This window comes from Tepidibacter sp. (assembly GCF_025210165.1).
GTDB lineage: Bacteria > Bacillota > Clostridia > Peptostreptococcales > Peptostreptococcaceae > Tepidibacter_A.
In genome coordinates, this window is record NZ_JAOASI010000042.1 from 1 (window position 1) to 57671 (window position 57671).

Annotated in this window: 55 protein-coding genes and 1 other annotated feature (1 of these 56 running past the window's edge); of the genes, 11 read left to right on the forward strand and 44 right to left on the reverse strand. The window is 29.1% G+C overall.

Translation table 11 applies throughout. The features are described 5' to 3' along the window. Positions 1–128, forward strand: a 128-nt coding sequence (locus tag N4A48_RS07375; protein ID WP_293665285.1) for an IS3 family transposase, incomplete at its 5' end; no start/stop codon positions are given. A gap of 90 nt (positions 129–218) precedes the next feature. On the opposite strand, the gene N4A48_RS07380 is transcribed toward N4A48_RS07375, so the two are convergent. The 5 genes from N4A48_RS07380 to purR all read right to left on the reverse strand — a co-directional run bounded on the left by N4A48_RS07380 (position 219) and on the right by purR (position 6357). Then, positions 219–2204, reverse strand: coding sequence for a methyl-accepting chemotaxis protein (locus N4A48_RS07380; protein WP_293665227.1), 1986 nt, complete (start codon positions 2202–2204; stop codon positions 219–221). Between the two features lie 153 nt (positions 2205–2357). Further along, positions 2358–3305 carry a ribose-phosphate diphosphokinase gene (locus N4A48_RS07385; protein ID WP_293665228.1) on the reverse strand — a complete coding sequence of 316 codons (948 nt, stop codon included), beginning with the start codon at positions 3303–3305 and terminating at the stop codon, positions 2358–2360. A gap of 35 nt (positions 3306–3340) precedes the next feature. Next, positions 3341–4711, reverse strand: coding sequence for a bifunctional UDP-N-acetylglucosamine diphosphorylase/glucosamine-1-phosphate N-acetyltransferase GlmU (gene glmU, locus N4A48_RS07390; RefSeq protein ID WP_293665229.1), 1371 nt, complete (start codon positions 4709–4711; stop codon positions 3341–3343). A gap of 238 nt (positions 4712–4949) precedes the next feature. Continuing rightward, on the reverse strand, positions 4950–5228 hold the full coding sequence (gene spoVG / locus N4A48_RS07395; RefSeq protein ID WP_248481034.1) for a septation regulator SpoVG: 279 nt from the start codon (positions 5226–5228) through the stop codon (positions 4950–4952). A 307-nt stretch (positions 5229–5535) separates the two neighbouring features. Further along, positions 5536–6357 carry a pur operon repressor gene (gene purR / locus N4A48_RS07400; protein ID WP_293665230.1) on the reverse strand — a complete coding sequence of 274 codons (822 nt, stop codon included), beginning with the start codon at positions 6355–6357 and terminating at the stop codon, positions 5536–5538. A 272-nt stretch (positions 6358–6629) separates the two neighbouring features. On the opposite strand from purR, the gene murC reads away from it, so the two are divergent. Next, positions 6630–7976: a UDP-N-acetylmuramate--L-alanine ligase gene (gene murC, locus N4A48_RS07405; RefSeq protein WP_293665232.1), complete on the forward strand. Its 1347-nt coding sequence runs from the start codon at positions 6630–6632 to the stop codon at positions 7974–7976. A 154-nt stretch (positions 7977–8130) separates the two neighbouring features. Here the strand turns inward: murC and N4A48_RS07410 are convergent, their stop codons facing one another. From N4A48_RS07410 to N4A48_RS07505, 20 genes are all read right to left on the reverse strand, one after another. Continuing rightward, on the reverse strand, positions 8131–8691 hold the full coding sequence (locus tag N4A48_RS07410; RefSeq protein WP_293665233.1) for a hypothetical protein: 561 nt from the start codon (positions 8689–8691) through the stop codon (positions 8131–8133). A 557-nt stretch (positions 8692–9248) separates the two neighbouring features. Continuing rightward, complete coding sequence (locus N4A48_RS07415) at positions 9249–10301, reverse strand: hypothetical protein (RefSeq protein ID WP_293665234.1); 1053 nt, start codon at positions 10299–10301, stop codon at positions 9249–9251. A 12-nt stretch (positions 10302–10313) separates the two neighbouring features. Beyond that, positions 10314–11219 (reverse strand): cation diffusion facilitator family transporter, encoded by a 906-nt coding sequence (locus N4A48_RS07420; RefSeq protein WP_293665235.1) that lies wholly within the window; start codon positions 11217–11219, stop codon positions 10314–10316. Between the two features lie 172 nt (positions 11220–11391). Beyond that, complete coding sequence (locus tag N4A48_RS07425; RefSeq protein ID WP_293665236.1) at positions 11392–12468, reverse strand: hypothetical protein; 1077 nt, start codon at positions 12466–12468, stop codon at positions 11392–11394. A gap of 487 nt (positions 12469–12955) precedes the next feature. Next, positions 12956–13828 (reverse strand): 16S rRNA (adenine(1518)-N(6)/adenine(1519)-N(6))-dimethyltransferase RsmA, encoded by an 873-nt coding sequence (rsmA, locus tag N4A48_RS07430; RefSeq protein ID WP_293665237.1) that lies wholly within the window; start codon positions 13826–13828, stop codon positions 12956–12958. Between the two features lie 10 nt (positions 13829–13838). Continuing rightward, positions 13839–14375, reverse strand: a complete 537-nt coding sequence (gene rnmV / locus N4A48_RS07435; protein WP_293665286.1) for a ribonuclease M5 — start codon at positions 14373–14375, stop codon at positions 13839–13841. 158 nt (positions 14376–14533) lie between these two features. Continuing rightward, the gene (locus N4A48_RS07440; RefSeq protein ID WP_293665238.1) at positions 14534–15589 is read right to left on the reverse strand and encodes a 3D domain-containing protein; all 1056 of its coding nucleotides are present in this window, start codon (positions 15587–15589) and stop codon (positions 14534–14536) included. Between the two features lie 249 nt (positions 15590–15838). After that, entirely contained in the window at positions 15839–16195 is a 357-nt protein-coding gene (locus N4A48_RS07445) for a hydrogenase maturation nickel metallochaperone HypA/HybF (protein ID WP_293665239.1), read from the reverse strand. A gap of 30 nt (positions 16196–16225) precedes the next feature. After that, complete coding sequence (locus tag N4A48_RS07450) at positions 16226–18895, reverse strand: FAD-dependent oxidoreductase (protein ID WP_293665240.1); 2670 nt, start codon at positions 18893–18895, stop codon at positions 16226–16228. 30 nt (positions 18896–18925) lie between these two features. Then, positions 18926–19594 carry a hydrogenase nickel incorporation protein HypB gene (gene hypB, locus N4A48_RS07455; RefSeq protein ID WP_293665242.1) on the reverse strand — a complete coding sequence of 223 codons (669 nt, stop codon included), beginning with the start codon at positions 19592–19594 and terminating at the stop codon, positions 18926–18928. A gap of 293 nt (positions 19595–19887) precedes the next feature. Beyond that, positions 19888–20655 (reverse strand): TatD family hydrolase, encoded by a 768-nt coding sequence (locus N4A48_RS07460; RefSeq protein ID WP_293665243.1) that lies wholly within the window; start codon positions 20653–20655, stop codon positions 19888–19890. 9 nt (positions 20656–20664) lie between these two features. After that, a complete protein-coding gene (metG, locus tag N4A48_RS07465) occupies positions 20665–22608 on the reverse strand; it encodes a methionine--tRNA ligase (RefSeq protein WP_293665244.1) in 1944 nt (647 codons plus the stop codon). 38 nt (positions 22609–22646) lie between these two features. Continuing rightward, positions 22647–22874, reverse strand: a binding site (T-box leader). Positions 22875–22933: 59 nt separating this feature from the next. Continuing rightward, positions 22934–24154 (reverse strand): HD-GYP domain-containing protein, encoded by a 1221-nt coding sequence (locus N4A48_RS07470; protein ID WP_293665245.1) that lies wholly within the window; start codon positions 24152–24154, stop codon positions 22934–22936. Between the two features lie 459 nt (positions 24155–24613). Continuing rightward, positions 24614–24802, reverse strand: coding sequence for a hypothetical protein (locus N4A48_RS07475; protein WP_293665246.1), 189 nt, complete (start codon positions 24800–24802; stop codon positions 24614–24616). Positions 24803–24922: 120 nt separating this feature from the next. Then, entirely contained in the window at positions 24923–25129 is a 207-nt protein-coding gene (locus N4A48_RS07480; protein ID WP_293665247.1) for a hypothetical protein, read from the reverse strand. A gap of 30 nt (positions 25130–25159) precedes the next feature. Further along, entirely contained in the window at positions 25160–25339 is a 180-nt protein-coding gene (locus N4A48_RS07485) for a hypothetical protein (protein ID WP_293665248.1), read from the reverse strand. A gap of 150 nt (positions 25340–25489) precedes the next feature. Continuing rightward, positions 25490–26014 carry a spore maturation protein gene (locus tag N4A48_RS07490; RefSeq protein ID WP_293665249.1) on the reverse strand — a complete coding sequence of 175 codons (525 nt, stop codon included), beginning with the start codon at positions 26012–26014 and terminating at the stop codon, positions 25490–25492. Between the two features lies 1 nt (position 26015). Beyond that, positions 26016–26588, reverse strand: coding sequence for a nucleoside recognition domain-containing protein (locus N4A48_RS07495; RefSeq protein WP_293665250.1), 573 nt, complete (start codon positions 26586–26588; stop codon positions 26016–26018). Positions 26589–26694: 106 nt separating this feature from the next. Further along, positions 26695–28164: a tetratricopeptide repeat protein gene (locus tag N4A48_RS07500; protein ID WP_293665251.1), complete on the reverse strand. Its 1470-nt coding sequence runs from the start codon at positions 28162–28164 to the stop codon at positions 26695–26697. 499 nt (positions 28165–28663) lie between these two features. Further along, entirely contained in the window at positions 28664–29302 is a 639-nt protein-coding gene (locus tag N4A48_RS07505) for an MtnX-like HAD-IB family phosphatase (RefSeq protein WP_293665252.1), read from the reverse strand. Positions 29303–29538: 236 nt separating this feature from the next. Between N4A48_RS07505 and N4A48_RS07510 the strand changes: the two genes are divergently transcribed. Then, positions 29539–30252, forward strand: a complete 714-nt coding sequence (locus tag N4A48_RS07510; protein WP_293665253.1) for a zinc dependent phospholipase C family protein — start codon at positions 29539–29541, stop codon at positions 30250–30252. Between the two features lie 22 nt (positions 30253–30274). On the opposite strand, the gene N4A48_RS07515 is transcribed toward N4A48_RS07510, so the two are convergent. Beyond that, entirely contained in the window at positions 30275–30445 is a 171-nt protein-coding gene (locus N4A48_RS07515) for a hypothetical protein (RefSeq protein WP_293665254.1), read from the reverse strand. A 124-nt stretch (positions 30446–30569) separates the two neighbouring features. Here N4A48_RS07515 and N4A48_RS07520 point away from each other — a divergent pair, with 124 nt between their 5' ends. Beyond that, positions 30570–32006 (forward strand): nicotinate phosphoribosyltransferase, encoded by a 1437-nt coding sequence (locus N4A48_RS07520; protein ID WP_293665255.1) that lies wholly within the window; start codon positions 30570–30572, stop codon positions 32004–32006. A 23-nt stretch (positions 32007–32029) separates the two neighbouring features. Here the strand turns inward: N4A48_RS07520 and trxB are convergent, their stop codons facing one another. The 8 genes from trxB to N4A48_RS07560 form a co-directional block, all read right to left on the reverse strand. After that, positions 32030–32974, reverse strand: coding sequence for a thioredoxin-disulfide reductase (gene trxB, locus N4A48_RS07525; RefSeq protein WP_293665256.1), 945 nt, complete (start codon positions 32972–32974; stop codon positions 32030–32032). A 38-nt stretch (positions 32975–33012) separates the two neighbouring features. After that, entirely contained in the window at positions 33013–34542 is a 1530-nt protein-coding gene (locus tag N4A48_RS07530; RefSeq protein ID WP_293665257.1) for a glycine betaine uptake BCCT transporter, read from the reverse strand. 70 nt (positions 34543–34612) lie between these two features. Next, on the reverse strand, positions 34613–35776 hold the full coding sequence (gene grdD, locus N4A48_RS07535; RefSeq protein ID WP_293665258.1) for a glycine/sarcosine/betaine reductase complex component C subunit alpha: 1164 nt from the start codon (positions 35774–35776) through the stop codon (positions 34613–34615). A gap of 11 nt (positions 35777–35787) precedes the next feature. Further along, positions 35788–37326, reverse strand: coding sequence for a glycine/sarcosine/betaine reductase complex component C subunit beta (grdC, locus tag N4A48_RS07540; protein WP_293665259.1), 1539 nt, complete (start codon positions 37324–37326; stop codon positions 35788–35790). A 306-nt stretch (positions 37327–37632) separates the two neighbouring features. Beyond that, entirely contained in the window at positions 37633–38109 is a 477-nt protein-coding gene (gene grdA / locus N4A48_RS07545) for a glycine/sarcosine/betaine reductase complex selenoprotein A (RefSeq protein WP_293665260.1), read from the reverse strand. Positions 38110–38187: 78 nt separating this feature from the next. Further along, positions 38188–38505 carry a thioredoxin TrxA gene (gene trxA, locus N4A48_RS07550; protein ID WP_293665261.1) on the reverse strand — a complete coding sequence of 106 codons (318 nt, stop codon included), beginning with the start codon at positions 38503–38505 and terminating at the stop codon, positions 38188–38190. 85 nt (positions 38506–38590) lie between these two features. Next, positions 38591–39901, reverse strand: a complete 1311-nt coding sequence (grdH, locus tag N4A48_RS07555) for a betaine reductase selenoprotein B (RefSeq protein ID WP_293665262.1) — start codon at positions 39899–39901, stop codon at positions 38591–38593. 14 nt (positions 39902–39915) lie between these two features. Next, positions 39916–41241, reverse strand: a complete 1326-nt coding sequence (locus N4A48_RS07560; protein WP_293665263.1) for a glycine/sarcosine/betaine reductase component B subunit — start codon at positions 41239–41241, stop codon at positions 39916–39918. A gap of 395 nt (positions 41242–41636) precedes the next feature. Here N4A48_RS07560 and N4A48_RS07565 point away from each other — a divergent pair, with 395 nt between their 5' ends. The 5 genes from N4A48_RS07565 to N4A48_RS07585 all read left to right on the forward strand — a co-directional run bounded on the left by N4A48_RS07565 (position 41637) and on the right by N4A48_RS07585 (position 46133). Further along, positions 41637–42311, forward strand: a complete 675-nt coding sequence (locus N4A48_RS07565) for a TetR/AcrR family transcriptional regulator (protein ID WP_293665264.1) — start codon at positions 41637–41639, stop codon at positions 42309–42311. 419 nt (positions 42312–42730) lie between these two features. Next, positions 42731–44185 (forward strand): putative glycoside hydrolase, encoded by a 1455-nt coding sequence (locus N4A48_RS07570; protein ID WP_293665265.1) that lies wholly within the window; start codon positions 42731–42733, stop codon positions 44183–44185. 10 nt (positions 44186–44195) lie between these two features. Next, on the forward strand, positions 44196–45242 hold the full coding sequence (locus N4A48_RS07575) for a polysaccharide deacetylase family protein (RefSeq protein ID WP_293665266.1): 1047 nt from the start codon (positions 44196–44198) through the stop codon (positions 45240–45242). A 145-nt stretch (positions 45243–45387) separates the two neighbouring features. Further along, complete coding sequence (locus tag N4A48_RS07580; RefSeq protein ID WP_293665268.1) at positions 45388–45816, forward strand: Lrp/AsnC family transcriptional regulator; 429 nt, start codon at positions 45388–45390, stop codon at positions 45814–45816. 122 nt (positions 45817–45938) lie between these two features. Beyond that, a complete protein-coding gene (locus tag N4A48_RS07585) occupies positions 45939–46133 on the forward strand; it encodes an H-type small acid-soluble spore protein (RefSeq protein WP_293665269.1) in 195 nt (64 codons plus the stop codon). A gap of 429 nt (positions 46134–46562) precedes the next feature. On the opposite strand, the gene N4A48_RS07590 is transcribed toward N4A48_RS07585, so the two are convergent. Continuing rightward, positions 46563–47882, reverse strand: coding sequence for a hypothetical protein (locus N4A48_RS07590; protein WP_293665270.1), 1320 nt, complete (start codon positions 47880–47882; stop codon positions 46563–46565). Between the two features lie 760 nt (positions 47883–48642). On the opposite strand from N4A48_RS07590, the gene N4A48_RS07595 reads away from it, so the two are divergent. Further along, positions 48643–49182, forward strand: a complete 540-nt coding sequence (locus N4A48_RS07595) for a type III toxin-antitoxin system ToxN/AbiQ family toxin (RefSeq protein ID WP_293665271.1) — start codon at positions 48643–48645, stop codon at positions 49180–49182. Positions 49183–49231: 49 nt separating this feature from the next. Here N4A48_RS07595 and N4A48_RS07600 read toward each other — a convergent pair whose 3' ends face one another. The 3 genes from N4A48_RS07600 to N4A48_RS07610 form a co-directional block, all read right to left on the reverse strand. After that, a complete protein-coding gene (locus N4A48_RS07600; RefSeq protein ID WP_293665272.1) occupies positions 49232–49717 on the reverse strand; it encodes a hypothetical protein in 486 nt (161 codons plus the stop codon). A 593-nt stretch (positions 49718–50310) separates the two neighbouring features. Then, complete coding sequence (locus N4A48_RS07605) at positions 50311–52158, reverse strand: ATP-binding protein (protein ID WP_293665273.1); 1848 nt, start codon at positions 52156–52158, stop codon at positions 50311–50313. A gap of 12 nt (positions 52159–52170) precedes the next feature. Next, positions 52171–53121 (reverse strand): DNA double-strand break repair nuclease NurA, encoded by a 951-nt coding sequence (locus N4A48_RS07610; RefSeq protein ID WP_293665274.1) that lies wholly within the window; start codon positions 53119–53121, stop codon positions 52171–52173. Positions 53122–53266: 145 nt separating this feature from the next. Here N4A48_RS07610 and N4A48_RS07615 point away from each other — a divergent pair, with 145 nt between their 5' ends. Next, positions 53267–53512 carry an AbrB/MazE/SpoVT family DNA-binding domain-containing protein gene (locus tag N4A48_RS07615; protein WP_443081748.1) on the forward strand — a complete coding sequence of 82 codons (246 nt, stop codon included), beginning with the start codon at positions 53267–53269 and terminating at the stop codon, positions 53510–53512. A 60-nt stretch (positions 53513–53572) separates the two neighbouring features. Here the strand turns inward: N4A48_RS07615 and rsmI are convergent, their stop codons facing one another. The 6 genes in view from rsmI to N4A48_RS07645 are tightly spaced (at most 41 nt apart) and all read right to left on the reverse strand, a layout consistent with a single transcriptional unit that may run on beyond the window. Beyond that, on the reverse strand, positions 53573–54406 hold the full coding sequence (gene rsmI, locus N4A48_RS07620; RefSeq protein ID WP_293665275.1) for a 16S rRNA (cytidine(1402)-2'-O)-methyltransferase: 834 nt from the start codon (positions 54404–54406) through the stop codon (positions 53573–53575). After that, on the reverse strand, positions 54407–55159 hold the full coding sequence (locus N4A48_RS07625; RefSeq protein WP_293665276.1) for a tRNA1(Val) (adenine(37)-N6)-methyltransferase: 753 nt from the start codon (positions 55157–55159) through the stop codon (positions 54407–54409). Between the two features lie 41 nt (positions 55160–55200). Then, on the reverse strand, positions 55201–56094 hold the full coding sequence (locus N4A48_RS07630) for a PSP1 domain-containing protein (protein ID WP_293665277.1): 894 nt from the start codon (positions 56092–56094) through the stop codon (positions 55201–55203). Further along, a complete protein-coding gene (locus N4A48_RS07635) occupies positions 56091–57029 on the reverse strand; it encodes a DNA polymerase III subunit (RefSeq protein WP_293665278.1) in 939 nt (312 codons plus the stop codon). The genes N4A48_RS07630 and N4A48_RS07635 overlap by 4 nt, the downstream gene beginning before the upstream one ends. A gap of 1 nt (position 57030) precedes the next feature. Then, on the reverse strand, positions 57031–57654 hold the full coding sequence (gene tmk, locus N4A48_RS07640) for a dTMP kinase (RefSeq protein ID WP_330665071.1): 624 nt from the start codon (positions 57652–57654) through the stop codon (positions 57031–57033). 10 nt (positions 57655–57664) lie between these two features. After that, a protein-coding gene (locus N4A48_RS07645) for an aminotransferase class I/II-fold pyridoxal phosphate-dependent enzyme (protein WP_293665280.1) crosses the window boundary here: on the reverse strand, positions 57665–57671 show its final stretch. It continues 1406 nt past the right edge of the window; only the last 7 of its 1413 coding nucleotides appear in the window; its start codon lies off the right edge, out of view; it ends in the stop codon at positions 57665–57667.

Consider the following 57671-nt stretch of genomic DNA (forward strand, 5'->3'; position numbering starts at 1 on the left):
AAACTTTACAACAGCTTAAATGTGAAATTAAACAATACATGACTTATTATAATAACTATAGATATCAGTGGGGATTAAAGAAGATGACTCCTGTCCAATACAGAAATCATCTTCTTAATGTAGCATAGTCTTTTTTAAATTCTCCTTTACAAAGGGTACAGATTAATATTTTAATAACCTTCATTTTTCAATCAAAAGCTAAATTTTAAGTTTTGAAATTATATTTTAAACACCTTTATCTCATCTGTAAGCTTCATAGCAAGTCCATTAAGATCATCTGCAAGCTTTGCTACTTCTTCAACCGCTACTGATTGCTGCTGCATAGAAGCACTTACATTTTGAGATGATGATGCGCTTTCTTCTGATACTGCTGCTATATTTTGTATTGACTCTACTATATTATTTTTATCGTCATTCATATTATTTATAAAATCACTCATCGAGGATATCTTATAAGTTATATCTCCAACAGATTTTGATATTACATCAAATGAATTATTAACTCTGTTAACTGATTCAACTTGTTCTTTTGATACTTCTTTTACTTCATTCATTATAGTTACAGCATTATCGCTATCTTTTCTTATATTATCTATTATCTCCTTTATGTTGTTTGTTGCAACTCTTGATCCCTCTGCAAGCTTTCTTATCTCATCTGCTACAACTGCAAACCCTTTTCCATGTTCTCCTGCACGTGCTGCCTCTATAGATGCATTAAGTGCTAATAAATTAGTCTGATCTGCTATAGTTGTTATGGTATTTAATATGTTCTGTATATCCTCAGATTTTTTATTAAATTCTATTATAGCTTCTTCTACTTTAAGTGTAGCCTTTGAATTTTTTTTAGTCTTTTGAATTAATTCTTCAACTGCTTCAAATCCAGATACATTTGAATTAGCTACATTTTCAGCTGATTCAAACATGTCATTAGTATTTTTGTTTAGTTCATCAAATTTATTTGCAAGATTTTCAACTAGCTCATATCCTCTTTCAGCCTCTTTTGCTTGAGATATAGAACCACTGGCTATTTCTTGAACTATAGATCCAACTTGTTCTGATGTTGCACTAGTTTCTTCTGCTATTGCAGCTAAGTTCTCTGATGAATTTCTTACATTAATAGTTACATCGGTTATATTAGTTATCAATCCCCTTAATGTATCTACGGTATTGTTAAATCCATGTGCAAGGTCTTCAAATTCATCTCCAGTCTTAATGCTAGATTGTACCGTTAAATCACCAGATTTTATACTTTCAGTATATTCTATTATGCTTCTTATTTGTTTAGTTATATTATTAGAGAATATATAAGCTATAAATATAGCTCCTAATAACGATAACCCTAGTATTATTAATGATTTCTTTAATATATCATTTGCCCTACTATATATTTCCTCAGTATAAATACTTCCTATTACTATCCATCCTGTCGATTCCATAGTCTTGAATTGTGCATACTTTGAATTCAATTTTCCATCTTGTTCATATTCGTATTCTACACTCGTTTTATTCTCATCAAGTGCCTTAACTATATCTTGAGAATCTATTTTTCTACCTATTTTCTCAGGATTTTGGTGACTCATAATTAGCTTATCAGATGATATAAGTATAGGGTATCCATTATTTCCTATAGTCATTTTATTTATATTTTTTGATAATGTATCAAGAGATATATCTATACCTATAACCCCTATAAACTGATTATTATTATATACAGGTGCTGATGCCGTTACTACTAATTTATTACTATGTACATCTATATATGGCTGTGTCCATGATATAGCATTTCTTTCAACTGCATTTTTATACCATATCCTCTCTTTTGGATTAAATCCATCTTCATATTGAGCCTCAGGATACGTATACATACTCTTGTCCTCAAGACCTAAGTATATAGATACAGAGTCTTTATGAGAATTTATAAAATCTTTAAATATATGCATCATAAATTCTTCATATTCAGGATGTTCCACTATTGATTTTACATCTACATTATTTGATATCATATTTAAATTTTCATTATATCCATTTAAATAGTTGTGTATAGATATCTCTATCCCATCAATAGTGCTAGATGCCAGTTCTTTTAAATCTTCATCTATTATACCTATACCTCTCTTATAAGCACCCATTTCAAAAACTATTAGAGGAATACTTATCAGAACTATAAACATTATTATAAGCTTATTTTTTATTCCTAATTTCATATCTTCATTCTCCTCCTTTATTGTTTTATCTACAATATATATATTAACATATATTACTTATTTTTCTATACTTTTTTACTTTTTATTCGAAGGCTAAAAGTTCTGAATCTTTGCTCTTTTAAAACAAAAAAAAATGGCTAAATAGCCATTTTTTTAGTCAAATAAACAACTTACAGATTCATTTGAAAATATCTTGTTTATAGCACTTGCAAATATAGGTGCAATAGATTGTACCTTTATTTTATCTATCATTTTATCTTCTGCCAAGTGTATTGTATCAAGAACTATAAGCTCTTTTATAACTGAGTTTTGTATTCTCTCAAGTGCAGGTCCTGATAAAACAGGGTGTGTACAACAAGCATATACTTCTTTTGCTCCAAACTCTTTTAATGCATTAGCTCCATTTGTTATTGTACCTGCAGTGTCTATCATATCATCTACTAATATAACATTCTTATCTTTTATATCTCCGATTATATTCATAACCTCAGATACATTTGCCTTTGGTCTTCTCTTGTCTATTATAGCTATTGGTGCATTTAATTGATTAGCAAAGTTTCTAGCTCTTGTAACGCTTCCAAGGTCTGGTGATACAATTACTAAATCTTCTATTTGTTTTTCTTTGAAATATTTGGCAAGTATTGGTACTCCAAGTAAATGATCTACTGGTATATCAAAATATCCTTGTATTTGAGCAGCATGTAAGTCCATAGTAAGAACTCTATCAGCTCCCGCAGCTGTTATTAAGTTTGCAACTAATTTTGCTGTGATTGGATCTCTAGCCTTTGCTTTTCTATCTTGTCTAGCATATCCATAATACGGTATTACAGCTGTAATTCTACCTGCTGATGCTCTTTTTAGTCCATCAATAGTAATTAATAGTTCCATTAAGTTATTGTTTACTGGACTATTAGTTGATTGAATAACGAATACATCTGTTCCTCTTACTGTTTCCTGAATATTTACAGATATTTCTCCATCACTAAATGTTGATACATCAGTTTTTGCTAAATCTACATTTAAATGCTCAGCTATTTTTTTTGCAAGTTCAGGGTTAGAGTTTCCTGTAATAATTTTAATTTCACTACCACTAGTATTCATATATGAATAACCTCCCAGAAGAATTTTGTATGTAATTATTTTTTTAATATACCTTTTTTATCTACCCAACCTTCTTTGTTCACTTGTTTTGCTCTTGCTATTGATAAATTTCCACTTGGAACATCATCTGTTATAGTAGATCCTGTAGCTATATATCCTTTTTCTTTAACTGTAACAGGTGCTATCAAATTACAGTTTGATCCTATGAATGCATTATCTTCAACTATAGCTTTAAATTTATTCTTTCCATCATAGTTTACAAAAACTACTCCACATCCTATATTGACATTCTTCCCAATACTAGCATCTCCTATATAAGCTAAGTGAGATGCTTTTGAGTTATCTCCTATTGTAGAATTTTTAACTTCTACAAAGTCTCCTATTTTTACATTCTCACCTATTAAGCTATTAGGTCTTAAATATGCATACGGTCCAACTGTTGTATTGTTTCCAACAGTACTGTCAATTATAGTAGATGATTGGATTTCTATGTTGTCGTTTATTAAGGAATTCTCAATTCTACAATTAGCTCCTATTGTACAATCTTCTCCAATTTTTGTAGTTCCTTTTATTATAGTTCCAGGATATATTATAGTATCCATACCTATTTCAACATCGCATTCTATGTATGTATTGTTAGTATCTATTATAGTAACTCCATTTTCCATATGATATTGATTAATTCTATTCTTCAGTATGTTCTCTGCTCTTTGAAGGTCTACTCTTGAGTTAACACCCATTAATTCTTCTATAGTTGATCCTTCATATGCTCCTACTTTATAGCCTTCATTCTTTAAGATTTCTATTACATCTGTAAGATAGTATTCACCTTGATTGTTATTATTAGATATCTTAGATAAGCTCATTTTAAGTTCTTTTCCATTAAAGCAGTATATACTAGAATTTATTTCATTAACCTTTGCTTCTTCTTCAGTTGCATCTTTTTGCTCAACTATTTTTAATACATCTTTATTAGTATCTCTTATTAGTCTCCCATATCCTGTAGGGTTATCTACTTTTGTAGTTAAAACTGTTGCAACACATCTATTTTCTTTATGGTAATCAAATAGTCTTTGTAGAGTAGTCTCTTTTATAAGAGGTGTATCTCCACATAAAACTACTATTTTATCGTCTTCTTTTATGTAATCTTTAGCCATAATAACAGCATGTCCTGTTCCTAGCTGCTGCTTTTGTATAGCAGTTTTGACATTGTTTTTTAAATTATCTTTAACCATTTCAGCTTCATGTCCAAGAATTACTATATTTTCACAACATCCAGCCTTCATAGCTATGTTTATAACATGATTTACCATTTCAGTTCCACATACTTTATGCAATACTTTAGGAAGCTTAGATTTCATTCTAGTTCCCTTACCAGCAGCAAGTATTATAGATTTTAAATTCATAATTTCACCTCATGTGTATATTAATATATCACTTTCACTTAAATACTATAGCATTTTTTGTTCAAAAAGTACATAATAATGCGATATAAAATAATGGATATTATATATTTTGTTCGATTTTTAAATTTTAAAAAACTTCAAAAAATTCAAAACCATATAATTTCTATATATCAAAAAAAATACTTATATTGTTAAGATTCGTACTCTTAACAATATAAGTATTTTTATAAGTTTAATATTATTCCATTGCAACTTCCATTTTAGCTAAAGCTTCTTCATAAGCATTTAATATATTATCTTGAAGTACTTGTCTCATATGAGAGTTGATTGGATGAGCTATATCTCTAAATTCGCCTTCTGTTATCTTTCTACTTGGCATAGCTATAAAAAGACCATTTTGACCTTCTATAATTTTTATATCGTGTACAACGAATAAATTATTAAAAGTTACAGATACAATCCCCTTCATCTTTCCATCGTCTGTTATCTTTCTTACCCTAACGTCTGTTATTTCCAAAATACCCACTCCCCTTTATAAAAATAAAGATTTTTAATGTAGACTTTCTTAAGATTCGTAATATATATTATGCTTATCCTACAATTTAAATAGTAGTATAACTCCTTACTCCTTATAAAAAGCTACATTAATTGTTAATATATTTCATGGTAATATATTCTATGGTAATATATTCTACAAACTTTTTCAATTCCCTTTTAATTTTTTTACAATTTTTATGTAACCTTCATTGATTTTCATACATTATTCTATTGTTTTTTTTCTAATCAAAAAAGTGCAATTCTTAATAAGAATTGCACTCATATAACTAGTCTATTATAAAGTTTTTATTCGGTTCAACCTTTATAATTCCATTTAATTCATCTATTTCATTCAGATCTATCAAAGATACATAATCTTTTACAAGTTTTTCATTAGGTGCAGTTGTAGATATTAAAACCCCTTTTCCTATAACTTGAGCATTAAATTCATTCATAAGGTCTTGCATACCTTTTAATGTTCCTCCACCTCTCATAAAGTCGTCTATTAATATTACCTTAGACCCTTCTTTTAATGCCTTTCTAGGAAGTGTCATAGTTTGTACTATATTCTTACTTCCAGATACATACGTTATGTTAAGAGATGAACCTTCTGATGCTTTTGTATCCTTTCTTATTATAAGAAGAGGTAGATTCATAGCTTTTGCTGTCATAAGTGCCATAGGTATACCTTTTGTTTCTATTGTAACTACATAATCAGCTTCACTATAGTCTATGTATGATGCAAATATCTTTCCTATTTTAGATGATATTTCAGGACTGTATATAAGATCTATTAAATATAAAAAACCTCCTGATAATATTCTTGATTGATCATCTATTTGTTCACATAGTTTATTTAAGAATACTTCATTATCCTTTGCTGATATCTTTGGAATATATTTAACTCCACCTGCAGCTCCTGCTATTGTTATAACTTTACCTAAGTCTAATTTTTCAAATACATTTTTCACGACCAATATATCTTCACTTACAGTAGATTTTGCTGCATTAAACTTTTCAGTAAAATAGCTTAGTGTAAATACTTTGTTTGGATTGTCTGAAAGTATTTTTACTATAGCTCCAATTCTTTCAGTTCTTTTAAATTTCATAGACTCCCTCCTTTTAGATTATTTTGGTATGGTATATTTATACACAATTCAAAAATTTTATAATTTCCTTAGAGATAAAATATATTATTATGTTATAATAGAATTTACGTTTTATACATATTAATAGTAATAGATATAATTTATTATTTGTATTTTATTTTAATAAATGTAAATTGTATGTTTTTTATATTAAAAAGTCTATTTCTAAAATTTTTAGATAAAGACTTCTATATTATAACACAATATTAGTTATTAAGGAGAGTTGATTTTATATGCATATACACTTTATAGGAATTGGCGGAATAAGCATGAGTGCACTTGCTAAGATATGCTTACATAAAGGATATGTTGTTTCTGGTTCTGATTTTAAAGATTCAGATACTGTTGACATGTTAAGAAATCAAGGTATAAGTGTATTCATTGGTCATAAGAAACAAAATATAACTGATGATATAAATTTAGTGGTTTACACTGCTGCTATAAGCGATGATAATGAAGAGCTTAATCAAGCACGCTTAAGAAATATAAGAACTTTATCTAGAGCTGAGTTTTTAGGTGAAATAATGAAGGAGTACAAAAATCCTATAGCCATTTCGGGAACTCATGGAAAAACTAGTACTACTTCTATGCTATCTGTAATTTTTCAGTATTCAAATCTTGATCCTACTATACTTGTAGGTGGTAATTTAAAGGATATAGGTGGTAATGTAAAAATAGGTAATTCAGAAAACTTCATTACCGAAGCTTGTGAGTATGTTGATAGCTTCTTGAATTTTAACCCTAAGGTTTCTATTGTTCTAAATATAGAAGCAGATCATTTGGATTATTTTGACGGACTTGATGATGTTAAAGATTCTTTTAATAAATTTGGAAAGATTCTTCCTAATGATGGATATTTCATAATAAATGGTGATGATGTTAACTGTGTTGATGTTTTAGATGGTGTCGATTCTAACATTATAAAATATGGAAAGTCAAGTAATAATAATATGATTATTGATAATGTTTCATTTGATAAGTTAGGTCATGGTTCATTCTCTCTTTCATTTGATAATAAAGACCTTGGAAAATTCAAACTTTGTGTTCCAGGACTTCATAATATATACAACGGAGCAGCTGCTATATGTGCATCTTTAGTTTCTGGTATTGATGTAGATACTATAAGAGATAATATATCCAAGTATAAAGGTGTTGGTAGAAGATTTGAGTACAAAGGGATTTATAATAAGGCTACTATAATAGATGATTACGCTCATCATCCAACAGAAGTTAAGGCTACCCTAGAAGCCGCTAAGAATATGTGCAAGGGGAATCTTTGGTGTGTATTTCAACCACATACTTATACTAGAACTTCTTCTCTTTTAGATGAGTTCGCAGCTTCTTTTAATGATGCATCTTTCGTTGTAATAACTGATATATATGCAGCAAGAGAAAAAAACGATGGGTCTATTCATTCTAAGGATTTGGTTGAAAAGATTAAGAAATATAATGAGAATGTTATTTATATAAAAGAGTTTGATGATATTGTTAATTATTTAGAATATAATGTTAAAGCTGGAGATGTAGTTATAACTACTGGGGCTGGAAATATATATGAGGTTGCAGATAAGCTTATATAATCTGTAGTAAGTAAAAAAGATGGTTATTAAAATACCGCTAGTGTATTAAATATTTTAATAACCATCTTTTTTTTGATTTAGCTATTGGTATCCCAAATTAAGTACACTAAATGTTTTTTAGCCCGAACTGTACTTTGCTTTTAAATTTTAAAATTTATTTCAGATATTTTTTTATAGAACTTGTTTTAAATTTCTTATACATTGAATCTTTATTTCCAAAATTTTTTTCTTCTGAATCTGTATCATCCAAGTTAAATTTACTAAATTCGTCAGCAGTTATCCAATATCCATCAGTACCTTTATGTTTTCTTAAAAATAGTAGATATTTCGAATTAGGTTTTAATGCTGTATAATCATCAAAGGTAAATATAATTTTGCCTGGTTGAACTCCTTTTATTGGAGCTGTGTAGATTGCTTCGTGAACTTTTAGAATCTCTTTTTTATCCCAATTTCCTTTATACACTTTTTGTATTTCAACTGGTGTTTCTGTATATCCACTTTCAGTTGGTAGCCCTTCATTCACTAAAATATTTGTGGATTTTCCTGTTTTTTTCACCTCAACTATATACTCCGAACGTTCTATCAATTGTTCAAAAGTTTGAGGGAATGATCTAATTCCATGCACTTTTGCTTCCTTAACAATAATATTATCAAGTATAATATAGCTTATAATTGCTAAAAAACCTACAAGTATAAAAAATATATTTTTTTTCATTTATTAATCACCTCTAGTATTAAGATATTTCGAAATATTTTATTATAAAACTTCAGCTCTAAAATCATATAAATTCTTTTATGAAAGTATTAAATTTTTTTTAAATTTATTATATACTTAATTACCCCATTTGCTTATAATGTGTTGTGCATCATAATATGATGGATATGGAGTGCTAGTTTCTATCTAGAGTCTCCTTTTTTATATTTAGTATATATTCAAATTTTGTATATAATTTATTATGTGTAGTTAGATATTAAATCTTGCATAAATAAGATTTTATATGGAAAAATTTGGTTATAGTTTAAAAAATCAAACAAAAAAATGACGCTCATTTAAATGTTAGCTACTTTTGATTAATGTTTTTCCATAAAACTTAGATTGTGCTGTTAAAATATCCGTTAAGAAACTTCTTTGTCTGACCTTAGGGAGTTTAAGAAGTTTTAGGATATTTTATAAAGCACAATCTTTAGTTTTATTAAAACATTAATTAAGTAGCGGTATTTAAATGAGCGTCATTTTTCGCTTAACCACTAATATATTTATTAATACACCATCTATATATTATTAATCACAGAATCTACAATCAAATCTGCCCCTTTTATCTTATAATACTTATCCTTTATCTTTATATGATTCTCATATATTATCATCTCCTGCTCTTTTGACTCACCCTTAAGCTTAAGATGATATCTTTCAAATTCATAATCTTTAAATTCAACTGGTTCTTTAATTTCTCTAAATAAATATCTTACTAGCTCGTCCTTCAATTCTCCTTCTAGTTCTTCTTCTATTTCATTTATTTTATCTTGTATTTTTATTGTTTGAACCCATTCATACCCTATTTCATCTGATTCATTATTACTCTTTGATACAAATAATACATCACAAAGATAATTATATAATGAATCGTCTATTTCATAGTATGCTGTATAATCTTTATAGTATATTCCCAGACCTGTTTTCCCTAATGTTTTTGCATATATTTCATAGTTATCTAGTTTTATATTTATATCAAAATTATCTTTTACTTCATCTATAAGCTTTGATGCATTATACTGACTTATATTTGCTTTTTTATGTATTTTATCATTGAATTCTTTTATATTTACAATTTGTTTTTGTTTGTTTTTATAAGATATTTGGACTTCCTTTATATCATTAATTTTTTTTATAGTATCAAATGATGTATTTGTAGCTTTATCTATAAGGCTTTCTAATTCTTTAGTTTGTTCATCTTCTATATCAAAGTATTGAGTTTCTTTACCTTTTACTATTTTTATATAGTTACAGTCTGTACTAAACTTTATATCATCTGAATATCCAGTTAGTATTTCTTTAAATTCAACTTTTTCTATTTTCTTGCTTTTTTCGATATAGTATTTAAAATCTTTAAAATAGTCTTGTTCTATTGTTATATCTTTTATGTTTTCGTCTGATAATTTTATGCTTTGTTCTTTTAACAGATATTTCATAAGATTTACTTCTTGATTTATTGCTTGAGTTGCTTGTTCTTCTTTCTCTTTAGTTCTTAGGATAGTTATCAAAAAACTTATTAAAAATACTATTCCTGCAAATATTAGCATTGATTTTATAACTTTTTTATTCACTATATCACCTCATTAAATTTTAGTCTTATGATTGCATTTTTTACATAAATTCTTCTTTGGCTCAACGTGGACTATAACAGCTTTTATATTATCTGAACTTTTTATTATATTTTCTTCTACATTGTGTGCTATTTCATGGCCATCAAATACTGTGATTTTTCCATCTACGCATATTGTTAAATCTATATATGCCATAGCGCCATGACGTCTACTTTTAAAGCTTTTTACATTAAAAACGCCTTTAGTATTCATAGCTATAGTGTTAAGCTTATCTTTTTCTTCCTTTTCTATAGAGTAATCCATAAGTTCATTAGATGATGAGATTAATATTTCTATACCAACCTTTATTACAAATAATGATACTACTACTCCTGCAAGTGGATCTAATACCTTAAATCCAATCATAGATCCTATTATTCCTATTAAAGCTCCAATCGTAGATAAAGAGTCTGATCTATGGTGCCAAGCATCTGCCTTAAGAGATGGTGAGTTAATCTTATTTGCTACCTTTATTGTTATATGATATTGGTACTCTTTAAATAATATAGATATAACACCAACAATTAGCGGAAGCATGGTAGGTACTTTGACCTTATCTAAGTTGAATAAAAGCTTAAAAGAATTAAATCCTATCTCAGCTCCAACAAATAATAGAATTAATGATAGTATAAATGCAACTAAGGTCTCTGCTTTTTCATGACCGTAATTATGCTCACTATCTTGTGGTTTTTTTGATATATAGTTTCCAATTAAAACCCCTACAGATGTGACTATATCAGAAGCAGAATGCATACCATCTGCAAGCATTGCATTAGAACTGCCAAAAAAACCTGCTAATAACTTTATAACTGTTAATATAATATTTATTATTATAGATTTTATAGTAACGCTTGTTGATTCTTCATATCTGGTTCCCATAATACCCTCCTGATTTGATAATGGGTAATCAACTTTATTAAAAGCTAAACACCCATATACTATATAACTTGTCTATATTATACTCTATCTCAACATTCTTTAAAAGAGTAACTGACTATATAAAAATACGGCAATAAATTTTCAATAAAAATTCATTGCCGCATTTTAAAATTTATTTATCAGCTACTGCTATTAATCTACTCTTACAATCTATACAACATATCCAATATCCATATGTTTTATTTTTCTCATCACATGGCATAAATTTGCAAAAACCAGTTTCACCTTCATCTGGTTGCTCATTACGTCTTCCAGGTATTCCATATACATAATACTTTCGATTTCCATCACAACTATATTTTATTCCAAATATATAGTGTCTATACTTATACGATAAAGATGTTACATCTGAATATATAGTATAATTTATATAATTTATATATCCAAGATATGGCATTGTATAACTGCACATAGACATAGGATTTATATCAATTTTCCACCATCTAGTATTATCTATATCTTTTATGAACGGTTTTATTTCTTTATGTTTTTTTAATAGTTTTTTTAATTTTCTAGGTATAAGGTGTATGGTATCTTGATTATATTCTATTTTTTCTTCTATCTTTTCTTCTTGCGAATAAAGAGATTTTTCTTTGTCTTTTTTTTTTTTCGTTCTAGGTTCTTCTTCTAATTCCTCTTCTAACTCTTCTTGTATTTCTTCTTGTTCAATATCTGTATCTTCTTCATTTTTTTCTTCTTCTTCTTCAATTTCTAAAGATTCTTCTCTTTGGAATTCTTCTTTTTTTGGCTCAATAACTATCTCTATTTCATCTTTTTTATCTAAAACTTCACCTGTATACTCTTCTCTTTTCATATCTTGATTTATAAGTTCTTCATAATTATCTATCATCTTACCCTTAAAACCTATCAGAGGTATATTATTTTCATGCTTTAGGGCTATACTTTTCACATCTAAGTCATAACCATCAAAATTCATTTTAAATTCGCCCTTACCATTTTCATTTACTAAAACTCTTCCTATATCCTTTGTAGTCAGATCATCTTGTATTAAAATTATTCTATACCCTGATTTAACATATTTCACATTCTCAACGTAAATCATTATATTTACTTTTTCTTCTCTTGTCTCAATTTTTGCAAATGCCTTAGGTGATACTTTCTCTTTTAATCTAAATGATGGGTCCTTTGATTCTAATATCATATAATCTCTTTTATATCTTCTTCTCAATACTATCCCCCCATTAAAATAAATCTATATTACTACTTATATGTTTTTTAGGGGCATACTATGCTTACTTTTTTTATTGAAATATAGTTCTTTTTTCTTAGGTTCTGGAGTTATCAAAAACTATATATAAAAATACCGCAAGTGCAACGATATTTTGAATACAACTAAGATTTTTATATATAGTTTTAATAGCAAGTGTTCTTTATAAAGTGAAACTTAATTCAGATGGAGTTTAAGAATTACATTTAAAAAATGAAGCTAATTGAAATGTTAGCTACTTTTAGTTAATGTTTTTTTATAAAACTTAGATTGTGACGTTTAAATATCTGTTAAGAAACTTCGTTGTTTGACCGTAAGGGAGTTTACGAAGTTTTAAGATATTTAATAAGGAACAATCTATTAGTTTTATAAAAACATTGACCAAGTAGCGGTATTTCAATTAGCTTCATTTTTAGCTTAAACATATAACTGTATCTATATAACTTACTTATTTATTTTCTAATTTATCATATACCTTATTAGCTAGATTAGCAAACTCATCTATCGATAAAGTTTCCCCTCTTCTTTTAGCATCTATTGATGCTTCTTCTAAAACTTGCTTTACTTCTTCTTTAGAAAGATCTATATCATATGAGCTTATTGCATTTAATATAGTTTTTCTTCTCTTTGAAAAAGCTGCCTTTACCACTTTAAAGAATAAATCTTTATCCTTTAAATCCTGCTTTATTTCTTCATGAGACCTTAAAGCTATTACTGTAGAGTCTACATTAGGTTGAGGTATAAACATACTTCTTGGAACTTTTGCAACTATATGAGGTTCACAATAGTATTGTACTGCCACTGATAATGATCCATAATCTTTAGTAGATGGAACGGCACTCATTCTATCAGCTACTTCCTTTTGAACCATAACCACTATATCACTTACTTTTATATCTTCTTCTAAAAACTTCATTACTATAGGCGTTGTTATATAATAAGGAAGGTTAGCTACAAGCTTTATAGGTTTTGAATCAAGCTTTTCATCTACAAGTTCCTTTATATCAACCTTTAATACATCTTCGTTTACAACCTCTACATTATCGCATTCAGATAATGTATCCTTAAGTATAGGTATAAGTTTTTTATCTATCTCTACTGCTACTACTTTTTTAGCAATCTTTGATATTTCTCTAGTCAATGTACCTATACCAGGTCCTATTTCAACTACATAATCGTCTTTGGTTATTCTTGCTCCGTTTATTATTTTATCTATTATATTTGAATCTATTAAAAAGTTTTGTCCAAGGGACTTTGAAAACTTAAATCCATATTTTTCTACTACATCTTTAGTATTTCTGTATGTTGAAAGTTTTTCCATGTAATCGCTCCTATTTATCTATATTTTTAAGTGATTCTTCAAATTCTTCTCTTGTTACTCCATAGTTGTTAAGTCTACTTAAAAACTGCTTTGCATTTCCATATCCTATTCCTAAAATTTTTCCAATCTCATCTCTTTTTTTAGATGCATCATCAAATCCTACAAGTCCATTTCTAACCAAATCTTTTTTAGTAAATTCTTCTCTTTTTTGTACGTTCTCTGTTCTAACTTTATTTAAAGCAGCTATTATACTCTCTCTTGATGCATTCTCAATTCCTATATCTCCATCCTTTATAGCTTCTTCTCTTGGCAAGAATGCATGCTTACATCCAGGTATTTGAGCTGCTATTTTCTTTCTTATTTTTTCTCCTGCAAAATCAGGATCTGTAAATATTATAACCCCTCTTCTTTTTTGTGCTTCTTTAATTCTTTTCATAACGCCTTTTGGGAATCCAAATCCACCTGTTGTTATAAGTTCAGCATCTACTGCCTTTTTAACAGCTGTTACATCATCTCTTCCTTCGACTACTATTATTTCTTTTACCAGCTTAATCACCTCTAAAATCTATATTTAAATTCGCTTATGCTAATACATAGTTCATATTACTATGTTAATTATATACGAAATTTAACTTTATGTATAATTAAAATTCCCAATATTATTTTTAACAAAAATAATATTGGGAATACATATTCTTTATTAGATTATTTTAAAACATATACTTTTAAATTTTTTCTTCCAAATTTATTCGCTTTTGGTAAGCTAGCCATGTATATATCTATCTTATTTCCTTTTATAGCTCCACCTGTATCTTCTGCTACACATGTCATTCCTAAATGAGGTATGTAAACTTTACTTCCTAAAGGTATAACTTTAGGGTCTACAGCTATAACTCCTGGTCTTACTGTTGTTCCCATATAAGTTTTTCCATATCCCTTATCTCCTGGTCTTTTGCCTGTACTTTCAAATCCAGCAGTATAAGCACTAGCATTTACAATTATTGATTTTTTAAAGCTCTTTGTTTGACCCCTTGATGTAACTATAAAATCTTTAGTTCCTTTTTTTATTATCTTATTAATCGGGTCTTGTATAGTATTCTCAGAAACTAACATTCTACTTTCTTCTTTTCCATCACTGTACCTTACCTTGTAAGTAGATTCTTTTTTACCATAAATTCCATCTTGTACCTTTTCAACTCTTCCTATTTCAAGCTTATTATCATATAAAGTTTCAACGTCATATCCAACATCTTCTGTTTGTGTAACTAGTTTTTCTTCAACCCTTACTATTTTAATTTCATCATTTTTACTTAATTCATGCTTTAATGATGGAATTACCTTGTCAAGTTCTGATACAGTTACCTTATTTTCTTTTAACATACCCTCTACAGTATCTTCTGTAGTTATTATTTTTTGTACTTCTCCATTTAAAACTAAATTTACTTCAAATGCTCTCTTAACTGTTATCTTCATGTTGTCTTTTAATTTTGAATTTAAATCGGGGAGGACTTTATCATTTTTACCTAATTCAATATTTTGCTCTTTTAGCAGTTCTTGAACCGTATTTGAAAAAGTATGTATTTCTTGATTTTTATTATTTACTATTACTGTAACGTCATTTTCTAGTGCGTAATATATTGAAGTGCATGTAATAACTAATAATATAGCTATTACTGTAGTGTATACTTTTTTAATCTTTAGAACTTCTTTGATCTTTGTTATTTTCTCATTTTCTAACATTTTCATAAGTTTAAGTCTCATATAGATCCCTCCTTTTTTAGTTGGAAAAGACCCTCCCGTAAAGACTTGATAAATTATATTCGATTTTTGAAGTATTGTCAAATTTTTTTCTGAAATTTCCGTCTTTTTCTAGTATTTGCTATAATTTGTATTTATATACATGATATCTTTTAAAAATTTTTAATAGGGGGTTGTATTTTTTCCTCAGTTTCTATGATATGTTTTTATTATGTGTATTATTACTTATTTGTGCAAAATAACCCTCAAAATCTACTCAAGATTTTGAGAGTTAACAATAATTTCTTTCAAAATAAACTCCATTCCACTTAACATTTCCCAATCGTCTGCCTTACACAAAGGACATTTCCCCTTATTTTTTACAATTTTAAAAACCTTATTACAATGATGACACAAACCGTTGGCTGGAATTTCTTCAATTTTTAATTTTGAATTTTCTAAAAGAGTATCTTCTGCTGCATTAGGGAAATACTTTACCATATATTTGGGTACGATTGATGACATTTCACCTATTTGTATAACAACAGTATCTATTTCTTCAATGTTGTTCTGAATGGCAGCCTTTTCGACCATTTTTATTAGTCCTACTAATATAGTTATCTCATGCATAATATTTCCTATCTTTCTTAATTTATATAATTATTTGTCCATGCAATCTCTATTTGGATTTAAAGCTCTTTTAATTTTGATACTAATTGCTCTCATAGCTGCATGTGGTTTAATATTTTCATAACCAAAACTATGAGCATCAAATTCACGATGTATTGTGATTGCATTAAATTTACATCTTGTTGTACATTCTCCACATCCAATACATTTATTTTGATCAACATGAGCAACGCCACATTCTAAGCAGCGACTGGTTTCAGATTTTAATTGTTCTTGGGTAAATGTAATTCGTGGATCTTTAAAAGTGTTATTCTTAGTTAAGTCATGACGAATTTTTTCACGTTTAGCTCTATCATAACCACCTAGATTTAGATTATCTTTATCTAGTGATTTAAAAATTCTTCTATTTCTTCCTAATGTTAATGTTTGACCAGGATGAACAGATCGATGTAATGAATCAGCACCCTCTTTACCAGCAGCAATAGCATCAATTGCATATTTTGGTCCAGTAAAAACATCTCCTCCAACAAATATGTCTGGTTCTCCTGTTTGATATGTTAATGAATCAGCTTTAGCAGTCATATTAGGATTTAACTCTACTTTGCTATCTTTTAGCATATCTTTCCATACAATGGATTGACCGATTGATAATAATACTTTATCGGCTTTAACAGTTTTAATATTACTTTCATCATATTTCGGACTGAATTTTCCCTCTTCATTAAAGGCACTTAAACAACGTTCAAATTCAACTCCTTTTACTTTACCATCTTCAATAATGATTTTCTTTGGACCCCAACCGTTATTTATAATAACACCTTCTTCTTTAGCTTCAAAAACTTCTTCACCTTGGGCAGGCATTTCATTTTCAGATTCTAAGCAGAACATATTTACAGTTTTTGCTTTTGTTCTAAGTGAAGTTCTTGCAACGTCAATTGCAACATTACCTCCTCCAATTACCACAATATTACCTTCCGTATTAATATTTTTTTCTAGGTTAACATCTTTTAAATAAGTAACACCAGATATTACATCTTCATGCTCTTCACCTTCAATATTAAGTTTTCTACTACCTTGGGCACCAATAGCAATATAAAATCCTTTATATCCCTGATCACGTAACTGATCTAATGTAACATCTGTTCCTACTTCAACACCACATCTAATTTCAACACCTAATTGACGAATAACATCAATCTCAGCTTCAACAACATCTTTTTCAAGTCTATATGAAGGAATACCTAAAGTTAACATTCCTCCAGGTTTTTCCTCTTTTTCAAAGATTGTTATTGTATAGCCTTTTTGTGCTAAATAATATGCACAAGAAAGTCCAGCTGGTCCTGAACCAATTATGGCAATTTTAATATGACTATAATCAAATAATTTTTCTGGAACAAATCTTGTTTCTTTATTTAACTCTATATCAGCAATGAATTTTTTTATCTCATCAATTGCAACTGGTTCATCAATATCTCCTCTGGTACACTCACTCTCACAATTATGTGGACAGATACGACCACACACTGCTGGTAATGGATTTTCTTTTTTTATTAATTCTAAAGCATCAAGATATTTTCCTTGGGCTGCTAATTTAATATATGCTTGAACACCTATATTAGCAGGACATGTTGTCTTACATGGTGCTGTACCGCAATGATAAACATTTTCATAATTTTCTCTATAATTTGGATTATAACGTTCTGGTCCCCAGTTATGATCATCAGGAAGTGGAGTAACTGGGTACTTAATTGGTTCTTTAGTACATAAATTTTGTCCTAACTTAACAGCATTGGAAGGACATGTTTTTACACATTCTCCACAAGCAGCACATTTTTTAGAATCAACCTCTGCGATATAATTAGAACGCGACATATTAGGCGTATTAAAGTATTGTGAGGTACGTAGAGCTAAACAAACATCTCGTTCACAATTACAAATTGCCCAAATTTTATTAGTTCCGTCCATGTTTGTAACTTGATGCATATAACCTCTTTTCTCAGCTTTTAGAATAACTTCTTCTGCTTCTTCTTTTGTGATACGTCTTCCTTTTCCCGTTCTAATACAGGATTCAGCAGTAGCCCCTAGTATAATACATAGTTCTTCTGGTAGATTACCAGTACCTTCACCCATTTGAGTGCGAACCAGACGACATTCACATGGTGAAAGACATATATGGTTTTGATATTTAGTTAACCAATACGATATTTCTTCATATGGTGCTCTTCTGGTTTCAGCTTGAATTGCTGATTCAACTGGAATAACACGCATTGCGCCATTTCCCATTGGCATATACTCAGTAACAGGCTCAACAGTATCTATTGTATATTGTTCAAAGGCTCTAGCTATCTCAGGGTGAGCTTGAGCCTGTTCCCTATTAAGCACCATTAGTTCATAGATTCCTGGAACATAAATTGGAAGTTCAAATCTATCTGTTCCATCTCCTTGTGTTTTAATTTCAAGAACTCCCATGTCTGCAAGTTGCATACAAATTTCAAAAGTTTCAGCATAGCTTTTATTTACTCTTTTAGCTATATCTTCTACTGCTTCTTCTTTTCTTCTTTTCATATTAAGTACAACGTCAGCTTGTTCATCAGTTACTAAGTCAGCAAATATATAATATTCGGGATCATTTTCAGTATAAGCTTTTTCTCTGCCACTTATATGTTGTGCCATCTTAACAATTTTTTCTCTTATTTTCATGATTTTCCCCCTTTTGGTTTAATTATAGTATTACTTTTTTGCTTTTAGGACCTGATCTCTCAACCAATCAGTCCAAGCTTTAATACCTTCTCCTGTACGAGCTGAAATTAAAAATATATTAATATCTGGATTAAGCTTTCTAGCTCTTTTACAAACAGCCTCCGTATCAAAATCAAAAACTTCTAAGGTATCAATTTTATTAATCAATAATACATCAACAACCGTAAACATTAATGGATACTTAAGTGGCTTATCATCACCTTCAGGAACTGATAGAATCATGGCACTTTTAGTTGCACCCGTATCAAATTCAGCTGGACACACTAAATTACCTATATTTTCCAAAACAACAAAATCCAAATCATCAGCATTTAAATTATCAAGTCCTTCACTGGTCATCTTCGCATCTAAATGACACATACCCCCTGTATGTAATTGGATCGTTTTTACTCCTGTATTATTAATTATTCTCGCATCTACATCTGAATCTATATCAGCTTCCATAACTCCTATTCCCATTTCGTCCTTTAATTGTTCAATGGTTCTTAAAAGAGTGGTTGTTTTCCCAGAGCCTGGTGAACTCATTAAATTCAATAAAAATGTATTATTCATTCTTAATTTTTCTCTGAGTTTTTCTGCTTCAATATCATTATTTTCATAAATACTTTGTTTTATTTCAATAACTTTAAAATTATCCATCTACTTCTCCTTTCATATTTTTTATATGCTATATTAAGATAGTTATATTAAAATCTCAATAATCCTCCTAAAATTTTACATCAAATTCCACCCAAAATATCCATGAATTATCCACAAACAACAATGTTATATAAATCCTACTAAGTAAATTATAGTTTATCCGAAAGCTAAGAGTTCTAAGACTCCATCCTCTTCAGGTTGGAGATGAGAACTCTACAGCTTCTGAATAAGTTTTACTTGATATTTTGGGGAAAAGAAAAAAGATGGTTATTAAAAAATAACCATCTTTTTTCTTACTTTATATTAAAAAATCTCTTCCCGTTTTCTTTTGTTACTTCACATACTTTTTCGTATGATATCCCCTTTTCTATTGCTATTGTTTCAGCTATATATCTTACATATGATGAGTCGTTTCTCTTTCCTCTGTGAGGATGGGGTGTAAGATATGGAGAGTCTGTTTCTATTAGTAGATTCTCTAGAGGGATTTCTTTTATTACTTCTTTTGTTTTTTTGTTGTTTTTAAATGTTGCAGGACCTGCTATTGATATCATACATCCCATTTTAATGTACTCTTTTGCAAGTTCTACATTTCCTGAATAGCAATGAAGTACACATCCTATTTCTTCATTCTTTGTTCTTTTTATTATATCTAATGTGTCTTGGTGTGCATCTCTATCATGAATTATTATAGGAAGCTTTAGTTGGTTTGCTAGTTTAATTTGCTCCTCAAACCATTTCTTTTGAAGATCTCTTGGAGAATTATCATAATAGTAATCAAGTCCAATCTCACCTATTGCTACTACTTTTTTATTCTTTGCCAATTCTCTTAAAACTTCTATGCTTCCTTTATCCATGTCTTCAACATCATGCGGATGGACTCCAACTGATGCATATATGAAATCGTGTTTTTTAGATAATTCTACTGCTTTTAAAGAAGATGGAATATCAGCCCCAGGGTTTAAAAGAAGTTCTACTCCTGATTCCTTTATTTTATTTATTACTTCTTCTCTATCTTCATTAAATCTATTATCAGTTATATGTGAGTGTGTATCAAATAACATATTCCACCTCTATCTTACTTCACAACCAGAGTCTATTCCCTCTATAGTTGGAAGTACTAGTAATGAATCATCATCTGTTGCTGCTGATAGTATCATTCCTTGTGATTCAACTCCTCTTAATTTAACAGGTTTTAAGTTGCATACTACTATAACTTGCTTTCCTACTAAATCCTTAGGGTCAAAATGCATTGCTATTCCAGATACTATTTGTCTTTGCTCATTTGCAAGTTGAACTTTAAATACTAAAAGTTTATCAGCTTTTGGATGCTTTGATGCTTCTATTATTTTAGCTACTCTAAGCTCTAATTTATCAAATTCATCTATTGTTACTTCTTCTTTATGCTTTAATTTAACTTCTTCTACTTTTGGTTTATCCGAAAACATTTCTTCAAGCTCCTCTATATCTTTTTCTATATCTATTCTTGGGAATAAAACTTCTCCTTTTGAAACTTTTGTTCCTTCTTTTATTTTTCCAAATTCATGAGTACTCTCCCAAGTAAGTATATCAGCTTGATTATTTATTCCAAGCTGTTTGTATATCTTATTAGCTGTTTCATTCATAAATGGACTTATTAAAACAGATACTATTCTTATAGCTTCTGTAAGATTGTATAAAACAGTGTCTAATTCATCTTGTTTTTCTTCATCTTTAGCAAGAGCCCAAGGCATAGTCTCATCTATATACTTATTACTTCTTCTTACAACTTTGAATATTGCTTCTAAGGCCTCACTAAATTGAAGTCTATTCATAGCATCTTCTACCTTTTTAAAGGCAGAACCAGACATATCTATTAGTTGCTCATGGTAATCTCCTAGTGTCTTAGGGCTTGGAAGTAATCCTTCTCTATATTTTATAACCATTGCAACAGTTCTACTTACTAAGTTACCTATGTCATTTGCAAGGTCTGAATTTATTCTTGTTAAAAAGTTTTTGTTAGTATAGCTTCCATCTTGACCCAATGTAAATTCTTTAAGTAAGAAGTATTTAAGAGCATCTATACCGTATTTTTCTATTAAAGGTTCTGGATATACTATATTTCCTTTTGACTTTGACATTTTATCGTCTGCAAATAAAATCCAGCCATGACCGTATACCTTCTTAGGAAGAGGTAAATCTAATGCCATAAGTATTGCAGGCCATATTATAGTATGGAATCTAACAATTTCTTTTCCTACTATATGAACATCTGATGGCCAATATTTATTGTACTCAGTTTCATCTTCACTTAAGTATCCTAGGGCAGTTATATAGTTACAAAGAGCGTCAAGCCATACATAAACTACATGCTTATCATCAAGAGGTACCTTAATTCCCCAGTCAAAAGTTGTACGTGAAACGCATAAATCTTCAAGTCCAGCTTTTAAGAAGTTATTCAACATCTCATTCTTTCTAGACTCTGGGAAGCAGAAATCTGGATTTTCTTCAAAGTACTTTATAAGTCTATCTTGGTATTTAGATAATTTAAAGAAATAAGCCTCTTCTTTTGCTACATAAACTTCTCTATTACAATCTGGGCATTTATTTCCTTCAAGAAGTTGGGTTTGAGTCCAAAAACTCTCACAAGGTGTACAGTACCATCCTTCATAAGCACCCTTGTATATATCTCCCTTATCATGTAATTTAGTGAATATTTTTTGAACTATATCTTTGTGTCTATCTTCAGTAGTTCTTATAAAATCATCATAAGATATATCCATAGTCTTCCAAAGGTCTTTTATCTCTCCTACTATGTTATCTAAGTACTCTATCTCACTTAATCCTTTAGCCTTAGCTGTTTTTTGTATTTTTTCTCCATGCTCATCTGTTCCAGTTAAAAACTTTACATCGTAGCCACAAAAACGCTTGAATCTAGCTATAGCATCTGCTGCTACTGTTGTATAAGTGTGTCCAATATGAAGTCTTCCACTTGGATAATATATTGGAGTTGTAACATAAAAAGTTTTCTTTGACATTGTATTTCCTCCTTTTTATAAAAAATCGCCCCTACAATAGTAGGGGCGAGTATATTCTCACGGTACCACCCTAATTTACTCAAAATAATTATTTGAGTATCTTAGCAGACTTTTAACGGGTCTAATCGTTTTAATCTTAAAAGCTTATGCTATCTCGAATAAAAAGCTCCAGAGCCATATTCAATAAAGATCTCAATGCTAACTTTCACCTTGCATAGCTCTCTTTAGAAGATTTCTTTATCTACTCTTTCCTTCATAGCTTATATAAATATTTATTTCATTTTAACCAAAATTTTATATAATTATACTCATAATGTCAAGTAAATTATACATTATTAAATCTAAAAACTTCATCTATATCATTTGTAATGTCATTATCTATTTCATTATTTAAAACCATATTCTTTAATATACTTACAGCTTCTTCATGAGAAAATTGTCTTTTGTATGGTCTCTCTTCTGTAAGAGCTTGATATATATCAAGACATGCTACAAGCCTTGAATTAAAATCTAATTCATCTGCTTTAAGCCCTTTAGGGTAACCAGTTCCATTTAATTTTTCATGATGGTTTGATGCCCATCTTGCTATATCCTCAAATCCATCTATATTAGAAAGACACTGATTAGTATAGTATGAATGCTTTTTCATTATTAATATTTCTTCATCATCTAATTTTTTTGGCTTATCTAATATTTCTATAGGTATTGCAAGTTTTCCTATATCATGTAATTTCCCAGCTATAACTAGCTTTATTTTTTCTTCGTGCTTATAATTATAATTATCACACATCTTATGTATTTTATTAGCTAATCCATCACTGTGCTTTTCTGTAAACTGAGATTTGCTATCTATTATTTTTGAAAATACATTCATTATCTTCAAAATTTCCTCTATATCTATTTCTTGTTCATATACAGGAACTTCTTCTTTTAAAACTTTTTTTATATTATTATCATTTAATGATTCCCAAAAATTATCTTTACTCGATATTTCTAAAAATGCATCTACTATTTTAGGATTAAACATTTTGTTTTTTTGTGATTTTATGTATTTTATCATTCTTTCTTTTTTTTCATCATCTACTTTTTTATATTTAAATGCAAAATCTATATAATCTGCAAAAGCTATAAATTGAGCTATTAAAGGAATATCCTCGCCTTTTACTTTAAAAAAACCTTTACCATCATATCTTTCATGATGATATTTTATTATATTTTTATGATTAGTTAAAAAAGGGAATTTTCTAGCATTATTTTCTCCAGCAATACAATGCTCCTTAAATGATTCCATAAAATAGAATTCTTTTAAATCACTATTTCTTACTTTATTCTCTAATATAGTTTGAGTAAGACCATTATCGTGAAGTATGCTAAATGATACTGTGTCTATCTGCTCTTGTATATTTAAATTAAAATATTGTGCTAACTTTAGTGCTACATACGCTACTCTTTTTGAATGATTAATTTCTATTGAGAATACATCCATTTCTATAAAATCCAAAGCAGTAGATATACTCATCAAAAAATCATTAAACTTAAATTCCATATTTCTTAAAATCCCTCCTATCTAGACTTTTATCCGAAAGCTAAGAGTTCTAAGACTCCATCCTCTTCAGGTTGCAGATGAGAACTCTACAGCTTCTGCATAAGTTCAACTAACCTTCAGATGGAGTTACAAACTCCACCTGAAGATAAGTTTCACTTGATTCTCACTAATATATAATACCACCTAGCTATTACTCTATGCAAAGAGGTTTTTGTATCATTCCTATTAGCATATTTAAACTTTTCCTTAATATCTTCTTTTTCTATATGAAAATATCCTTTTTCTTTTTACAAAATTTTCTATATATTTAGTGTTCATACATTTATCCGAAAGCTAAGAGTTCTAAGACTCCATCTGAAGATAAGTTTCACTTGATTTACAATTTAAAATTGTAGTAATTTGAGCGATGTTATTCATGGAAAAAAATAATACCCACATAAAAATGTGAGTATTATTTTCCTATTTATTGTTTTTTCTATTTCTTTTTTGATTAGCATTAGGTGATTTATTTGATCTAGACCCTTGTGAAAAATTAGCACCCATCTCTTCTAATCCTAACTCTGCTCCCTGTTCTAATCCCATTCTTTTTGAAGCCTCTCTTGCATTCATTTCAGGATTTTTGTTTGCTTTATTTCTTTTCTTAGCCATTATAGTTACCTCCCTTTACAATCCAATAATTTTGTTTTTTATGTCATTTAAGTTTAACTTAAATTGTCCTAATTATTTTATGGATTATATAGTTTTTAATTCTAGTGAATAATTGGAATTTTATTTAGTATTTTGTTTTAGTGTTTGTTTTACTATTTTTTTACTTATTTTTTCGCTAGCATTAGGTCCTTCTACAAATTCTGTTCCTACTGCTTCTGTTAAAAGCTCACTCGAGTATTCTAATCCCATTCTCTTTGTAGCTTCTCTTGCATTAATTTCTGCACTCTTCTCTATACCAGTTTTGTTATACTTTTTCTTCCTAGGCATACTAATCACTCCTCTATAATCTATATTTTATTATTTATTTTTCTTTTTAGATTTAGATGATTTACTAGGTGTTGCTGCAAATTTTGAACTTATATTTTCTGCTACAAATTCATTTGCATATTCAAGTCCCATGCTCTTTGCAGTCTCTCCTTTAGTAATTTCTACACTTTTAGTAGTACCCATTTTTTTTGTCTTATTTCTTTTACTCACAATAGTATCCTCCTTTTGAATACAACAGCTTATTTTCTTCAAAAGCTTAGATAACTTTACCTAAGTTTCTTTATTTATTTTATGAGTTATATAGTTTTTAATTCAAGTAAATAAATGGACATATATAGTGAGTTAAGTTTCACTTGATAGCTAAAGATTAAAAAGAATATTACATATAAAAACAGATGCTAAAACACCTGCCATATGGCTTATAAGAGCACATACTAATGTATGTCTTATATTCTTTATTTTTAAATTTCCATAGTATATAGCCATTGTATAAAATATTGTTTCAGAAGAGCCTACTATTGTAGCACCCATTTTTTCTTTTAATGTATCAATTCCAACCCTTGGTATCATATCTTTGTATATAGCAAGTGTTCCACTTCCGGATAAAGGTTTTATTATTATTAATGATAATAATTCTTTAGGTATAGAAAATATCTTGAGTACAGGTTCAAATATCATCTCAAGTATTTGTATCCCATATCCAACTTTAAATATTCCTATAGCCAAAAATATTCCTAATATGTACGGTGCTATTTTATATGTAGTTTTAATTCCATCAAATGCCCCTCTTATAAAACTATCGTATATGTCTATACCCTTATATTTCCCATATCCTATTATTATAAGTATTATAAGAGGTATTAATATATTAGAAAAAAAATCCATTTTAATACCTCCTTTGAAGCATTTTACAGGATATAATACCTACTATTGTAGATACAGCAGTCGCTATTAAAGTTGTAATTATTATTTCATTTGGATTAGATGCCCCCTCATCCATTCTTATTTTAAGAACTGTAAATGGAACTAACTGAACTGATGACATATTAATAACTAAAAACATTATCATATCGTTTGTCGCCGTATTTTTCTTAGGATTTATCTCTTGAAGTTCCTCCATTGCCTTTAACCCAAATGCAGTAGCTCCATTAGAAGCTCCCAGTATATTAAGAGACATATTCATTATCATATAAGAAAGTGCTTTACTCTTTTTAGGAACAGATGGAAATAATTTGTTCATAACGCAATATAAGGACTTTCCTATTCTATCTACAAGACCAGATTCTTTAGCTATATTCATAATTCCCATCCAAAGAGCCATTATACTTATAAGACTTATAACAAATTCTATCCCCCTTGAAGCTTCACTCATTATTACCATATTAAGCTCAGGAAGCTTTCCCATAAATATGCTATTTATTATTCCAATAGAAATCATATAAAACCAAATTTTGTTCATTAAAAAACCCCCTCAGTAATTTTATGAAGGGGGTTGCTTTAGTTATTCTTAAAATTTGTACATAAATATACTTTCTTATAACATAACTAATCTATAAAATTTATAGTTATTTAGAAAGTATTGATGGCGTAAGTTTTACTCTATATTTATCTATAAGTTCCTTAAATTTATCCTCATACATATATTTTCTATAGAGTTCATATTCTTCTTCCTCAATTTTATCAGTTTTAAATCCGTACTCAAGAGCTTTTTCAAAATTCTCATAAAACCCTTCAGGATCATCTTTTGCAGCACATATTTCAGCAAGAGATGAATATGGATAACAATCTATGGGATTTAATTCTATTGCTTTGTTAGTATCTTTAAATGCTAGATCATAGTCTTTCAACCTTCTATATAAAACTCCTCTACCATTATATATGTCAGAATCATTCGAATCTATTTCTATTGCTTTATTATAATCTGCTAAAGCTTTATCATATTTTTTTAATTTAAAATATACCATACCACGGTTAGCATATCCTCGAGCATAGGTTGGATATAACTTTAAAGATTTATCGTAATCTTCTAAAGCTTTATCATACTCCTTTAATGCTTTATATACATTTCCTCGGTTATTATATAAGGCTGAATTATTCGAATCTAATTCTATTGCTTTATTATAATTAGCTAAAGCTTTTTCATATTCTTTTAACCATTGATACGAATTTCCTAAGAGACCATATGCTTGAGCATAATTGGAGTTTAATTCTATTACTTCATTAAGTTTATCAATGGCTCCCATATAGTTTTTGTCATTATATAATTTATATGCTTCATTTATATACGAAGATATATTTGTATTTTTTTGGGATTCTTTTGCTGATTCTTTTGCTGAATCAGCGAACTCTTCTGTTCGTTTTGCTATTGCATCAACCTGTTTTACAACTTCATCTACTCTATTATTTATTTTATTATTTATTTTATTACTTTCTAATTTAAAGTTTTGCATTTCACTATCTATTTGTTTTATAGATTCATCAACTTTAACTTTTATTCTACTATCTATTTCTTTCAATGATTTTTCAACTTTAGTGTCTGTCTTATCGTCTATTTGTTTTAAAGCACTTTCAATTTTAGCATCTAGCTTATTAACTTTTATATTTATTTCATTTTTAAGTTCATTTTGCGTATTTTCTATTTTTTCAAATCTTTCTTTTTCTCTTTTATAGCTTAAATAAGGCCATACAGCACCCAAAACAGTTATTGCAATAGTAACAACATAAATCATATTAGTTACATTCTTAATTGCATTATCAGTAGTACTTAATATATGATCATTCTGATCTCTATAGAATTCTACCATTTTACTTTTACTTAACTTATCAATTTCATTTTTTAAATTAGAGTTTTCTTTTTGTAATTCTTCTATCTGCTGTTTCATGCTATTTAATTCTTCAACAGATTCCAATTCCTCTATCTGCTTTTTCATATTATTAAATTCTTCAACAGAAATACTTTTCCCTTCAGCTAAAACAACTATTGGACTACTTAAAAGTATACATAATATGATTAAACTTAAAATTCTTTTTATCATCTTCTAACTCCTCTCTCATTTTGTCTGTAGTTTGTATTTATAATAATTATAGTTGAATTCAAACTAGAAATATTTTACCACATATTAAATGGAAATAAAAACTATTTACGTTTAATTAATGAAAGAAGTATTTTATACCACTTTAAATCTAATCCCTTAGTATACATCAAAATACCCAATAGAATAGACTTTTTAATTATCTACTCTAAAGGGTACAATTTTATACTCATATACTTTTTTTAATTTTTCTTCAACGGGTATAAGAGCTACAGAACCACATTAAAAATAACGCATATTTAAATATTAGCTATTTTTGGTTAACGTTTTGCCATATAACTTAGATTTTGGCGTTTAAATATCCGTTAAGAAACTTCATTGTCTGACCAAAGGGAGTTGATGAAGTTTTAGGATATTTAATAAGACAAAATCTATAGTTATATCAAAACGTTGCCTAAATAGCGGTATTTCAATATGCGTTATTTTTTGCTTAAGCACTCTATCAAATTATACTCTTAACGCCTCTTAATACATCACCAAAATCTCTGAATTCAGTAAATTCAACCCCATTTTCCCTCAAATAATCAGCAAGCCCCTTTTTAGCAAATATATAATCTGAATTCTTAGATGCACACTTATCAGAATTTCCATCACCTATATATATCACCTTTTTATTATCAAGATTTATTTCACTAATCAAGTTAGTCTTACAATTTCCACACTTTTTACAATTTTCATTAGTATTAGGATATACCCCTAGAAGCTTTGATCCTTCAAATTGTAATACATTAGAGAAACTCATAAGCCCTTCTATATTATTATTTTCTAGTATATTTTCTATATTAAAATCAAATCCATCACTTAATATATAAAATTCTATACACTCTTTTCTTATGTATTCTATAAATTCTTTAAACTTAGGGTCTATATTAATTCCTCTTACAAATTCTTTAAGCTCTATTTCATTTGTATTCATCATATCTAATATCTTTTGACTTATTTCACGAGCATCATACTTTCCACTCATCCACATTTCATCAAGATTTCTCCACTTATCACTTGCAAACTTATCAACCATAGAATTAACTGTATCTTCTATTGTTATTGTTCCATCAAAATCGCATATAATTATATATTCCACTTAATATACCCTCCTCAATTCCCCTGTTCTTATTCAATCTCATAAATTAAAGCTTAGATAATTAATGCCCCTTAAAACTTTAACATATAATCCCATATTTTTAAAGTTCTATATTATTACAGAATATTACACTTATATATCGGATAAAATAAAACAAAACTTAATTTATATTTAAATTTATCCGAAAGCTAAGAGTTCTAAATTAATCTAGATTATAAGAGTAAGGAGAGATAATATTGAATTTATTAGAAAAATATTATGGAAAGGTACTACATACTTCTTTTAAAATTATGAATCCTTTTAAAAAAATCATAATAAACACTCACTGCAAGGTTCATATATTTATAAACATGCAAGCATTAAGCATATTAAGAGTAAACCACTATATGAAGGAATATAAATTTTTTTCAAAGCATATAAGAAGTATAAATGAAGGAGTTGTTTGGGCTGATCAAGATTTTAAAAGTAATGGACATTTTTATCACCCTTATAAAAAGAAAGGCCTTTATGGTGGCAATAATGCTTTAAATCTTGCAAAGAATTATTATAATAAATCTATCTACTTTTGGAATATAGCTAATGTAAACAAGTCTATGTTCTATTTAGGTGCATGTATGCATATAATACAAGATATGACTATATCTCAGCACGCTAATATAAAACTTCTAGATAACCATAAGCAATTTGAAACATTCGTAAAAAAACACCACGATTCTATAAAAGAATTTATATGCAATAAAAAGCCTATAATGTTGAGTTCTATAGATAAATTCATTAGATTCAATGCTAGATTTTCTTTAAAAATGAACATAAAATTTAAAAAAATTAAAAATACACAAGAGAAATTTTATAAAATATCTAAAAATTCTCTTCCTTTAGCTCAAAGAACTACAGCTGGGTGTATGATATTTTTTTACATTAATGTTGTTCAAAAAATAAACCCTGATTAACTAATCGGGGTTTATTAAAAGTTTATTCATCTGCTAGTAGGCCATGTCCCTGCTTATAAAAGTTTCCCTTTTGTACATTATTCTTTCTATATCCTATATCTTCTTTATAATAGATATCTTTGTCAGCCTCTAGTCCCTTGTATTTATTTATTATTTCTTTACTATTTTTTAATCTTTTACCTTCTTTATCCATAGTATCACCTCCTAGATAAGATTATTTTTTCGTTAATTTTTTAATATATACTAATATTATTGTGGATTTCTGAAAATACTGATAAAATCTAAAATGTAACTATACATGAAAAGGATGATAAATTATGAGAAATTTAACTTTACTTACTGATCTATATCAATTAACTATGATGAATGGCTACTTTAACAAAAATATCCACGAAGATATAGTTGTTTTCGATATGTTTTTTAGAAAAAATCCTTGCGATGGAGGTTATACTATAGTTTGTGGAATACAACAACTAGTTGATTACATAAATAACTTGAAGTTTGAAGAAAACGACTTAGAATATCTAAAAGAACTAAATTTATTTTCAAATGATTTCTTAGAATTGCTTAGAAATTTTAAATTCACAGGAGATATATACTCAGTTGAAGAAGGCTCTGTAATGTTTCCTAATGAGCCTATAATAAGAATAAAAGCTCCTTTATACCAATCTCAGCTTATAGAAACTACTCTTCTTAACATAATTAACTTTCAATCATTAATAGCTACAAAAGCCTCTCGTGTTTGCTTTGCAGCTAAAGGAGATTCCGTACTTGAATTTGGGCTAAGACGTGCTCAAGGACCTGACGCAGGACTTTATGGTTCTCGTGCTGCTGTTATAGGAGGTTGTGCTGGTACTGCAAATGTACTTGCTGGTCAAATGTTTGATGTACCTATAGTAGGTACTCATGCTCATAGCTGGGTTCAAAAATTTGATTCTGAAATTGAAAGCTTTAGAGCATACTCTAGTGTATATCCTAAAAAAGCTCTTCTATTAGTAGATACTTATAATGTTTTGAACAGTGGTGTACCTAATGCCATTAAAGTATTTAAGGAGCTTAAAGAGGAAGGTCATGAACCTGTGGGTATAAGACTTGACTCAGGAGATCTTGAGTATTTATCAAAACGAGCTAAAAAAATGCTTGATGAGGCTGGATTTGAAAATCTATCTATAGTTGCTTCAAATGATTTAGATGAATATAAAATAACCCATCTTAAAAATTCAGGAGCTAAAATAAATAGTTGGGGAGTTGGAACAAAACTTATAACATCTAGTGATTGTCCTTCTCTTGGAGGTGTTTATAAGCTTTGTGCTTCTGATGATGGTAAAGGAATTGTTCCTAAGATTAAAATATCTGAAGATCCAGAGAAAATAAATAACCCAGGCTATAAAAAAGTTGTTAGGATATACAATAAATCAAAAAAAGCAGAGGCAGATATTATCCTGTTAGATGAAGAAAATATAGATACTAATACGCCTCTTACAATATTTCATCCTATTCATACTTGGAAAAAGAAAACATTTAAAAATTACACTATAAAAGAATTATTAAAGCCTCTATTCTTGAATGGAAAATGTGTTCATGAGCCAAAGAGTGTTATGGAGATAAGAGGGTTTGCAAAACAAGAACTAGATACACTGTGGAATCAATATAGAAGAATAGAATCTCCAGAAATATATAAAGTAGATTTATCATTAGAGCTTTGGAATCTTAAAAATAAAATGATAAAAGAAAAGAAAAAAGATAGCTTGTAATTTTACAAGCTATCTTTTTTATATTATTCTTCGAAGTTATTTTCGATATATTTCTCTGCCATTACTGTAGCAGTTGCACCATCTCCACAAGCAGTAACAACTTGTCTTAATACTTTAACTCTACAATCTCCAGCTGCATATACACCTTCAACATTAGTTTCCATGTTTGCACTAGTTGGTATATATCCACGATCCATTTCTATTTTTCCTTCGAATAATTTAGTTTGAGGAGCAAATCCTACGAATATGAATACTCCGAAAGTTCCATCTTCTTCATCAGCTTCAAACTCAGTAAGCTCTCCAGTTTCTCTATTCTTAAGAGTCATAGATTCTAATATTCCATCACCTTTTAGCTCAGTGATTTCTACATTCCACTTAACTTCTATCTTATCATGGCTTAACACCTTAGCTTGGATAGATTTTGCAGCAGTAAGCTCAGGATCTCTTGATAATATAGTTACTTTTCTTGCAAACTTAGTTAAGAACATAGCTTCCTCACAAGCTGAATCTCCTCCACCAACTACGAATACTTCTAAGTCAGTAAAGAATGCTCCATCACAAGTAGCACAGTAAGTAACTCCTTTTCCTGTTAACTCTTTTTCTCCAGGTACGTTAAGTTTTCTTGGAGTAGCTCCAGTTGCTATAACTACAGCTTTTGCTCTATACTCTTCATTTTTTCCTTTTAAAACTTTTATCTTTCCGTCGAATTCTACATCTTCAATAGTATCCTTTACTCTTTTAGCTCCGAATTCGTCACATTGCTCTACCATTCTAGCTATTAAGCTTGGTCCAGTAGCATTTTGTATAGATCCTGGGTAGTTAGCAACTTCATCTGTAGTAGCTATTTGTCCACCAGTTCTATCCTTTTCTATTATAAGAGTGTTCATCTTAGCTCTAGCTCCGTATAATCCTGCTGATAAACCTCCAGGTCCAGCTCCTATTACTACTAAATCATATACCATAGACATAAGTTTCATCTCCCTTTAAATATTAAAGATTTAAATCTTTATTTTATTATCTTTTTTTGTCTTTTATAACTTTCATTAACTGCATCAAGATCTTCTTGTTTAAGAACCTTGAATAAAGATACACAACTCAATAACATTATTATAGCAAATGGGAATGCAGCTGCTATTGATGCTATTTGAAGTTGAGATAGCCCTCCTCCAAGTAAAAGAGCAAAAGCCATAGCAGATTGTATAACTCCCCAAGTTATCTTTCTTTTAGTTGATGGGTTTAAATCTCCATTAGATGACATCATACCTAAAACGAATGTAGCAGAATCTGCTGATGTAACAAAGAATGTACAAAGAAGAAGTACTGCAACTAAAGATATAACGTTTCCAAGTGGATAATGACTCATAACTACGAATAACGCAGTTTCTGTAACTTGTATAGCTTCTTTAGCAACATCAAGTCCTAAATCAAGTCCTGCTGTTCCAAATACTGCAAACCATAGGAAACTTCCAAGAGATGGTACAAGTAAAACTCCTACAACGAACTCTCTTATAGTTCTTCCTCTTGATATACGCGCTATAAATGTTGCAACAAATGGTGCCCAAGCTATCCACCAAGCCCAGTAGAATAATGTCCATCCACCAAGCCATGAATTATCTGCAAATGCACTTATATATAAACTATCGTTTACAAAATCTCCTAAATATTGTCCGATTCCACCTGTAAATGCATTTATCATTCTTACAGTTGGTCCTAATAATAATGTAAGCATCATTAATGTGAATGCTATTCCTAGGTTAAGATTTGATAAGAACTTAATTCCTTTATCAAGTCCTGTAACTGCTGATAACATAAATAATACAGTAACTATAACTATAATCACTATTTTAGATAAATTATTCATTGGAATTCCGAATAGATAATTAAGTCCACTGTTTATTTGAAGTGTTCCAAGTCCTAGAGATGTTGCAACTCCTGCAACAGTTGCAAATATTGCAAGTATATCTATAAATTTACCTAAAGGTCCATTTACTCTTTCTTCTCCAAATAAAGGTACAAATATACTACTTATAAGACCTGGTGCATTTTTTCTAAATTGGAAATATGCAAGAGCTAGTGCTAATACACTATATCCTGCCCACGGGTGAAATCCCCAGTGAAAGAATGATTTCTTAATAGCAAGTTCAGCAGCAGCTGCAGTTCCAGGTTCTGCAAGTCCAAAAGGAGGGGCTACAAAGTAATTAAGAGGTTCTGCAACACCCCAGAATACTAGTCCAATACCCATTCCTGCACTAAATAACATAGCAAACCAAGAAACATAAGTATAATCTGGCGTTGAATCATCTGGTCCAAGTTTTACATTTCCGTATCTACTACAAGCTAGCATTACTGATACTAAAACAAATGCAAACATAGCTAAAAGATACATCCAACCAAAAGTATCTCTTAAAAATACGTAAAGTCCATTAGCTGCTTTTCCAAAGCTATCGTTGGCTAAAAGTGCCCATCCAACTATAGTTGCAACTATTGCAACTGATACATAAAATACTGAATTATTTTTATTAGTTTTATTAGTCAAATAAATTCCTCCTTTAAATTCTAGGAGATATGTATACATATCTCCTAGTTATTAGTTCAGGGATTAATTCTTAACTTACATAGCCCTCTTTTTTAAGTATTTCAAAAGCAGTATCAACCTTAGCTTCATTTATCATAACTATAGGTCCAGTACATCCCATACCACTTTCTGCATATACACCATTTTTCCATAAAGCTTTAACAGCATCTTCAAGATCTAGTATATCAATACCAGAAACTGATCCTGTTACTATTTCTTTCTCTGGTGCTACAACTTCTTCTTCATCATCATCTTTTTTCTTTTCTTTAGTTAAAGAAGATAATATATCAGAAAGTTTAGCACTCTTTGCTGCATTAAACTCATCTTTAGATACTTTCTTAATGTCTCCTTTTGCAACTTGTCCTGCATAAGATATAGCATTTGCTACAACAGGTACTCCAGATGCTCTTGAAAGTATTAATATAGTTCTATCATATCCTTCTCCAACACCAGGACCATATCCAAATCCCATAGCTTCATAGCTTCCACCAGTGCTAAATGATGAGAATATCTTCATAAGAAGGTTACCTGTTAATGTATCTGTAACCATTACATCTGGTGTTCCTGTTAATAAATCGTTTCCTCTCATAACAGCTCCACCGTCAGCTCTTAATGATTCAGTAAAGTTAACTCTGTATCCATTCTCATTTAATTCTTTTAAAGCTTTTTCTACTTGTCTAGCTCCATCAAGATTTAATATTCCTACTGTTGGATCTTCTATTCCTAGAGATTTAGCAGTTATTATTCCATATAAAGCATTCTTTACCATTCCCTCAACTCTATGAGCTGATGAAGTTCCAGTAGTAGTAGCTATAATCATTTCTTTTCCTATTCCAGGAGTCACAACTCTACCTACAGTAGATACTCCGATTGGGAAATTATAATGCATAGTTACACAAGAATCTATTTCTTTAGAATCTAAAAGTTGCTCCATAACCTTATGTTGCTCATCTTCTGTATTTGCTTCTACTACTCTCAGATTTGTGTCAACTTTAGGTCCTATTAATACAACTTCTATTGAATTATCTCTACTCTGAGCAAGTTCTGCTCCTTTTAAGATATTATCAACACCATGTTCGCTTCCAAGAAGAGTTATTCCAACTCTTTTCTTTTCACCGAATTGTCCACTTTCTATAGCATCTGCAATATCACTAAATGCTTTTCCTATCATATTCTTTAAGTTGTTATCACTCATTAATATCACCTCTATTCAGCTGATAAATGTGATGCAAAATCTCTCATGGCCTCAGCTATCATTAATTTAACGCTTTCGTTAGAAACTCCTTGATCTTGATCTACTTTACCATCATTCTTTTCCATAACTATAGATACTCCATCAAATAGGTTAGTCATACGTCCAAGGAATAAACTTCCTTTTCCAACTATCATAGCTCTGTTAACTTCGTCATTTAACATAGCTTCTCTTGCAAAACCTACATATGGTACTCCAGATGGTATATGTCCTTGAGTTGGAGCCCAACCTGGCATTCCGTGATTTGTAACAAAGTTCATAAGTTCTTTCTTTTCTATATCTTTTCTCTTAACGCCTAGTGCACCTATCATCTTGTAGTTAGATGTAGGAACATCTCCTGCTCCTGCTGGCTTAGTTATATCTGGGTTTTGCATCTCTACTGAATACTTATCTATATCAGTTATTTTTAAGTTACCTTTGTCAAGAGGCATAGTTATTAATGAAGTTATTACAGCTTGAGGAGAAGATCCTGTTCCAACTGTATGTCTTCCAACTAAATCAGTTCTTAAAACTGGGTTTACTCCATCATTTTTACTTACAAGAACTGCAAATCCTCCAAGTACATCTTCAAGTACAGGCATTTCTTTCTTAATATGGTCTTTTCCATTCATTCCAAGCTTTGCAGTAGCTCCACCTGCAACTATAACTACATTGTCATATACTCCAGCTTTAACAAGAGCTGCTGCTTCTATTAAAGCATGAGTTGGTGCTGCACAGAATCCTCTTGTATCAGAACCAGTTGCATTAACACATCCTGAAGCTTCAGCTATAGATTTTGCGAAGTTTCCTCCACCTCTTTGGTTAACATCTCCACAAGCTTCTTCTGAACACTCAACAACATAATCTATATCTTCTGGATTTATGCTGTTTTTATCTAATAAGTTAAGCATAGAAAGTACTCCTGATGCTTTAACTACTAAGTTTTCGAATATTATATGTGCATTTAAGTTAGGATCTATGTTATGAGCTGCTTTTACACAACCAACTATTTTTCCATCATGATATAAAGTTTCAGCGTGGTTTTCATTTATAAATTTCTCTATATTAGATAATTCATCGCCTTCTTTTATCTTGCTAACCATTTCATCACTAATTAAAGGATGGTTTTGTAATTTTTCTTTCGCCATTTTAGCAAAATCTGCTTCAAGCATTACTAAGTCAAATACATCTACACATTGTAATAAACCTATAAATTCTTCTTGAGGCATTATTTCTCCAAATTTACCAAATCTATCAGTTTTGTCGCTTTCCTTATCAAACCAAGGCATATCAACTTTTCCTAATTCTTCTGGAGTCATGTTTCCTATATAAGTTTGGTTAGGTAAATATTTTACAACTTCTTCAAAACTTCTTAAATTATTTGGTAACTCTTTTAAATATTCCGATTCAGGATTAACTATTCTTTCAGTTATTTGAGTTGATCCATTGTGAATTATCATATCTGGGGTATGTACAAGTATGTACCCACTTCCCTTTACTACAGCATAAGACATTACATTCACCTCCGTGTTATTATAAAACCTTCTCTTTTGCTTTGTGTTTTGCCTTAAAAATACAAAATATTCGTACTAATACTTCTATTTTATTAAGACTTTGCATTATTATTCCTAATTAATTAATATTCTTAATATTTTGTACTTCTAAACTATTATATCATTATTTCTCATTAAATGATATATATTTAACGAGTTTTTTGTATAAAAAAAAGGATTACGTTTTCCTCTTCGTTATAAAAAGGAGTGATATACTATAATACCACTCCTTATATTTAATTTAAGCTATTAAATTCTAATGCCTAATTAATCATTAAATTTACAGAACTCGTCTCTTATGTCTGTCATTTCTTCTACTATTTCGTCTACTTCAAGAACCATTTCCATCATACCTATTTGGTCTTCATATACAGATTCTTCCACTTCACCTTTGAACTTATCTTCTACAGCGTGATATACTCTAAGTCCAAGTTCAACTCCAGCAAGTGGTCCTGCAAAAGTTGGATCTCCTGCAGTTACTGTCTCAGCTGCTAGACCAGCAGCTTCAGCTTCAGCGGCACCTAAAAGAACAACAATGTTTTCAGCTCCATGCTTCTCAGTTAAATCCTTAACTCTTTGTTGATTCTCTAGATCCATCGCTCCTGCAGCAGTTCAGACAAAACACTCAGTAGATGAAAATACAACCTCTGCTCCAGTACCTTTTAAGCACTCTTCCATAGCAGGGCCTGGTATTCCATCTCTGTCACCAATTATGATAACTTTTTTACCATCATAAAATCCCATGACTATACTTCCTCTCTTTTTTATATTTTTTTTATTTATAATAATTTAAATTTTTATTAATTTAAATTTATAAGCTAATTATACGTATTTCTTAATCATTGCTTCTATATTTTCAGATGTTGCGTCATCCTTAGTTAACTCTTCAACTTTTTCTCCATCTTTATAGATAGCTATAGTTGGAAGTCCTAAAACTTTTTGCTTTATAGCAACTCTTCTAGCCTTTGAAGTATCAAGCTTAGCAAACTTCATTTGCTCACCATACTTTTCTGATAATTCAACAACTGCTGGCATAAGAGCTTTACAAGGCTCGCAGCTTTCGCTCCAAAAATCTACTAACATGCATCCTGTACTGTTTAAAACTTCCTCTTCAAATGTTTTTTTATCTAAAGCTAACACCCAAATCACTCCTTTTATTTATATAATTCTAGCAAACTAGCAATTTAACTCAAATTACTAGCCCGCTATATTATTAAACTAAAACTTATATTTTAACCTTGTAAACTGTTTGATCCTTAGCATCATCAGTTAAAGCTTCAAGTGCTACTCCAACTCTGTGATGTCTTAATTTCCACTGCTCTTCTTTAGTAGTAGATGGATCTCCTAGTGGATATGGTATTGATATAGTTGGAACCATTTTGTTAGCTCCTACCGTCTTAGCAACTGGTATTAAGTTAGCCATTTGAACTACAGGGATTCCAGCTCTTTCAATTTCTTTAACCATCGTTGCACCGCAACGAGTACAAGTACCTCACGTAGAAGATAAGATAACTGCGTCTACGCCTTCTTTTTGGAAGTATTCAACCATTTCTTGACCCATTCTAGCAGCCTCTGCTTGAGTAGTTCCTGTTCCAACTGTTGTATAGAAGTATTCATGAAGCTTTCCTATTACTCCTTGCTTCTCATACTCTCTTAATGAATCTATTGGAACTATAACATTTGGATCTGCATCAGCAGCAGCTGGGTCAAATCCTGCATGTATTGTTTTGAATACTCCGCCTTCTAATCTATCCATTCCTTCTATACTGTATCTACCCCATCTTGTTGCTGAAGCAGATTGTATTCTATCTGGATTGTCAACTGGTACTATACCACCAGTAGTTGCATAAGCTATAGTAGTTTTAGATAAATCTTTTACAGGAGCTGCAATTTCAACTCTATCTAATTTAGGAATAGGAAGCTCAGTTACGAACTCTTCTCCGCTTATCTTTTTAAGAAGCATTTCAACAACACGCTCAGAAGCTGGCTTAGCATCTTCTAACCAAGTTTGATGTCTGATTCCTCTTACGAAGTATCCTTCTTCTTCAGCTGTTCCTAATTTTTCTCCATTTAATATCTTATTTCCGTATTTTGCTATTTTCTTTATATCTTTTCTCATAGCTGCAGCACTTTTTCCACCTGGGAAAATCACTACATCTTTCTTAAACATTTCAACTCCAGGATTTTCTATATGCATAGAAGATATAACTGGAACATTGAATTTCTCTTTTACTATTTTAGCTATAACCCCACAAGCATTTCCGTATCTACCAGCTTGGAATGCAGGTCCTGAAACAAATATATCAAATTCTTTATCTTCTAAGAATCCTAAAATCATTTCTACTGCTTCGTCTTGATTAGAACCCATGAAGTTATCTCCACATATAATTGTATGAGTAACCTCTGCATCTAACTGCTTGTTAAGTTCCATAGCAGGTCCTACTAAGCCCTCTCTAATCTCAGGAACAAAATCAGCCTTATCTTCTCCACCAACTTGTCCGAAGAATTGGTTTACGTAAAGTATTGCTTTTTTCATCTTAGTGCACCTCCCTAATATTCTTTCATTGTCTTTGGAGACCATCCTGTAACTCGATCACCACAGAACATTGCATTATTTTCCATTATTATAGATCCATCTTCCTTAACAGAAGATCCTAATACTTCATCATCTGCCCATCCGCCAGATAATCCGTCTCTTGCTAAAGCTTCAAGTTCTCCAATTACAGTTTCCATAGGTGGAAGCTTTATTAACGATGATACGTTACCACAAGATACGATAGCATCAGCTTTCTCATCTAATGTAACTAACGGTTGAGAGTTTCCATCTCTACCAGTACACTCATTTGTAAGACCAACAGTCTTGATTCCTTCATTCTCAAGTGCAACTATACAAGCTATAAAGTCTGTATCTGGATTTCCGTATCCTTCTTCAGCAACTATAGCAGCATCTGCTCCTAAAGATTTTGCCATTTGTGATACGAATATTGCAGAACGCTCTTTTTGCTCAAGTGCAACATTTAAGTTAGAAGTTATAACTCCTAAGAAGTTTACTGTTTTTCCATGCTCTTTATATAATCTCTTTATAGCAGAGAAGTTTTGGAAGTCATATGTAGACCACTTAGAAGAACAAGGCATGAAGCTTCCTGATATTATAGCTCCATCTAATATTTCATTAGGATTCATAAATGTTGGTAAGTAGTGGTTCATATCCCATCCGTATACCATATCATTGTATCCCATTTCTTCCATTTGTGATTGACATTGAATTACGAACACAACACTTGGTAAATCATTAACTTCTTTTGATCTCTTAGTTACTGGCTCTAATTCATATGTTTCTACTTCTTCTGGCTCTAGTTCTTTAACTGCATTTCCTATATATTCAGCAAGTCTCATACCAGCCCATCTTAAAGCTTTATTTTTCTTTTGTTGCTCTCTCTTTTCGAATTCTTCATCTGTATCAGCAACTAATACTATATTTTTAAGTTCAGAGAAGTAAGTGTATTTTGCTCCCTCTCCACTCATATCTATTAATCCGTCTTGGAATCCTCCCCAGTGTTGTCCAACAACTAGTACACTACATCCTTTTAATGCATGTGTTTTTCCATTTCCAGCTTTTACAAGATCACCTGTAACTCCTGGGAATAAAGGATCTCCATTTAATTTAACTCTTGGCTCTATTGCTTCTTTAACAGGTACTAAACGAACTTTATCTCCTGGCTTAACAATTTTTAAGTCTGCCTCTGTTATATGCTCATCTTCTTTTACGAATGCTAAAGCTTCTTCTTTATTAATTGTTAAGATACCATCTTTGTAGAATGTCTTGTCTCCAAATACTATATCTTTAACATGAAAATTACCTATTTCTAATTTCACTATTTGACACTCCTTTCATTTTAACTTAAATTTAAAGTTTTTTTCCTAGAATATTCGAATAATTGAAACTTAGGTGAAGTTTATTAATTTTCAAAAATTTAAATGTAATTTTTTTTGATTTTTTCACTTCATTTTTTATAATACCCAATTGTTATGAGTTTATTAAACTCAATTTCTGTTAATTAATTAACTCGAGTTAATAGTATCATAATCACGATTATATTACAATACTATTTATAGTTTTTTTTTATATTTTTTTAACAAAGTATTATTTTTTTTAATGAATGCTGTCTTTTTTTGTTATACTTTTATAATACTGTTTATTTTTATTTTTGATTTTATTATATTTTTTATAATACAATGAAAATACTATTAACTTATAAGGAGGTTTTTATATGGACGTTAAAAAAAGTAAAAAACATGCTATGATGATGTGTTTTATAGACGCTACAGCTAAAATAATAGAAGAAGAAGGTATTGATTATGTCACAATTAGAAGGGTGGGCTCTTTAACGGGATATAATAGTGCTACACTCTATAACTATTTTGAAAATTTAGATCATCTTATATTTTCTGCTTGTATGAAATTTACTAAACCTTATACAGACAACCTTCCTAGATACATTGAAAATTCTACTAATTCAATAGATAGAACACTTCGTATTTGGGAATGTTTTTGCTATTATTCGTTTAGTAATCCTAAGATATTTTATTCTATATTTTTTGCCAAATTGTCTAATTCTCTAAACGATTATATAAGTGAATATTATGAAATCTATCCTCAGGAAATAAGTAATTCTGATCATAGCATATATACTATGCTTTTAAAGAATAATATATATGATAGAGCTTATATTCTTTTGGATGATTGTGCAAAAGAAGGTTATATAAAAAGAGATGATATATTGGAGATAAATGAAATTTTCATGCTTATATATAAGGGTATCCTATCTAATATTATAGATACTAACATAACTGTAGATATTGATAAATTTGTCTTGAAAACCATGAAGTTTATGAAGATAAATCTAAATCATTATCTAATCAAAAACCACCAATTGTTCGTGTAATTTTTTGTGCTGCAATACTATTTTATGTGTTTCTTTGTTAATTTTATGTCTTTTTATGCTATTTTAGGAAAACGCATTCCTAATTTATCTTATATATATATTAAAAAGCTTCCATTTTTTCATTCATTTTTCAGAATATTCGTCTTTTATGATTTAGTTCATTAATCATTAAGGAATTAATTGTTTAGGTACTATTTCCATAATATACTCTATTAAACACTTAACATTTGTATTAAAATAATATTATAAAAAATTCGTCTACTCGCTAACTCGGTGACTCATGTCGCCAACGACCCTTACAGGCTCCGTTGCTCAAAAATAGTCTACAGTGTAACTTTTTTAGTAAATTATCTACAAAACAAAAATTATATAGTTTCCTATAGACTAAAAAATTTAGACATTAAGAAAGGATAGTCAATATGAAGAAAAAATACTTATTTTTACTAACATTATCATTGTTTTTGTATCTTTTCGTCGGATGTAGCCAAGCTCCTATAGAAAATAATCCGCCTCAAGAAAAAACGCAGACTCAAAATAAGCAACAGAAACAAAAAAAAGAAGAGAAACAAGAAAAAGAGAATATTTTTTATGTAAAAGCATCTCAATTAAATGTAAGAGAATCTCATTCTACTAAGTCATCTATAGTTTTCAAACTATCTAGATTTGATAAAGTTGAAGTTATAGACAATAATTCTTATGTTGATGAAAATGAACAACATATAAAATGGTATAATGTTAAATTCATTACTGACAATAACGAAGAAAAATCTGGATGGGTATCATCTGAATTTCTAACCCAAAATAAACAAGAACTTTTAAGCGAACACTTAAAAGGTGTTGATTTATCTAAGTACCCTAAAACTTATGAATATGAAAATAATAAGAGAGAAAAAGTAAAAGGAATTTATGTTACTATACACTCTGTACTTGGGAATAGTTTAGATAGGTTGATTAAGCTTTCTAATGAAAGTGAAATAAATGCTTTTGTAATCGATGTTAAAGATGACTATGGAAATATGTTATTTAAAACAGATGCGTCTGAAAAATTTGCTTCAAAAGCAAATGAGAAAGCTATATCTAAAGAAAGAATGTCTAAATTAGTCAAGAAGCTAAATGATAATGGTATATATTTAATAGCTAGAATAGTTACATTCAAAGATCCTATTTATACACAGTACTATCCCGAAAGAGCTATTATAAACAAAGAAACTGGATCAACATTTGTAAGCAAAGATGGTCTGAGATGGGCATCCCCTCATGATAGAAATCTTTGGGAATATGATATAAGCATTGCTAAGGAAGCAGCTAAAATTGGATTTAATGAAATTCAATTTGATTATGTAAGATTTCCAGCATCTAATGGTGGTAAATTAGATTCAAAGTTAGATTATAGAAATAACTCTGGAGATACTAGTAAGGCTCAAACTGTTCAAAGCTTTTTAAAATATGCTAGAGAAAATATTTCACCTGAAAACGTATATATAAGTGCTGATATATTTGGTCTTGTAGGATCTGTTCCAAATGATATGGGGCTTGGACAATACTGGGAAGCAGTTAGTGGTGTTGTAGATTATGTCTGCCCTATGATGTATCCTAGCCATTACGGAAATACAGTTTATGGACTTGATGTACCTGATGCTCATCCTTACGAAACAGTATTTCAATCAGCTAAGGACTCTGTTTATAGAAATAGACGTGTAGATAATCCTGCTACTATCAGACCTTGGATACAAGATTTTACGGCATCTTGGGTTAAAGGTAATATTAAATATGATAGAGCTGAAGTAAGACAACAAATAAAAGCATTAAATGATAATGGAATAGATGAATATATACTTTGGAATGCTGGTAATAGATACAGCTTTGAACAATAAGGAGGTTTTTATGAAAAATAAAGCTATAATTCTTTTTGTTTTATTAACACTTTTATTGTCTGGCTGTTCTAAATCGGATATTTCAGATGATGAAGCTAATTCAAAACCTTTAGATTCTTCTCAATCAGACAAAGTAAAAAAAGAAACACCTGTTAAAATAGACTACAACAAGATTAAGCCTAATGAACTTGGTAAAATAATGGTATTAATGTATCATAATATAGGACAAGAAGAATCAACATGGGTTAGAACACCTGATAATTTTAGAAAAGATTTAAATACTTTATATGAAAAGGGATATCGTTGTATAAGCCTTAATGATTATGTAAGCGGAAATATAAATACAAAGGCTGGTTTCACTCCTATTGTTATGACCTTTGATGATGGAAATGAAAATAACTTTAGAGTATTTGAAGAAAATGGAAATATAAAAATAGATCCTAATTGTGCTGTTGGTATTTTAGAAGAATTTAAGAAATCTCATCCTGATTTTGATACTACTGCTACATTCTTTTTAAACTCTAATATATTCAATCAAGATGAATATGTAGATTATAAATTAAAGTTTCTAATACAAAATGGATACGACATAGGAAATCATACTTTGTATCACACTGATTTATCAAAATCAGATAAAGATACTATACAAAAGGCTATAGTTCAAGAAATAGAGGTTATAAATAAGTATATTAAAGATTATCCAGTAAATACCTTAGCCTTACCATTTGGAGGAAAGCCACAAGGTGAAGATTATGTATATGCAATAAAAGGAGAATATAATTCCATATCGTATTATAATAATGCAGTGCTTCTTGTTGGATGGGACCCTTATAAATCTCCTTATCATAAAGACTTTGATTTTAGTAAAATTCACAGAGTTAGAGCTAGTGAAACAAATGTAGATAATGTTGGATTGTATGATTGGTTAAATAAGTTTGACGAAAATAAACAAGTAAAATATGTAAGTGACGGAGATTCATCTACTATATCTATACCTGCTAATTATCAAGATGTATTAAATAAAGATATAAAGGATAAAACTATAATAACTTATTAAGCAAAATATACCTATGAAAATAAGGCTAATTCAAATATATTTTCATGGGTATATTTTAGTTTACAATTTCCTATTCACTAGAAAAATGTTATAATTAATTAAATAGTTTGTTAATTAAGTTTTACTTATATAATGGAGGTAATTTATGGATTCTACGGATCGTAAAATTATAAAAATTCTTCAGGATAATGGAAGAATTTCAATGAAAGAGTTAGGTCAATTGGTAGGTTTAACTTCTCCTGCTGTTTCAGAAAGGGTTAAGCGTTTAGAAGAAAATAATATAATTTTAGGATATAAGGCTGTAGTAAATCCTAAAAAATTAAACAAAACTGTAAGTGCTTTTATAAATATAGGACTCCCAGCAGATAAATACTCTCATTTTGTTGATTTTGCAAATAGTAATGATAGTATAGTAGAATGTCATCATATAACTGGTCAAGGCTGTGTTATTATTAAGATTATGGTTCCTAATATGGATGATCTTGAATCTTTAATAGATACTATTAAGAAAATGGGAAGTACTCAAACTCATATTATACTTTCCTCACCTATAGAATCAAAATCTATATTATAGATTTAAATTATTAAAAATATGCCTATGAAAATACTAAAAAAGTATTTTCATAGGCATATTTTTTTAATGTATCTACATATTATTGTTTCTACAATGAAATAATAATATGAGGAGGTGTTGTTATGCTTTTAAGAAGAGCTACTGAAATATTGCAATCTAATGGTAATGTTGAAGTTTTGTACAATAATGAGCCTGTATGGCTTGAGAATATTGATAGCAGAACAGAAACTGTTTATGTTAAGAGTTTGAGTAAGGATAAAAGAATGGTGGTTCCTATTGATGAGTTGGTTGAGAATGAGCATATAGGAAGACATTAAAAAGTTAATAAAATATTACTACTTTATCTATATTTTGTGGGTAATCAAAAACTATCTATAAAAATACCGTGAATGCAACGATATTTTGAATACAACTAAGATTTCGTCTTATTAATAATCCTAAAATTTACGAACTCCCTACGGTCAGACACGCAAATTTCTTAACGGATTATTAAACGACAAAACCTAAGTTATATTAATCAAAATATCTACAAGCATTCACTAACATTTTTATAGATAGTTTTTAGTATTTATTCTTCTATTTTAAATCAGCTCTTACCTCATTATTTTTAACATAGAAAAAATAAGAATAATTATAAACAAACAGTGTTTCTATAGCTTCTTGATGTTTATTTAGGCTATAGTATATTCAAATACAGGTAGTTGTATATACTTTAATTTATTTTTTAAGATTATATTTTTGTTCAATTAATATTTCCAGCAGTCATTGTGAAACTTTACAACCATATCAGTTTCATCATTATAACAAAAATGTTGAATACATATTAAGCATAATTCTTCAGTTATATCAATCCAGTTTGACAACCCTAATCCATAATTATTTTCTGCGAAAACATCTTCATTAATTAATATTTCAGGAATTTTACTTGAAGAGTCTTGACTATGTACTATATTATTTCTAACCTTATACAATTTTTTAACAAATTTTTTAGGAGTCATTGATTCATCAAAGTTACTATTAATTATATCTCTAATTTGTGTAACTAGTTTTTCATTCTTTAAGAGATTTTTTAATTGAGCTTCTTCACTATTAATGTAAATATTTTTCAAACTTAAGTGCAAATTTTCCTCTTTCTTTTCTGTACTTGAATCCAATTTTTTATATTCATCAATTGCTATGATTGCTTGTTCTTTCTTATTTTTATCAAAAAAGAATTCAAGAACTTTATAAAAATTAAGAAATTTCATCTCGTTAGAATGTTTATGAGCTTCATTATAAAAGCACAAAGGTTCAACATAATCAGATTTAGGGAATTTTTTAAATGGGTATTCTTCAAGATTTTGTATGGATTTTTGACCAGAATAAGTTGTTATACCCAAGTTATATATTTGTTTATTATACAATTTCATTATAAATAGTGCTTCTTGAAGAACATCATTAATTAAAGCTTCTTTATTATTTCCGCTAATATTTTTAAAACTCATTGTAATTCTATTCTTCCATGAATTTTCATTCCAACTTATATAGTCTGATGGTAATCTTAAAATCTTATCTGAAATCTGATGGAAAAAAAGTATTCTGTAAATATCGCTTGGTGAAGATATTCTTATCTCAATATCACCTATTGAAAAATGTGTTATTAAATCAAAATAGCACAAATCATCATAGTATTCATTTATAAACTCATGGTTTTCTTCGATTTCAAACTCTGCATATTTTTTTTTAGTTTCGAAAAAACCTATTATTTTTCTATCTTCATGTTTTTGATAAGACTGCCACGAATTTAAAAACTTGTTACAATTAACATATATATCATTGGAGGCAATATATAATAACAATTCTGCTACATTTAAATTTTCATTGATAAATGTAAGAAAATTTTCTTTATTGTTATCAAACAATTCATATATAACATCTTCCCAAATAATATTAATATATAATTGGGAATTTTTATCTTTAAGTCTAAGTTTGTTTTCATCAGTTTGAATTTTATCAACATATATATTTATCATATTATCTTTGAAGAAATCTTCAAAAAGAACAGGTAAATTAGAAGTATCTATCACAATTTAAAACCCCAATCATTAAAAATTTAAGCATAAGCTAATGCTACATTCAAAATCTACGCCAAGGTGGCACAATATCCTACGACCAATTTCATATAACTATTTTTTGCCCAACTTACAGTTATATGCATATTTGGTTATTATAGATTTAATTATCAAGTTAAATTATACCATAATAGTTATCTGAAATATTTTTAAATGAAAAAAACTTCGCATAATACACAATATCAGATAAGAATTCCAAAAAAAGACTCCCTGGGTGAAGGAAGTCTAACTAAATGAGGTGTATTAAATAATTATCTATTCATTATTTTTATCGGTATATTTAAAATTAAAAATTAGCAGAAACTTTTCCCAAAATCAATTTCAAATCTATCTTTTTTTATGCATCTTTTCTTTACAATGAATTTTATGTAGATTAATAGTGATAATATTATTATTTGTATGTGAAAATCAGGCTAGTTTCTATGATTAAATCCTGTGCCAAAAATAATATTATTTTCTAGTATAGGGTTGCAAAAATATAGAGATACTACTATAATGAAAGTAACGAAAGTTTTAAAAAAGTTGGAGACTCTCTGCCGTATAAGTGAGAAACTAAAAAAGTCGGAAACCCTCTGCCGTATAAGTGAGGAACTAAAAAAGAAATTTTGTTTAGGGTAGCTTATAGCTACCCTATTTTACTATTGAGGAGATATTCTAATGTCAAAAATTACTATTTGTTCAGTGAAAGATGACTATATAGATTTTTTAAGAACATATGATTAAGAAAGTTAGTTTAAATAAGGGTGAAAAAAGAAGGTATGTGGGTGCATTAATAGAAGTTAATTCATTAAAATATTTTGCCCCTTTATCATCTCCAAAGGAAAAACATAAAACTTTTCAAAATAAAAAACCAGATATTATAAAATTAGCAGATGGAGAATTAGGTGTAATAAATATTAATAATATGATACCTGTTTGTAATAAAGCTATTATAAATTTTGATATAGATACAGAAATATTTTATAATGATCAAGAAAAGAACAGAAAATATAGGAATGTATTAAAAAAACAATTTAAGTTTATAAGTGATAATTTTAATAAAGTAGAAAAGAAAACTAGAAGGTTATATAAAATCGTTAATTCAAAAAAACAACCTAAGCTAGAAGAATTTTGCTGTAATTATCTACTGTTAGAATCTAAATGTAAGGAATATATTAAAAGTATTGAATCTGATACTGATGTAACTGATTTAAAAGACATTTTAGCAAAAGAAAAATATCTTGATTCTGCTAATTTAACAGAAAGTGCGAAATAAAAACGAAATTTTAAAAATAAATGGTATAAAAATACCATTTATTTTTAATTTATTTTGAATTTTTCAATTCGATTATCTCAGTATTCCCATCTAAGCTTATCGTAAGTTTAACTATCTCATCCTTATCTTCTATTGATTTTCCAATAGAGCATGATTGTGAGTTAGTGCAACCTAATTTATATAACATAAATTTTTTATAGTTGTATAAATATTTAAGATTTGTTTTTCCTCTTCCTCCACCATTGTTTCTTCTAAGAGAATAATTAAGTTGTTTTGCTGAGAATAATTCTGAGAGCTTTCCTTTATATTTTAAAGTAAGTTTCCTTGTAGCTTTTATTTCATACTGTTCTTTACTGTTTATTTTGACTTTTTCCCAATTCACTTTATACTTTGCAATCCAATGATTACTTTCTCCTATATAAATATAAGTATTCATTTTAGGATAAAACATATATATAATTAAGCATTCTAAAATCAAAATAAACAATAGTCTTATTTTTGTCATTTTTATAACCTCTATATCCTCACCCCCCATATCATCAAGTTCAACTTATCTTCAGGTGGAGTTTATGACTCCACCTGAAGGTTAGTTGAACTTATCCAGAAGTTATAGAGTTCTCATCTACAGCTTTAAGAAGATGAAGTTTTAGAACTCTTAACTTTCGGATAAATCAAATCCTATTATCATTTTATTAGTGTACATACTTATATATACAATATAATTTAAGAAAAATAGATGGATATTAGATAAATGCACTATATCAAGGTAAATTTAATTTGAATAAAACTGATAAAAAAGAACTTGAAAAAGAAAAACATAATAGCCATTTCAAAGAACTCAAAGAACAAGTGATTAAGAAGTATAAAAATAAAATATAATTACTCAATTGGTAAGACTCCAAACTCAAAAATGATGCTCATTTAAATGTTAGCTATTTTTTGTTAACATTTTACTATAAAACTTAGATTGTGTAGTTTAAATATTCGTTAAGAAACTTCATTGTTTGACCATAGGGAGTTGATGAAGTTTTAGAATATTTAATAAGACACAATCTTTAGTTTTATTAAAATGTTGACTAAATAGCGGTATTTCAATGAGCATCATTTTGGGCTTAAGAGCATTTATTTTTATTTATCCACAATATTATAAAAATATCCCCACATATTCTCTCCCTTCATAAGCTTTTTATCATCAACCAATCTATCAAGCTCACTCTCTAGCTGTTTTATATTCATATTCACTTCATTTCTCTCAAGTGTTATCAATATATCATCAAGCTCCATTTCTTTTATCGGAAACCTAGTTTTTATAATATCAAATACCTTATTCTTTGATTCTTCTATAAATAAGCTTAACTCATCAAAAGGGTTCTCTGTATGAGGGCTTGTACTTTTAGCCATTCTTATTCTAACAGGTATTGTTCTTCCTATTATAGCTGATGATACAAACGTATCTCCAGACCTTAAGTAAGGAAGTCTCTTTGCTTCGTCTGTACTTATATCTGTTTCTTCCTTTATTGTAGCTATATCAGATGCTCTTACAGTTCTAAATACAAATTTAGTGTTTAATTGAGCAGTAACTGTCTCATCTAAAAGAGTAGGTCTTTGTGTTGCAAGTATTAAAAATACTCCATACTTTCTACCCTCTTGAGCTATTTCCTTTATTATAGATTTAGAAGGAGCTTCATATCCCTTTGGAGCAAAGTTATGTGCTTCATCAGTTACTATTATAAATGGTGGAAAAAATTCACTGTTTTCTACTTCCTTATATTTAGCGTCCTTATAATCTCTTCTTTTATGATATAGTTTATTTAAAAGATATGTAGAAAACACCTGTATAAGCCTCATATCGCCTTGTATAACTATTAGTTTACCTTCTTTAATACTATTTTCTATAGGATCTATATCCTTTGAGAAAATTCCTTCGTTATATAGTCTAGTTAATCTCCATATAACTCCACTTACAGAAGCTGGAGGGCATTTTGTATTGTATTCTAAAAATAGTTTTTGTATATCGGAATATTTTTTCTTTTCATATACTTCTTCACTAGTATTCATCTTATCGTATATTTTTTTCTCTGAACCTAATCTTTGACCTTCTGCTAGATATTCAAGTCTTTTCAAAAATGTCATATATGTATCTCTTTTTCTGTATATATTATCTATTACATTACTCATAGAATCCGTTATATTACCTGATGCTGTTAATAATTTTTTTAATTCATTTTTGTTTAAATCTTCAAATTTAACTCCTACATCTACTCCTATTTGATATATAGTGAATTTATTTTTAAAATCAGTCAAATATTTCTCTTCTAGATCAAGGCACTTATTTGAAAAATCCATTTCGAAATGAGGGTCTAATACTACTGTAGGTATATTAAGCTTCATAATTTCCTCAAGTATAACCCTACTACCAAAGCTTTTACCAGAGCCAGATCCTCCAAATATGCCTATATGGGGATACTGCTGCATCTTCTTTATATCAAATATAAATGGTATACCCTTTTGATTAGTTATCCCTTCTTTGTTCCATATGCAAAGTGTATCCTTAAGATTATCATCCATACTATATTCCATATCTTCTGTTGATTTTATTTCTCCTAGTAATAATCCTTTGTCTTTCTCACATTTTATGAACAGATCTTTCACTTCTTTAAAATGAGGCTTTCTAACATTAGCTCCTGTACATATAGGGTACTCTGCTTCTTCTAAAAGTCTTATTTTCGCTAGATGAATAGTCTCTTCTCCAACTTTATATCCTAACTGACTAAGAGAGTTTAATACACTGGAGTCTATAAGTCCTCCATTTATATTAAGTGGTATATACCTATTGTATGACATAGTTTCAACCACTTCACCTAATTGATTTTTTTGATAATCATCCTCTATTACTATTATTTCATTTATTTTAAACGGTCTTTCTTTTGTTACAACACTTACTTCTTGTTGTGTAGTAATACCTACAACTTGCATATTAACTCCTCCTTACAAGCTTCTTTCTTCTCTTTTAGGTTTTATAAATAAATTAGATAAATCCTTATCTATATATGTATCTATTAAAGCCTTCATCATTTCATCTGTTATTTTTACTTCTTTGTCTACTATATCTAACCATATAGGTATTCCTCTTGAATTCTTAGGGGTTAGTGTATAAACTATGTCGCAAAGTTTACCCATATTTTCCTTTTGAACTGATAAAAAATCCATAGCTATAATACTAGGATCTAACGATGTTCTCAAAAAGCAACAATCTATATCCTCTTTCGTTTTTTTGGATTTTTTAGGTAGTATATTTATATATTCGCCTTCCTTTAATGTCCCAAACAGTACTTCCTTGTCATATACATCTTCCCCTATGTCTATATTTTTTGATTTCAATACTTGTACCATTTCTTTGGTTTTTATTTCTTCTATTATTCCTATTAAAAGTATATTATTTTCTATACATTTTCTTTTAAGTTCTTTCCACTTATCATGCCACTTTATACTATATGTCATTAAAGAACCATCCATCATTATAATATGTGGACTATATTTTTGTATACTCTTAATTGCAACTTCTACTTCTAGATAAGACATTATATTTTCTTCTTTTTCTTTAGCTTTTTCACTACTAATTTTATCTATTAATGGCGAGAATAATTCGTATAATGCTATAGGCTCTTTACTTAAATCCATACTCTTTGCAAGTGCACTTATGGCTACTAAGTAATGAGGGTGTAAATTCCCCTTTTTGTTTTTGCTTCCGTCTACACCAACTATATCTCCTTTATTTCTAATACTTATTAATTCTTTATCACTAAGTTTTTTCATATTTTTTATATCTAATTCTTGTCGTATTTTTTTTGTTCCTATATCTTTAAGAGGCTTATGAATACTTTTTAATTTACAATTAACCTCTTTAAAATTATTAATTAAATCATTGTTTATTTCCAATTCAATCTCACCTCTTTTTGTTAAGTTTATGTTAAATCTAAACTTATTTTGCTACTTTATGTTGACTTTTATTGACAGCCTTGTTATTATTTAAATATATAAATTGTCGAAAAATGTTGTTATTCATAATATAGGAGGTATAATCATGAAATCTACAGGAATAGTAAGAAAAGTTGATGAATTAGGAAGAGTCGTTATTCCAATAGAGTTAAGAAGAACATTAAATATAGCTGAAAAGGATGCTTTAGAAATATATGTTGATGGTGAGAATATAATATTAAAAAAATATGAGCCAGCTTGTATCTTCTGTGGAAATGCAAAAGATATTCAATATTTCTCTGGTAAGAATATCTGTCCTAATTGTATCGAAAATATATCAGAAATTAAGTAAAATTTACTTTATGCTAATATGTTCTTAACCTAAAAAGTCCCCTAGGGGACTTTTTTTATACTATATATCTAATACTTCTTGATAAACTTCATTTTTAGGTAACTTTCTTTCTTTTGCAACATGCTTTGTAGCATCTTTTTTACTCATTCCATCATTTATAAGCTTTGTTACATACTCACGTATACTTAAATCATCGTTACTATTTAAATTTTGTATTTCTCCGTTAAATCCATTTAATATAAGTACAAACTCTCCTTTTATTTCCCTTTCTTTAAATATATCTAAAGCTTCCTCAACGCTAGTTCTTATTATTTCTTCATATTTTTTTGTAATTTCTCTGCATATACATATTTGTCTATTCCCTAATATTTTAAGTATATCAGAAAGTGTGTTTTTTAGTCTATGTGGAGACTCATAAAATATCAAAGTTCTTCTTTCATGCTTTAATTCTTCTAATTCTTGTCGTCTTACCTTTTTATCTCTATTTAAAAATCCTTCAAATGCAAATTTTCTCGTTTTAAGACCACTTCCAACAAGTGCAGTGACAAATGCTGTGGCTCCTGGAAGTACATTTACCTTTATTCCTTCATCTATAGCTTGTCTTATAAGGTCTTCTCCAGGGTCAGATATTCCAGGCATGCCAGCATCAGTAATTATAGCTACATTCTCTCCATTTAATATTTTTTCTATTATAAAGCTTCCCTTATTAGCTTTATTATGTTCATGATAGCTTGTAAGAGGCTTTGATATATTATAATGATTTAAAAGCTTTATACTGTGCCTAGTATCCTCTGCTGCTATTAAATCTACATCTTTTAGTATATTTAATGTTCTTATAGTTATATCTTCTAAATTTCCTATTGGTGTTGCACATACATAAAGATTACCCTTCATTTAATTCTCTCCTATATCTTGTTTTAAATAAATATCTTTTATTTCATCTGTATATTCTCCATCTTCTTTATATACATAAAGTGGATCTAATACTTTAAGCTCTGGTTTTCCAGCCTTTGTAAATGCAACCATCATTAGATTAGGAGCTTTACCTACTTTAGGATGAATAAACTGTATTTCTTTAGGCTCTAATTTATATTTTCTAGATATAGTTATTATATCAGCTATTCTTATAGGCCTATGTATCATAAAAAATTTTCCATTATGCATTAATAATCTAGATGCAGCTTTTATAACATCTTCTAAATCACACTTTATTTCATGTCTTGATATAGCCTTTTTATCATTTATATTTTTTAATCCATCTATCTTCATATAAGGAGGGTTAGAGGTTACCACATGAAATGTATTAACCTCAAGTATACTATCTATATTCTTTAAGTCCTCATTTACTACTCTTACCCTATCCTCTAAATTATTAATATTTATTGATCTATTTGCCATCTCAGCAACTTCTTCTTGAATTTCAATACCGATTACTTCTTTAGCTCTACTTTTACCTGCTATTAGTATAGGTATTATACCTGTTCCTGTTCCTAAATCTACTACTTTAGCATTGTTTTTCACTTTACTAAAATTCGCAAGAAGTACTGCATCTATTCCAAAACAAAATCCTTCTTTATCTTGAATTATTTTAAGCCCCTTTATTTGAAGATCGTCTATTCTTTCACTGTCCTTTAACTTTATATCCATCTCATTCTCCTTTTAATTAAAATCAAGCTAAAAATCCAAAATTAATCTTCTAACATTTTAAGCTCTTTCAAAGTTTGAGGATCTATTTGCTCATTTTTTGTGCAGCATCCGCCACACTTTCTAGATTCTTTTATAATACTTATTTCGTGAAGTTCATATACATTAGTTTCAGACTTTTTCCCTTTATCTATTTCAACTCTTACTTTTTCTGCTAAGGTATTAGTATCTGTTATTTTTCCTTTTCCATCAGGCGTCATAACTAAAGTTCCTACAGATGGCATTTTTTCTAATATCTCACTATATGTATTATGCTCATATTTTAAGCAGCAAAATAATCTTCCGCATATTCCAGATATTTTACTTGGGTTAAGTGATAAATCTTGATCCTTTGCCATTTTTATAGAAACAGGTTGAAAATCTCCAAGCCAAGTTGAACAGCAAAGAGGCTTTCCACAAGGTCCAAGTCCTCCTATTGTCTTTGCTTCATCTCTTACTCCTATTTGTCTAAGTTCTATTCTAGTTTTAAATATTGCAGCTAGTCCTTTAACTAAATCTCTAAAGTCAACTCTACCTTCTGCTGTAAAATAAAATATAAGCTTATTTCTATCAAACGTATATTCCGAATCTATTAAATACATATCAAGTTCATATTCTTTTATTTTTTCAATGCAAATGTCAAAAGCTAATTTAGCTTTATTTTGATTTTCATCATATATATTAGTATCCTCTTCTGTAGCTATTCTTACAATAGGCTTAAGTGGTGCTACTATTTCGTCCTCGCCAACTTCCTTAGGTCCTACTATTATGCTTCCATATTCAAGCCCTCTAGCCGTTTCTACTATAACATTCATATCTTTTTTTACATCAAATTCAAGTGGGTCAAAATAATATATTTTACCTGCTTTTTTAAATCTAATTCCTACAACTTTTATCATTTAATCACCTCGTATATGTTTAAGATCATCGTTCCTATTACCATATTAAAATTACAATTATTCATAAGATTTTTGTTACTTTCATCTATTATATCAATAATATTTGAGATTTGGAAATAAGTAAATTTCTTACTTAAATTATTTAAAAATTCTATTTGATCTAAATTTATTATAAGACTTTCATCTACACCTTGTTTTATCATTAGTATGTCCCTAAAATAAGTTACCAATATATCCATGATTTCATTCAAATTAGACTTATATTTTTCTAATTTTGTATTGATAGTATACATATCTACTAAATCTCTAGATTGTATTATATTTAAATATTCTTGTATTTCATTTCTTTTATCATTAAATTCTTCACTATAGCATAAATCTAATGCCTTAGATAATATTCCCATAGAAAATGAAGCCATTACCTTGGCTCTTTGACTATCTATATTTTTGTTGTCTATAAGATATTTTTGTATTTGTATCTGTGTGAGTGGTGAAAATTTTACTACTTCACATCTTGATTTTATAGTATCTAATATTGAGCTAGAATTTTCAACTATTAATATTATTAAAGCATAATTAGGAGGCTCTTCTAAGGTTTTTAATAAGGCATTCTGAGCTTGTACTGTCATTTTATGAGCATCTTCTAGTATATATATTTTTTTATTTTTATAAGGCTTTATAACTATATCTAATTGCATATCTCTTATCTGACCTATTTTAAATGAAGCTTTATCTGGTCTTAGTATTTTAAAATCAGGACTATTTTCTAAATTGTTAGTTTTGAGTATAATTTTAGACAGTTCCATGCTAAACATCATCTTTCCTATTCCACTTGGACCTTCAAATAAGTATGCATGACTTATTCTATCTTTTTTCATAGAATTTAAAATAAATTGTTTTGTTCTATCATGACCTATTATATTATCAAAATACATTTTAATTCTCCAAAAAATCATTTATTATATTTATTATTTCTTCTTGAACTTGTTTTATAGATCCATTAGCTCTTACTGTTTTAATTCTTTTAGGATATAGATCTTTTAATTTCTTGTACCCATTAAATACGTCCTCATGAAAAGTACCTTTTTCACTTTCTAGTCTATCTAAGTTTCCTCTATTTTCTTTTCTTTTTTTTGCTCTACACATGTCTATATCAAATAACAAAGTAAGATCCGGGATCACATCCTGCATTGCAAATAAATTAAGATCATATATATTTTCAATCCCTAGCCCTCTTCCTATTCCTTGATATATAAGGCTTGAATCTACGAATCTATCACATATTACTATTTTATTTTCTTTTAATGCAGGTTTTATAATCTCCTCTACATGTTGAGCTCTTGATGCTGCATATAATAAAGCCTCTGTTCTTGAATGCATACTTTTATTTTCTTTATCGAGTATTATATTTCTTATTTTTTCACTTATTTGGGTTCCTCCCGGTTCTCTAGTAAGTGCTATATCGTACCCTTTATTTTGTAAATAATCTCTTAATAATTTTATTTGAGTGGACTTTCCTGATCCATCAGGTCCTTCTATACTTATAAATAATCCTTTCAAAATATCACCTCTAGTCT

What these genes read in the sequence shown, in the direction of transcription:
- N4A48_RS07470 (WP_293665245.1), bottom strand. Translation starts at nt 24,154, where the DNA reads ATGGAATTTAAGTTTAATGATTTTTTGATGAGTATATCTACTGCTTTG.
- N4A48_RS07490 (WP_293665249.1), bottom strand. Translation starts at nt 26,014, where the DNA reads ATGGATTTTTTTTCTAATATATTAATACCTCTTATAATACTTATAATA.
- murC (WP_293665232.1), top strand. Translation starts at nt 6,630, where the DNA reads ATGCATATACACTTTATAGGAATTGGCGGAATAAGCATGAGTGCACTT.
- N4A48_RS07630 (WP_293665277.1), bottom strand. Translation starts at nt 56,094, where the DNA reads ATGATAAAAGTTGTAGGAATTAGATTTAAAAAAGCAGGTAAAATATAT.
- glmU (WP_293665229.1), bottom strand. Translation starts at nt 4,711, where the DNA reads ATGAATTTAAAATCTATAATACTTGCTGCTGGTAAGGGAACTAGAATG.
- purR (WP_293665230.1), bottom strand. Translation starts at nt 6,357, where the DNA reads ATGAAATTTAAAAGAACTGAAAGAATTGGAGCTATAGTAAAAATACTT.
- N4A48_RS07475 (WP_293665246.1), bottom strand. Translation starts at nt 24,802, where the DNA reads ATGGCTAAGAAAAGAAATAAAGCAAACAAAAATCCTGAAATGAATGCA.
- N4A48_RS07605 (WP_293665273.1), bottom strand. Translation starts at nt 52,158, where the DNA reads ATGCAAGTTGTAGGTATTACTACACAACAAGAAGTAAGTGTTGTAACA.
- rsmI (WP_293665275.1), bottom strand. Translation starts at nt 54,406, where the DNA reads ATGAAGGGTAATCTTTATGTATGTGCAACACCAATAGGAAATTTAGAA.
- N4A48_RS07385 (WP_293665228.1), bottom strand. Translation starts at nt 3,305, where the DNA reads ATGAATACTAGTGGTAGTGAAATTAAAATTATTACAGGAAACTCTAAC.
- N4A48_RS07380 (WP_293665227.1), bottom strand. Translation starts at nt 2,204, where the DNA reads ATGAAATTAGGAATAAAAAATAAGCTTATAATAATGTTTATAGTTCTG.
- metG (WP_293665244.1), bottom strand. Translation starts at nt 22,608, where the DNA reads ATGTCAAAGAAAACTTTTTATGTTACAACTCCAATATATTATCCAAGT.
- N4A48_RS07460 (WP_293665243.1), bottom strand. Translation starts at nt 20,655, where the DNA reads ATGTTATTTGATACACACTCACATATAACTGATAATAGATTTAATGAA.
- rsmA (WP_293665237.1), bottom strand. Translation starts at nt 13,828, where the DNA reads ATGGAAAAACTTTCAACATACAGAAATACTAAAGATGTAGTAGAAAAA.
- N4A48_RS07450 (WP_293665240.1), bottom strand. Translation starts at nt 18,895, where the DNA reads ATGAAAATAAGAGAAAAAATTGTTAAGATGGCACAACATATAAGTGGC.
- N4A48_RS07565 (WP_293665264.1), top strand. Translation starts at nt 41,637, where the DNA reads ATGGACGTTAAAAAAAGTAAAAAACATGCTATGATGATGTGTTTTATA.
- N4A48_RS07600 (WP_293665272.1), bottom strand. Translation starts at nt 49,717, where the DNA reads ATGGGGGGTGAGGATATAGAGGTTATAAAAATGACAAAAATAAGACTA.
- N4A48_RS07440 (WP_293665238.1), bottom strand. Translation starts at nt 15,589, where the DNA reads ATGAGACTTAAACTTATGAAAATGTTAGAAAATGAGAAAATAACAAAG.
- N4A48_RS07615 (WP_443081748.1), top strand. Translation starts at nt 53,267, where the DNA reads ATGAAATCTACAGGAATAGTAAGAAAAGTTGATGAATTAGGAAGAGTC.
- N4A48_RS07410 (WP_293665233.1), bottom strand. Translation starts at nt 8,691, where the DNA reads ATGAAAAAAAATATATTTTTTATACTTGTAGGTTTTTTAGCAATTATA.
- N4A48_RS07480 (WP_293665247.1), bottom strand. Translation starts at nt 25,129, where the DNA reads ATGCCTAGGAAGAAAAAGTATAACAAAACTGGTATAGAGAAGAGTGCA.
- N4A48_RS07445 (WP_293665239.1), bottom strand. Translation starts at nt 16,195, where the DNA reads ATGCATGAGATAACTATATTAGTAGGACTAATAAAAATGGTCGAAAAG.
- N4A48_RS07520 (WP_293665255.1), top strand. Translation starts at nt 30,570, where the DNA reads ATGAGAAATTTAACTTTACTTACTGATCTATATCAATTAACTATGATG.
- N4A48_RS07495 (WP_293665250.1), bottom strand. Translation starts at nt 26,588, where the DNA reads ATGAACAAAATTTGGTTTTATATGATTTCTATTGGAATAATAAATAGC.
- N4A48_RS07635 (WP_293665278.1), bottom strand. Translation starts at nt 57,029, where the DNA reads ATGTATTTTGATAATATAATAGGTCATGATAGAACAAAACAATTTATT.
- N4A48_RS07580 (WP_293665268.1), top strand. Translation starts at nt 45,388, where the DNA reads ATGGATTCTACGGATCGTAAAATTATAAAAATTCTTCAGGATAATGGA.
- grdC (WP_293665259.1), bottom strand. Translation starts at nt 37,326, where the DNA reads ATGTCTTATGCTGTAGTAAAGGGAAGTGGGTACATACTTGTACATACC.
- N4A48_RS07515 (WP_293665254.1), bottom strand. Translation starts at nt 30,445, where the DNA reads ATGGATAAAGAAGGTAAAAGATTAAAAAATAGTAAAGAAATAATAAAT.
- N4A48_RS07625 (WP_293665276.1), bottom strand. Translation starts at nt 55,159, where the DNA reads ATGGATATAAAGTTAAAGGACAGTGAAAGAATAGACGATCTTCAAATA.
- N4A48_RS07575 (WP_293665266.1), top strand. Translation starts at nt 44,196, where the DNA reads ATGAAAAATAAAGCTATAATTCTTTTTGTTTTATTAACACTTTTATTG.
- N4A48_RS07500 (WP_293665251.1), bottom strand. Translation starts at nt 28,164, where the DNA reads ATGATAAAAAGAATTTTAAGTTTAATCATATTATGTATACTTTTAAGT.
- N4A48_RS07595 (WP_293665271.1), top strand. Translation starts at nt 48,643, where the DNA reads ATGATTAAGAAAGTTAGTTTAAATAAGGGTGAAAAAAGAAGGTATGTG.
- grdD (WP_293665258.1), bottom strand. Translation starts at nt 35,776, where the DNA reads ATGAGTGATAACAACTTAAAGAATATGATAGGAAAAGCATTTAGTGAT.
- hypB (WP_293665242.1), bottom strand. Translation starts at nt 19,594, where the DNA reads ATGGATAATTTTAAAGTTATTGAAATAAAACAAAGTATTTATGAAAAT.
- N4A48_RS07570 (WP_293665265.1), top strand. Translation starts at nt 42,731, where the DNA reads ATGAAGAAAAAATACTTATTTTTACTAACATTATCATTGTTTTTGTAT.
- N4A48_RS07420 (WP_293665235.1), bottom strand. Translation starts at nt 11,219, where the DNA reads ATGGGAACCAGATATGAAGAATCAACAAGCGTTACTATAAAATCTATA.
- trxB (WP_293665256.1), bottom strand. Translation starts at nt 32,974, where the DNA reads ATGTCTATGGTATATGATTTAGTAGTAATAGGAGCTGGACCTGGAGGT.
- N4A48_RS07585 (WP_293665269.1), top strand. Translation starts at nt 45,939, where the DNA reads ATGCTTTTAAGAAGAGCTACTGAAATATTGCAATCTAATGGTAATGTT.